General features: G+C 52.3%; 44 protein-coding genes and 1 riboswitch (1 of these 45 running past the window's edge). Of the genes, 30 read left to right on the top strand and 14 right to left on the bottom strand.

Annotated features, from left to right (window positions below; translation table 11 throughout):
- The 4 genes in view from B0B12_RS00230 to B0B12_RS00215 are tightly spaced (at most 55 nt apart) and all read left to right on the top strand, a layout consistent with a single transcriptional unit that may run on beyond the window.
- Positions 1-312, top strand: partial view of a VWA domain-containing protein gene (locus tag B0B12_RS00230; protein WP_076665523.1) — the 3' portion only. The gene continues 660 nt to the left of window position 1, outside the view; the window shows 312 of its 972 coding nt (coding positions 661-972); its start codon lies off the left edge, out of view; it ends in the stop codon at positions 310-312.
- On the top strand, positions 309-1,274 hold the full coding sequence (locus B0B12_RS00225) for a tetratricopeptide repeat protein (RefSeq protein WP_076665522.1): 966 nt from the start codon (positions 309-311) through the stop codon (positions 1,272-1,274). The genes B0B12_RS00230 and B0B12_RS00225 overlap by 4 nt, the downstream gene beginning before the upstream one ends.
- Positions 1,275-1,329: 55 nt before the next feature.
- On the top strand, positions 1,330-1,935 hold the full coding sequence (locus B0B12_RS00220) for a TetR/AcrR family transcriptional regulator (RefSeq protein WP_083704027.1): 606 nt from the start codon (positions 1,330-1,332) through the stop codon (positions 1,933-1,935).
- A 50-nt stretch (positions 1,936-1,985) separates the two neighbouring features.
- Positions 1,986-2,492: an acyl-CoA thioesterase gene (locus B0B12_RS00215; RefSeq protein WP_076665521.1), complete on the top strand. Its 507-nt coding sequence runs from the start codon at positions 1,986-1,988 to the stop codon at positions 2,490-2,492.
- 168 nt (positions 2,493-2,660) lie between these two features.
- Here the strand turns inward: B0B12_RS00215 and B0B12_RS00210 are convergent, their stop codons facing one another.
- Positions 2,661-3,050, bottom strand: coding sequence for a VOC family protein (locus tag B0B12_RS00210; RefSeq protein WP_076665520.1), 390 nt, complete (start codon positions 3,048-3,050; stop codon positions 2,661-2,663).
- A gap of 61 nt (positions 3,051-3,111) precedes the next feature.
- Positions 3,112-3,453: a zinc ribbon domain-containing protein YjdM gene (locus B0B12_RS00205; protein WP_076665519.1), complete on the bottom strand. Its 342-nt coding sequence runs from the start codon at positions 3,451-3,453 to the stop codon at positions 3,112-3,114.
- Positions 3,454-3,629: 176 nt separating this feature from the next.
- Between B0B12_RS00205 and B0B12_RS00200 the strand changes: the two genes are divergently transcribed.
- Positions 3,630-4,079 carry a PaaI family thioesterase gene (locus B0B12_RS00200; RefSeq protein ID WP_076665518.1) on the top strand — a complete coding sequence of 150 codons (450 nt, stop codon included), beginning with the start codon at positions 3,630-3,632 and terminating at the stop codon, positions 4,077-4,079.
- 102 nt (positions 4,080-4,181) lie between these two features.
- Here B0B12_RS00200 and B0B12_RS00195 read toward each other — a convergent pair whose 3' ends face one another.
- The 3 genes from B0B12_RS00195 to B0B12_RS00185 form a co-directional block, all read right to left on the bottom strand.
- Positions 4,182-5,513, bottom strand: a complete 1,332-nt coding sequence (locus tag B0B12_RS00195) for a TldD/PmbA family protein (RefSeq protein ID WP_076665517.1) — start codon at positions 5,511-5,513, stop codon at positions 4,182-4,184.
- Between the two features lie 172 nt (positions 5,514-5,685).
- Complete coding sequence (locus B0B12_RS00190; protein ID WP_076665516.1) at positions 5,686-7,317, bottom strand: TldD/PmbA family protein; 1,632 nt, start codon at positions 7,315-7,317, stop codon at positions 5,686-5,688.
- Between the two features lie 189 nt (positions 7,318-7,506).
- The gene (locus B0B12_RS00185; protein ID WP_076665515.1) at positions 7,507-10,413 is read right to left on the bottom strand and encodes a S9 family peptidase; all 2,907 of its coding nucleotides are present in this window, start codon (positions 10,411-10,413) and stop codon (positions 7,507-7,509) included.
- Between the two features lie 281 nt (positions 10,414-10,694).
- Here B0B12_RS00185 and B0B12_RS00180 point away from each other — a divergent pair, with 281 nt between their 5' ends.
- The 6 genes from B0B12_RS00180 to B0B12_RS00155 all read left to right on the top strand — a co-directional run bounded on the left by B0B12_RS00180 (position 10,695) and on the right by B0B12_RS00155 (position 17,026).
- On the top strand, positions 10,695-11,879 hold the full coding sequence (locus tag B0B12_RS00180) for an acetyl-CoA C-acyltransferase (protein ID WP_076665514.1): 1,185 nt from the start codon (positions 10,695-10,697) through the stop codon (positions 11,877-11,879).
- Between the two features lie 123 nt (positions 11,880-12,002).
- Positions 12,003-12,533 (top strand): hypothetical protein, encoded by a 531-nt coding sequence (locus B0B12_RS00175; RefSeq protein ID WP_076665513.1) that lies wholly within the window; start codon positions 12,003-12,005, stop codon positions 12,531-12,533.
- Positions 12,534-12,568: 35 nt separating this feature from the next.
- Entirely contained in the window at positions 12,569-13,897 is a 1,329-nt protein-coding gene (locus tag B0B12_RS00170) for a toxin-antitoxin system YwqK family antitoxin (RefSeq protein ID WP_076665512.1), read from the top strand.
- A 117-nt stretch (positions 13,898-14,014) separates the two neighbouring features.
- Entirely contained in the window at positions 14,015-14,779 is a 765-nt protein-coding gene (locus tag B0B12_RS00165; protein ID WP_076665511.1) for a hypothetical protein, read from the top strand.
- 7 nt (positions 14,780-14,786) lie between these two features.
- The gene (locus B0B12_RS00160; RefSeq protein ID WP_076665510.1) at positions 14,787-15,236 is read left to right on the top strand and encodes a GNAT family N-acetyltransferase; all 450 of its coding nucleotides are present in this window, start codon (positions 14,787-14,789) and stop codon (positions 15,234-15,236) included.
- 122 nt (positions 15,237-15,358) lie between these two features.
- On the top strand, positions 15,359-17,026 hold the full coding sequence (locus tag B0B12_RS00155) for an alpha-amylase family protein (protein ID WP_076665509.1): 1,668 nt from the start codon (positions 15,359-15,361) through the stop codon (positions 17,024-17,026).
- A 46-nt stretch (positions 17,027-17,072) separates the two neighbouring features.
- Here B0B12_RS00155 and B0B12_RS00150 read toward each other — a convergent pair whose 3' ends face one another.
- Together B0B12_RS00150 and B0B12_RS00145 are read right to left on the bottom strand one after the other, a co-directional pair.
- Complete coding sequence (locus tag B0B12_RS00150; RefSeq protein ID WP_076665508.1) at positions 17,073-18,215, bottom strand: DEAD/DEAH box helicase; 1,143 nt, start codon at positions 18,213-18,215, stop codon at positions 17,073-17,075.
- Positions 18,216-18,271: 56 nt separating this feature from the next.
- The gene (locus B0B12_RS00145; RefSeq protein ID WP_076665507.1) at positions 18,272-19,018 is read right to left on the bottom strand and encodes a multidrug transporter; all 747 of its coding nucleotides are present in this window, start codon (positions 19,016-19,018) and stop codon (positions 18,272-18,274) included.
- A 314-nt stretch (positions 19,019-19,332) separates the two neighbouring features.
- On the opposite strand from B0B12_RS00145, the gene bioB reads away from it, so the two are divergent.
- From bioB to lysA, 11 genes are all read left to right on the top strand, one after another.
- On the top strand, positions 19,333-20,331 hold the full coding sequence (bioB, locus tag B0B12_RS00140; RefSeq protein WP_076665506.1) for a biotin synthase BioB: 999 nt from the start codon (positions 19,333-19,335) through the stop codon (positions 20,329-20,331).
- A 212-nt stretch (positions 20,332-20,543) separates the two neighbouring features.
- Positions 20,544-21,677, top strand: a complete 1,134-nt coding sequence (locus tag B0B12_RS00135; protein ID WP_076665505.1) for an aminotransferase class I/II-fold pyridoxal phosphate-dependent enzyme — start codon at positions 20,544-20,546, stop codon at positions 21,675-21,677.
- On the top strand, positions 21,674-22,288 hold the full coding sequence (bioD, locus tag B0B12_RS00130) for a dethiobiotin synthase (protein WP_076665504.1): 615 nt from the start codon (positions 21,674-21,676) through the stop codon (positions 22,286-22,288). Before B0B12_RS00135 ends, bioD begins: the two co-directional genes overlap by 4 nt.
- Positions 22,289-22,458: 170 nt before the next feature.
- The gene (locus B0B12_RS00125) at positions 22,459-23,031 is read left to right on the top strand and encodes a hypothetical protein (RefSeq protein WP_076665503.1); all 573 of its coding nucleotides are present in this window, start codon (positions 22,459-22,461) and stop codon (positions 23,029-23,031) included.
- A 47-nt stretch (positions 23,032-23,078) separates the two neighbouring features.
- Positions 23,079-24,407, top strand: a complete 1,329-nt coding sequence (bioA, locus tag B0B12_RS00120) for an adenosylmethionine--8-amino-7-oxononanoate transaminase (RefSeq protein ID WP_076665502.1) — start codon at positions 23,079-23,081, stop codon at positions 24,405-24,407.
- Between the two features lie 544 nt (positions 24,408-24,951).
- Positions 24,952-28,710: a T9SS type A sorting domain-containing protein gene (locus tag B0B12_RS00115; RefSeq protein WP_083704026.1), complete on the top strand. Its 3,759-nt coding sequence runs from the start codon at positions 24,952-24,954 to the stop codon at positions 28,708-28,710.
- A 77-nt stretch (positions 28,711-28,787) separates the two neighbouring features.
- Positions 28,788-29,993, top strand: a complete 1,206-nt coding sequence (locus B0B12_RS00110; protein WP_076665500.1) for a beta-ketoacyl synthase N-terminal-like domain-containing protein — start codon at positions 28,788-28,790, stop codon at positions 29,991-29,993.
- Positions 29,994-30,857: 864 nt separating this feature from the next.
- Positions 30,858-34,946 carry a T9SS type A sorting domain-containing protein gene (locus tag B0B12_RS20530; RefSeq protein ID WP_244554545.1) on the top strand — a complete coding sequence of 1,363 codons (4,089 nt, stop codon included), beginning with the start codon at positions 30,858-30,860 and terminating at the stop codon, positions 34,944-34,946.
- Positions 34,947-35,460: 514 nt separating this feature from the next.
- Positions 35,461-39,714 carry a T9SS type A sorting domain-containing protein gene (locus tag B0B12_RS20055; RefSeq protein WP_139337739.1) on the top strand — a complete coding sequence of 1,418 codons (4,254 nt, stop codon included), beginning with the start codon at positions 35,461-35,463 and terminating at the stop codon, positions 39,712-39,714.
- A gap of 181 nt (positions 39,715-39,895) precedes the next feature.
- The gene (locus B0B12_RS00085; RefSeq protein WP_076665497.1) at positions 39,896-41,227 is read left to right on the top strand and encodes an aspartate kinase; all 1,332 of its coding nucleotides are present in this window, start codon (positions 39,896-39,898) and stop codon (positions 41,225-41,227) included.
- Positions 41,220-42,365, top strand: coding sequence for a diaminopimelate decarboxylase (gene lysA, locus B0B12_RS00080; protein WP_244554544.1), 1,146 nt, complete (start codon positions 41,220-41,222; stop codon positions 42,363-42,365). The genes B0B12_RS00085 and lysA overlap by 8 nt, the downstream gene beginning before the upstream one ends.
- 100 nt (positions 42,366-42,465) lie before the next feature.
- On the opposite strand, the gene B0B12_RS00075 is transcribed toward lysA, so the two are convergent.
- From B0B12_RS00075 to B0B12_RS00060, 4 genes are all read right to left on the bottom strand, one after another.
- Positions 42,466-43,047 (bottom strand): hypothetical protein, encoded by a 582-nt coding sequence (locus B0B12_RS00075; RefSeq protein ID WP_139337738.1) that lies wholly within the window; start codon positions 43,045-43,047, stop codon positions 42,466-42,468.
- A gap of 378 nt (positions 43,048-43,425) precedes the next feature.
- Positions 43,426-44,685, bottom strand: a complete 1,260-nt coding sequence (locus B0B12_RS00070) for a homoserine dehydrogenase (RefSeq protein WP_076665494.1) — start codon at positions 44,683-44,685, stop codon at positions 43,426-43,428.
- Positions 44,666-45,724 carry a homoserine O-acetyltransferase family protein gene (locus B0B12_RS00065; protein WP_083704025.1) on the bottom strand — a complete coding sequence of 353 codons (1,059 nt, stop codon included), beginning with the start codon at positions 45,722-45,724 and terminating at the stop codon, positions 44,666-44,668. Before B0B12_RS00065 ends, B0B12_RS00070 begins: the two co-directional genes overlap by 20 nt.
- Positions 45,724-47,058, bottom strand: coding sequence for an O-acetylhomoserine aminocarboxypropyltransferase/cysteine synthase family protein (locus B0B12_RS00060; protein ID WP_076665492.1), 1,335 nt, complete (start codon positions 47,056-47,058; stop codon positions 45,724-45,726). Before B0B12_RS00060 ends, B0B12_RS00065 begins: the two co-directional genes overlap by 1 nt.
- A 285-nt stretch (positions 47,059-47,343) precedes the next feature.
- A riboswitch (SAM riboswitch) is annotated at positions 47,344-47,446 on the bottom strand.
- A gap of 257 nt (positions 47,447-47,703) precedes the next feature.
- On the opposite strand from B0B12_RS00060, the gene B0B12_RS00055 reads away from it, so the two are divergent.
- The 8 genes from B0B12_RS00055 to trpS all read left to right on the top strand — a co-directional run bounded on the left by B0B12_RS00055 (position 47,704) and on the right by trpS (position 55,692).
- Positions 47,704-49,188: an SDR family oxidoreductase gene (locus tag B0B12_RS00055; RefSeq protein ID WP_076665491.1), complete on the top strand. Its 1,485-nt coding sequence runs from the start codon at positions 47,704-47,706 to the stop codon at positions 49,186-49,188.
- 176 nt (positions 49,189-49,364) lie between these two features.
- The gene (locus B0B12_RS00050; RefSeq protein ID WP_076665490.1) at positions 49,365-50,312 is read left to right on the top strand and encodes a phosphoribosylaminoimidazolesuccinocarboxamide synthase; all 948 of its coding nucleotides are present in this window, start codon (positions 49,365-49,367) and stop codon (positions 50,310-50,312) included.
- Positions 50,313-50,367: 55 nt separating this feature from the next.
- Entirely contained in the window at positions 50,368-50,745 is a 378-nt protein-coding gene (locus B0B12_RS00045; RefSeq protein ID WP_007657896.1) for an STAS domain-containing protein, read from the top strand.
- A gap of 13 nt (positions 50,746-50,758) precedes the next feature.
- Positions 50,759-51,676, top strand: coding sequence for a ribonuclease Z (locus B0B12_RS00040; protein WP_076665489.1), 918 nt, complete (start codon positions 50,759-50,761; stop codon positions 51,674-51,676).
- A 71-nt stretch (positions 51,677-51,747) separates the two neighbouring features.
- Complete coding sequence (locus B0B12_RS00035) at positions 51,748-52,539, top strand: queuosine precursor transporter (RefSeq protein WP_076665488.1); 792 nt, start codon at positions 51,748-51,750, stop codon at positions 52,537-52,539.
- A 209-nt stretch (positions 52,540-52,748) separates the two neighbouring features.
- Positions 52,749-53,660: an EamA family transporter gene (locus tag B0B12_RS00030; RefSeq protein ID WP_076665487.1), complete on the top strand. Its 912-nt coding sequence runs from the start codon at positions 52,749-52,751 to the stop codon at positions 53,658-53,660.
- Between the two features lie 403 nt (positions 53,661-54,063).
- Positions 54,064-54,630 carry a copper resistance protein NlpE N-terminal domain-containing protein gene (locus tag B0B12_RS00025; protein ID WP_076665486.1) on the top strand — a complete coding sequence of 189 codons (567 nt, stop codon included), beginning with the start codon at positions 54,064-54,066 and terminating at the stop codon, positions 54,628-54,630.
- A gap of 87 nt (positions 54,631-54,717) precedes the next feature.
- The gene (gene trpS, locus B0B12_RS00020) at positions 54,718-55,692 is read left to right on the top strand and encodes a tryptophan--tRNA ligase (protein ID WP_076665485.1); all 975 of its coding nucleotides are present in this window, start codon (positions 54,718-54,720) and stop codon (positions 55,690-55,692) included.
- A 74-nt stretch (positions 55,693-55,766) separates the two neighbouring features.
- Here the strand turns inward: trpS and B0B12_RS00015 are convergent, their stop codons facing one another.
- The 3 genes from B0B12_RS00015 to B0B12_RS00005 all read right to left on the bottom strand — a co-directional run bounded on the left by B0B12_RS00015 (position 55,767) and on the right by B0B12_RS00005 (position 57,540).
- Positions 55,767-56,606, bottom strand: coding sequence for a sulfurtransferase (locus B0B12_RS00015; RefSeq protein WP_076665484.1), 840 nt, complete (start codon positions 56,604-56,606; stop codon positions 55,767-55,769).
- Positions 56,607-56,674: 68 nt separating this feature from the next.
- Positions 56,675-57,127: a DUF1569 domain-containing protein gene (locus B0B12_RS00010; RefSeq protein ID WP_076665483.1), complete on the bottom strand. Its 453-nt coding sequence runs from the start codon at positions 57,125-57,127 to the stop codon at positions 56,675-56,677.
- Positions 57,124-57,540: a DUF6157 family protein gene (locus B0B12_RS00005; RefSeq protein ID WP_076665482.1), complete on the bottom strand. Its 417-nt coding sequence runs from the start codon at positions 57,538-57,540 to the stop codon at positions 57,124-57,126. Before B0B12_RS00005 ends, B0B12_RS00010 begins: the two co-directional genes overlap by 4 nt.
- Positions 57,541-57,671: the final 131 nt, after the last annotated feature.

Genomic DNA, 57,671 nt, shown 5'->3' with positions numbered 1-57,671 from the left:
ACCACAGACGGCGGCCAGATACCAGTTGGCAGCTCATTCAAAATGGATCAGCAGGGTAATCCGGTGGTCACGCGCCTGCACCCCGAGGGTCTGGAGCGGTTAGCAGAGGCAACCGAAGGCGAATACTTTGAAGTGAACGGTCGCATCAGTGAGGTGGGTCGCCTCATCAATGCCATCAACAACATAGAAGGCGAACTGCGCGAAAGTAAGACCATCGACGTAACCGCCAATAAGTACGTTTACCCGCTGGCCCTGGCCCTGCTGCTCATACTGCTCGATGTACTCATCACCGTTAAGCTGATCAGGATATGAAAGCGATCGTAGCGGCCTTGCTCTTTATCGGTTTTCTGTCGGGTGGGCTGCGTACCATCTCGCTCATGAACGAGCATGCCAACCTGGCCGCAGCGGCCTATAAGCGGGGAGATTATACAGAAGCCGTTGCTTCGTACGAGTACCTGCTGGAGGACCTGGAGGTTCGGGATGACCAGGTACGGCTGAATCTGGGGCATGCCTATTTCCGACTGGGCGAACTGCAGAAAGCGCAACAGCAGTATACCTTGCTGGCCAGCCATGCCACCCGTCACATCAAGGCCGTTTCGCTGCTCCAGCTTGGCGCCATCGCTGCGAAAGGCAAGAAATACAAACAGGCCCTCACCTACTTCCGGCAGGTGCTGATCGTGGAACCGGAAAACGAAGCGGCCAGGTATAACTACGAGTTGATTAAAAAGCTCCTGGAAGAGCGCCCGGACCTGGCACAGGCCGAGGAGGAAAACGAGCAACTACCCGCCAATCAAGAGGGGGCACAGGAGCAGCCGATGCCGCAAGAGCCGGAAGAAAAAGAGCAAGTAGAGCAGCCGCGCAAAAACCCCGACGACGAAGGAGATCAGGAGGCGGAAATAGATCAATCTGAGCAGGATGATCAAGGGCAAGATGAGCAACAAGGGGGTGCTGGCCAGGAAGATCAGCCCGGCAAAGAGAACGGCAGGCAGGCAGAGAAACCAGAAACCAGCGGACAGGAGACCGGCGAAACGAAGGGCTTGAACCCGGAGAGCAACTTCGATCCTGATCGACCGGAACGAAGCCGCAGTGCAGAGCCGCTTTCGGATGCCGAGCAGCGGGCGCAGACCAGAAACCACCGCTTGCAGCAACACAACATTAACCCCGAGAAGGCACGCCTGATGCTGGAAGCCATGCGCAGCGCAGAGCAGCAGTACATTCAGCAGCTGCCCAAAAAATCCACCCGCAAACCCGACCCTTCCAAACCGGACTGGTAGTTTTCAATTTGGAAATTTAAAACCGATTGGTTTATTTTGCGTAATCACTTGTACGATGGATACCTCCTTGTCTAAAGCAGAACGCACGCGCCAGTTGATCATTGAACGATCGGCTCCCCTCTTCAATCAGAAGGGCTATGCCGGCACGTCGATGCAGGACATCATGGCTGCTTCGGGCTTAACGAAAGGAGGCATCTACGGGCACTTTGAAAGCAAAGAAGAGATTGCGCTGGCTGCATTCGAGCACTCGGCTGGCATCATCACCCGTATGATCGGGGAGCGAGTAGCTGCTAAGGAAACTGCCTCAGACAAGCTGAAAGCCATTCTGCAGTTTTACAAAACCTACCTCTTTTCACCTCCTGTGCAGGGCGGATGTCCTGTTCTGAACACCTCAGTAGAAGCCGACGATACCAACCCGCTGCTGAGAGCCAGTGTTGTCAAGGTGCTCAACCGCTTGCACAAGGCCGTCGCGAATATTGTGCTGCAAGGTATAGCAAACGGTGAGTTCAGGCCGGAGGCAGACGCGCACAGGTTTTCTGTTCTGTTTGTGAGCATGATCGAAGGCGGTATCATGGTTTCAAAAGCTTACGGCGACAACAAGTACCTCAACACCGTTATCTCCCAACTGGAGCACATGCTCCAATCTGAACTACAAATCTGATTTTTTTTAAACTAAAATAAACCAATCGGTCTTTTTTAACAAGAACAATAATGAAAAAAGAGTATAGCAAAATACTGGAAAGCAAGGCGCTGGTTCGTTTCGAGGACTGTGATCCTTTCGGTCATCTGAACAACGGCCGCTACATCGACTATTACCTGAACGCACGGGAAGATCAACTGCGCGACAACTACGGACTCGACATTTATGCGCTGGGGAAACAGACGGGCAAAGCCTGGGTAGTCGCCTCTAACCAGATTGCTTACCTGCGTGAAGTGAAGTTCATGGAAACGGTGACGATCAAGACTTGCCTGCGCTGGTACGGCAGCTCCGATCTGCTGATGGAAGGCCAGATGGTTAACCCCGAAACAGGCGCCATTATCTCTGTGATCTGGACACGCTTTGCCTACATCGACATCCGCAAAGGGCAGAAAGCGGAGCACAGCGAGGAGCTTACCGAACTGTTTGACAGTGTCGCAATTCTGGGCGAGGGGAAGCCTGCAGAGTACTTCGAAGATCGCGTGAAAGAACTGCGGATGGCAGCTGTGGTACTGCCCTAAAACTAGGTATAGCTGACTAAGCAGAAATGCGCATCAACAATAATTTCTGAGCTCGCCACAACATAGTTTTAGATTAAGAGTATAGGAACTCATAGCACAAAATATAACTATGAAAAAAGGCAGCTACCCAATAGCTGCCTTCGTTTTTTTAGTTGGCTATACCTGTCCTTAAAGCCTGGCTTCCGGAGTGAAAGCAACCTCCAGCACGAAGCCATTCGGGTCGCGAAAGTCGACGGTGTAGTAACCCGCATGGTAGTGCGGCATTTCCTGTGGGCCGCGAATAATGTTAGTCTGCTGGCCTCGCAGCCACGCTCCTACCTGATCCACCACTTCCCTGCTTATGGCATGGAAACAGATGTGTCGCACACCCAAGCTGTCGCAGAATTCGACGGGCATTTGCTTGAAATAGATCTCGTGCTGACCGCAGCTAAAAGAGGTTTCGTTCAGCGCATACCAGCCGATCATTGGAAACAGGGCACGGTAAAACGCGGTTGATTCTGCCAGGTCTTTCACCCAGAATTCGATGTGGTTGATGCCGGGAGCGTAGGGGTAGTTCATCTCGCTAGTTGGCCGTTACGTCGTGCTCTGGTTGTATAAGGTATAGCCAACAGGTATAGAACTAGGCCTTGCGCACAAACTCCGATTTCAGTCCCATTGAACCGAAGCCGTCTATCTTGCAGTCGATGTTATGGTCGCCTTCGGCGAGGCGAATGTTCTTCACTTTTGTTCCCGCTTTCACAGGCTTCGGAGCGCCCTTCACTGGCAAATCTTTTATCACTACCACCGTGTCGCCATCCTGCAGCACGTTGCCGTTGGCATCCACCACTTTCAGGCCCGCTTCTTCTTCCACTTCACTTGGGTTCCACTCGTTGCCGCACTCCGGACAGGCGTAAAGCTCCTCGCCCATCGCGTACCCGTAAGGTGAATTACACTTCGGGCACTGTTTCATTTCATCTGACATAATTAATTTACTCTAAAATATGGATGTGCATACATGGCTTCTACTGAAGCGCTGATTACACCACTATTTGCTGAATGCCGCCAATATACTAACATTCCGGCACTCTTGGCTCCTTCTTTCCGCTTATTCAGTTTAGAGCCCGCGAAGCGTTGCGTATACTTGCAAAAAATCACATCATGACCACTACCCAAGACCTGCATTACCGAAAACTCGAAAAGCTATACCTGAGCGCCAACGTTCAGCAGCTGTTCAGTGGCAGCAGCATCACCGTGTCGCACAGCAAATCAGAAATCACCCTACCCGTCGATCCGAAGTACTTCCACGGAGCGCAGGCGATACACGGGGCCACCTACTTCAAACTGCTTGACGATGCGGCCTATTTTGCAGTCGCCTCTGTGGTACCCGATGTGTTCATTGTGACGTCTTCGTTTCAGATCAACCTGCTGCGACCCGTCAATTCAGGTATATTGAAAGCCGTGGGCATGGTGCGTTCTGTGGGCAAAAACCTGTTTGTGGCAGAGGCTACGTTGTACAACGAACGGGGCAAGGAAGTCGCTTTCGGAACAGGCCAGTTTATGCGCACGGCGCAGGCTTGGGAAAATCTGGAGGGATACGGGGGGAGTTAGAAAGTTGGGAAGTGGGAGAGCAAAAACAAACCCCAAAGCTGCTGGCTATACCTGCGAGGCTTTGGGGTTTGAGGGGAGAGAATGTTTCGAAAAATGGCTGCGCTATACGGCGTCTGATAGACTGCTGAAAGTGAAGTCACGGACTTTGAGTGGCGGCAAAATGTAGTTGACATTCGACTCGCCACTTACCACGCGTTCCGGCCGGCCCATTTCCTCCAGGTTGTTGAGCATGATGATGGGGCTTTCGTTGAAGCGGAAGTTCTTCACAGGATGCTTTATTTTTCCGTTCTCTATGAGGAACGTACCGTCGCGCGTCAGGCCCGTAAGCAAGAGCGTTTGCGGGTCTACGGAGCGGATGTACCACAGGCGTGTCACTAGGATGCCGCGCTTCGTGTTCTTGATCATGTCCTCCAGGGAGGCCTTGCCACCTTCCATGATCGCGTTGTTCGGCATGGGGATCGACTTGGCTCCTTTGTTTTCTGCCCAGTAGCGGGAAGCGTACAGGTTCTTCACTACACCGCTCTCGATCCAGTTCACGCGCTCCACGGGCCTACCGTCGCCGCTCCAGGTGGCGGCAGGCAGTTCGGGATGCGTGGGGTCTGAGTAGATGTTCACTTTCGCATCCACCAACTTCTCCCCTATTTTAGTCTTGCCGCCTTGTTTGCTCATAAAACTGCGGCCCTCGTCGGCGCTGCGGGCATCCATGTTGAAGAACATATTTTCGAGCAGCACCGCGACTGCGGCAGGCTCCAGTATCACGGTATACTTGCCTGGCTCCAGGGCCACGGCTTTGGCCGATCCTTCGGCTTTGTCCATCGCTATTTTGGAAGCTGCGGCCGTGTTGAGTTTCGAGATGTCGTTATACCCGCGGGAGGCGTAGCCCGATCCCGTGCCCTCCTCGTTGCGCACTGTTACCGAGAACTCCACATCGGTGCTGGGGTGGTAAGCAAACAAACCCTTGGAGTTGAGCATGGCCTGAAAACCGGCGTTGTGCTGCAAGTAACCGGCTGCCTTCAGCTTTCGCTCTCGGGCGGGCAGTATGCTGGCTGCTGCCGCATCGGAACGTTGCTGTGGTGAGAAGTCGGCGGTGCTTTTGAAGTAGGCGTTGGAGCTACGGTATTTCTGCGGTCCCAGTATGGGCATGTACTCTGGGTTCTCAGGCGCCAGTTGCGCCAGTTCCTCAGAACGGCGCACCACTTTTTCGAGTGAGGCATCGTCAAACTCGTTGATGGTGGCGATACCTGTCTTCTTGCCAAAAGCGGAGGTCACGACCAGACTGGAAGTGCTGTTTTCGCCGCTCGTCGACACGGCATTGTTGGCGTAGCGTATGTTGCCACTTGTGCTGCCCTGCAGGTTCACCACGCACTCATCGGCCTTGGAAAACTTAAGGGCCTTCTGCATGATCTCCCGCGCCTGTTGTTCTGTGAAAAGCATAGTTTCTTTTAGTTAGAGAGTTTGGGAGTTTAGGAGTTTGAGAGTTCTCTAGTTAGAAAGTTAAAAGGTTTGGAGGTTAGAAAGGAGTAAGAATATAGGCAGTACATCGCTAGTGTCTCTACTCTTCCTTCTCTAACTCCTGAACTCTCTAACTCTCAAATTCCTAAACTTATCAGATTTTCCTGGCTGTATTGATCACGTTTACGCCGTTGAAGCGGGCGGTGGCGCTACCATGCGACACGGCACTTACCTGCATCGGTTGCCCTTTGCCGTCGAAGAAGGAGCCGCCCAGGCGGTAGTCGCGTTCGTCGCAGATGGCGGAGCAGGAATTCCAGAACTCCTGTGTGTTGCTCTGGTAGGCCACATCGCGCAACTGGCCGGCAATTTGCCCGTCCTTTATCTCGTAGAAGAGCTGTCCGCCGAACTGGAAATTATAGCGCTGCTGGTCGATGGAGAAGGAACCATCGCCAATGATGTAGATGCCCTTCTTCACGTCTTTGATCATGTCCTGCACGCTGAGCGGGGTTTTGCCTGCCGCCAGCGACACGTTCGGCATGCGCTGGAACTGCACTGAGCTCCAGCTGTCGGCGTAGCTGCAGCCATGCGATTCCTTCTCGCCGATGATGTGCGCCTGGTCGCGGGTGGCCTGGTAGTTCACCAAGGTACCGTCTTTCACCAGATCCCATTGTTTGGTCTTCACGCCTTCATCGTCGTAACCTACCGCTCCAAGCGAGCCCGGCTGCGTTTTGTCGGCGAAGAGGTTAACGATTTTGCTACCGTAGTTAAAATTCTTGGTTTTCCATTTGTCCAGCGTGGCGAAAGAGGTGCCCGCGAAGTTCGCTTCGTAGCCCAGCACACGATCGAGCTCCAGCGGGTGCCCCACCGACTCGTGTATGGTCAGCCACAGGTGCGACGGGTCGAGCACGAGGTCGTACTTGCCTGCTTCAACGGATTTGGCCTTCAGTTTCTCCACCGCCTGCTTGCCGGCGGCGGCGGCATCCTCCAGCATGTCGTAATGCTTGCCGTAGAGCGTGGTGACGCTGGCAGTCTTGCTTTCCTTGCGGCCATCCAGGTACTCGTAGCCCATGCCCATCGGCGCGCTCAGCGACTGCCGTGTCTCGAATTTGCCTGTGGCGGGGTCGATGGCCGTGGCCGTGAAGACTGGCCAGATGCGGTGCACGTCCTGGTCGATGTAAGAGCCGTCGGTAGAGGCAAAGTATTTTTGTTCATTCACCAGAAAGAGCAGCGAGTTCATGTAGTTGGCGCCATTCTTCATAGCGGCATCGTTGGCAGCGAGCAGCAGATCGGCTTTCTCTTTAACAGGTATAGCCAGTGCATTTTTCTCGATGGGTGTTTTCCAACTCACTTCGCCATAGCCGCGCTGCGGTGCCAGTTGAACCGGCTGTTCGAGCAGCTTGGCGTTGGCTTTGGCAATGGCCACAGCCTTCTTGGCCATGCTGGCGATGTTGTCTTTGGTGATGTTGTCAGCTGCCACAAAACCCCAGGCGCCGTCGGCGATCACGCGTATACCTGCGCCGTAAGACTCGGTGTTGACAGTGTTCTCCACTTTATTGTCGCGGGTGATGACGAACTGGTTGAGGTAGCGGCCTACCCGGACATCGGCGTAGGTCGCGCCACTGGATCGAGCGGCGTTCAGGGCCACATCAGCCAGCTCTTTCCGGAGCCCTACATCCATGGTCTCCAGCAGCACCTCCGGTGACACATCTTTCCCGATTAGGGGGATAGGCAGCATCAGCGCACCAGCGCCCATACCTGCCAGGTACATAAAATCACGACGTTTCAAATTATCTCAGTTAGGTGAAAAGCGTTCTTAAACTAAGAAACGTCTTTCACAAACACAAGTTTTTATCGGTTTTTAAATAATATACGAAACACTATTTTTCGGCTATTAAACTGATGCTTTCTTAAACGAACAGCGGCCGCCTCTTTTGGAGACGGCCGCTGCCTTTCAGGTACAGACGGGTATAGAATACTACTCTTTTGGAGCAGAAGATACCTGCGGTTCGATCAGCTCAAAACCATAGTCCTTTCCTTTCAGCAGAGTCGGAACACCCTGGTCCATCCACTTCGGAGCCGGAGCCCCTTTGAGGTAATGGTCGAAGAACTGAGACATGCGTACCGACAGGTCTTTGCGATTTTTGCGCTGCATCAGGTTGTGGTCCTCGCCGTTGTACACGAGCATCCAAACCGGCTTCTCCAGACGGCGCAGCGCCATGAAGAACTCGATGCCTTGGTACCACGGCACGGCACCGTCCTGGTCGTTGTGCATGATGAGTAATGGCGTCTTCACACGGTCGGCGAAGAAGAGCGGGGAGTTCTCAATAAACTGCATCGGTTTTTCCCACAGCGTGCCGCCGATGCGGCTCTGCGTGCGCTCGTACTGAAACTGACGACTCAGACCTGTGCCCCAACGGATACCGCCGTACGCACTCGTCATGTTCGACACAGGCGCACCGGCCATGGCTGCCTTGAACATGTTGGTGCGCGTCACCATGTAGGCGATCTGGTATCCGCCCCAGCTCTGCCCTTGCAAAGCCATGTTCTTGTCGTCCACAAAGCCCTGCGCCACGATGCTCTGCACACCCGGTATAATACAGTCCATGGCGCTTTCGCCCGGATAGCCTTCGGTGTACACAATGTCTGGCACGAAAACCAGGTAGTCGTTGCTCACAAAGTAGGGGATATTGATGGTAGAGGCGCTCGGCGCGGGCACGCGGTGGTTATGGATACCGTCCGAAGAGCGCTCGTAGAAGTACACCATCATCGGGTATTTTTTCTTCGGATCAAAATTCTCCGGCTTGTACAGGAGTCCTTCCAAAGGTATACCGTCCGTTGATTTCCAGCTGACCAGTTCCACATTACCCCACAGGTAGTCCTTCATCTGCGGATTGGCATCGCTCAGTTTCTCGGCGTTGGCAAAGCTCAGGTCGGAAGTATAGAGGTCGTTGTACTCGCGGAAAGAACCGCGGCGGAACGTAATGCGGTCGCTGTTCTTGGCTTTCTTAAATGAGGTATAGCCGTGCGGTGTCATCACCAGTTTTTCGGGCTGCATGGTTTTGCTCACGTGGTCGCGGAAGAAACCGGCCGACTTGTCAACGGTGTTGAAGGCGCTCAGGTATAGGGTCGCGTTTTCAGGTATAAACTTCTCTTCACTGTCAAGTTGCTCGTAGCGCAGGCGCACTTTGTTAGTGCGGCCATACTTGTCGGTCAGGTTTTCAGGGGCTTTTTTGCCGCTCGGGTCCAGCTTCCAGATGTCGAAGCGGTCGTATACCAAAAACGCATTGTCCTTTTCTACCCAGCCAGCGGCGCCATAAGACCCTGGCAAGGAAGGAATGTCGTTGTCTTCTTCATAAAATGGCAAACCGATGCGCTTGGTCAGGTTGAGGTTCGCCCCGCCTTTGGTGTTCATGGCATGCCAGCTGCTGTCAGTTGGTTCGTACCAGTACACGTAGCTGCCCTGTGGCGACAGGCGCGGAAAACCTCTTGTCTCGTTCAATATCTGCTTGCTGGTACCCTTTTTCAGGTCGATCAGGTAGGCGTCTTTGCGGGTTGGGGTGTCGTAGCCGACGGTGAGCTTATACTTCTCGTCGCTCACACCCAGCGCTACGTCCGACTGACCATAGGCGTCCAGGTATACGTCCGGCATCTCCAGGGTGGCCAGCTGCTGCATTTTCTTGCCGCGCAGGTCGTACATCGCCAGGAAAGAGCGCTTCTGGTCGCGGCTCAATTGCTTGAGCTGCATCGGCTGAATGAGCGGATCTTTGTAGCCCCAGATGTCCAGGTTTACTTTCTCCTCCTCTAGCTTGGTGGTATCTTTTTCAAAGCGGGTCGGGCGCGGGAAGGTACCGAAGAACAGACGACGGCCGTCTTCGGAGAAGCGCAGGTTACCATGCTCGCTCACCATCCAGGCCTTTGGCATCCCCCTGGTCACGGTGTCGGCCAGCGTCACAGCTTTGTTGTCCTTCTTGTTCCAGTGGTAGAGGTTGAAGTAACGTAGCTCTGCTCCTACCGTGTCCTTAGTCGCTACATAGGCCAGTTGCTCGCCCGCCTTGTCAGTGCTGATGCCGGTGTAAGTTACCTTGCCCGTATCGATCGGCATTACCTTAAGGTCAGCCGTGCTGAAGGCGTATACCCCGGCCGTGTGCAGCGAGTCGAGTTCGTCTTTCACGAAATAGAGCATATTGCCCTTCTCGGAAAACACATAATCCACTACGCGGTTAAAGCGGTACTCCTGTCCGCTTTGCAGGTTGCGCACCACCAGTTCCGTGCCTTCCGACTTCTTCTGTTTCAGCTTAGGGGCTGGCTTGGCGGCAGCGGTTTTGGCAGGCTCTGTTTTCGGAGTTTCAGGTATAGCGGGTTCTGTTTTCGGGTCTTCTTTTTTGGCTGCTTCCTTTTTGGCCGGAAGCGGTTTCTCCAGTTGGTAGGCTACCCAGTTGCTGTCCTCTTTCGGCAGCTTGTAAGACTTCACGCGCGGCACTTTCACCACGTTCATGTTCTCCAGTGCCACAATAGCCAGCGAGTCTTTCGGCAGATCGTCGCCTTTTTTCTTCTTCAGCTTGAGCGCACGCACCTTGTTATATTCCGGCTTGATCTGGAACACGGCGTAGCGGCTGTCGTTGGTAAACTCCGCTTTAGTGCCACGCGCAAATTCTTTCCAGGCCTTGTTGGCGTAGTTGCGAATGTAGAGTGTACCGTCGCCTTCCTGCGGATCGACGTTGAACAATACGTATTGGCCGTTGTTGGAGAGTTTGTCCCCGGCCACTCCTTTCCAACTGTCGTATACGTCGTGGGTGAGTGGTTTTTTGGTGGCTTGCTGCTGTGCCTGCGCCTGTGTAAGGCCGGTACCGAACAACGCCATCAACAATAAGAATTTCTTCATTGTAAAAGGCTTGGCTATTGGTTAGCGGATCTGATTGGTTCTCTAAATGTACAAATTATTTTGCGCCTGCACGCGTTATTCCCTTAGAGGTTACTCCAGAAGGAAGGTTTAAAATCAGCTGGTTCCGCAAATACATTTTCGTGATAACCTATACCTTGCTGAGGACTAACAATTTAACCATTAAACCATTTAACCTTTGATAAGCCATTTACCTAACGATTGTTTGGTTTTCCGCTTGAATCCTGATAATTTCACACTATAAAACTATAAGACACAATCTTATGCAAACGAAAGAAGTTTATATAATCTCGGCTGTGCGTACTCCAATCGGTAGCTTTGGCGGCGCGCTGGCCAGCCTGACTGCCACGGAACTGGGCGCTGCCGCTATTAAAGGTGCGCTCGAGAAAGCCGGTGTTGACAAAGAGCAGGTACAGGAAGTGATCATGGGCAACGTGCTGTCGGCCAACGTGGGTCAGGCCCCTGCCCGTCAGGCGGCTGTGAAGGCCGGACTTGGCTATAACGTGGAGTGTACGACCATCAACAAGGTATGCGCATCCGGTACAAAAGCGATCATGTATGCGGCGCAGGCGATCATGCTGGGTCACAAAGACGTGATCGTGGCGGGTGGTATGGAGAGCATGAGCAACGTGCCTTACTACCTCGACAAAGCCCGTTTCGGCGCCAAATTGGGTCACGGTCAGATGATCGACGGCCTGATGAAAGACGGTCTGTGGGATGTGTACAACGACTTCCACATGGGCAATGCCGCTGAGAACACAGCCCGCGAAATGAAGATCACCCGCGAAATGCAGGACGAATACGCGACACAGTCTTACAAAAAAGTAGCCGCCGCCACGGAGGCAGGTATGCTGAAGGATGAGATCGTGCCGGTGGAGATTCCGCAGCGTGGCAAAGACCCGATTGTGGTAACAGAAGACGAAGAATACAAGAAGGTAAACTTCGAGAAAATGGCTGGTCTGCGTCCTGTGTTTGACAAAGCAGGTACAGTAACGGCCGCCAACGCCTCTACTTTGAACGACGGTGCCGCTGCGCTGTTGCTCATGAGCAAAGAGAAAGCAGAGGAGCTGGGCGTGAAGCCAATTGCCAAAATACGTGGTTTTGCCGATGCAGAGCAGGATCCGATCTGGTTCACCACCACGCCTTCACTGGCTATACCTAAGGCGCTGAAGAACGCCGGCGTGTCGCCTGAGGAAGTAGATTTCTACGAGATCAACGAAGCCTTCTCGGTGGTATCGATCGCCAACAACCAGAAACTTGGTCTGGAAGGCGGCAACGTGAACGTGTTTGGTGGTGCTGTATCACTGGGTCACCCACTGGGTGCTTCCGGTGCGCGCATCGTGACCACGCTCTGCAACGTGCTCGACAAGAAAGGCGGTAAGATCGGTGTATCCGGTATCTGCAACGGCGGTGGCGGTGCCTCTGCTCTTGTGATCGAGAAAATGTAATTGCCCAAACAGGTATATTTTTTGCAGGAAGCCTTACGTTATTCGTAGGGCTTCTTTTTTGTACCTTGTCTGAATATTAAACTGTTTGCCATACTTTTGGTGTTTATCCCTTTTAGAGCACACATGACATTAGAAACTGAACTGGCCAGGTTTTGGGAATGGGCCAAGATGACACCCGAGACTTACAACGAACAAAGAGGTCTGGGTGAGTGGGAAGCCGACTATCCTAGCTGGGAAGCGCTGCACAAGGCGGCCAACGAGGCGCTGGAGCTACTTAACAATGAGTTCAATCATGACCTGGCACAACAGCTGGTGTATGCCCTGGCCATCGACAACGAGGCGGGCGTGGTGCTCAAAAGTGTAGAAGAGAAATTAGAAGACCCGCTGCGTTTCGTGCGGAAGGCCGTTTTCTCGAATCAGCCGCAGGCCAAATGGCAGATGGCGGAGTTGCTTGGCCATGTGGAAGTGGAAGGCCGTGAGAAAATGCTGCTGCAATTGATTGACGGCGAAGATAAATATGTGGTCCGCCGTGCCTTGCTAAGTCTGAACAAAGTGAACCCGACCAAAGCGGCTGAACTGGCCCAGAAATACGTGCGCGATACCGACCCGTTTATGAAGCTGGTCGCAAAAGAAATTACCAAAAAGAAGGTATAGCCTTATACCTTAGAAATAGACAGAAATTAGTACCCATGTCGAAATTGCTTTCGCTTATACCTGTGGCCTTGCTCCTGAGCACCGTAGCCTTCGGTCAGAATCTCCGCAAGGTGACCACCTATCACGATGAGTCCATGACCAGCGTGAAAGAGGTCTACTACATGACGCCGGATTCGGCCATTGTGGGCTACTACAACCGTTACTACCCTACCGGTGAACGCGAGGCTTTTGCCAAATTCGTGGCCGGTAAGAAAGACAGCGTGTTCACGGAATATTACCAGAACGGGCAGCCGCGCATGCAGGTAACTTATGTGCAGGACCAGAAACAGGGTCCGTTTCGTGCTTTTCATCCGGACGGCCGCTTGCTGCAGGAGGGCAGTTATGAGAAGGACCAGCAGAGCAACGTATTTAAGACGTTTTATGCCGATGGCAAAGTGCGCAAGGAAACCAACTTTGTGAATGGTTTTCCGGAGGGGCTGGTGCGTGAGTTTTACCCGAATGGCAAGTTGAAGTCGGAGATTACCTACAAAAACAGCCAGCAGAATGGTCCGGCCAAAACCTACTTCGACAACGGCAACCTCGAAACTGAAGGCACTTACCGCAACGGCATGCTGGAAGGCTCTTACAAAACCTATTTCGACAACGGCCAGCTGGAGACCGAAGTGATCAATGTAGCGGGCCAGCGGAACGGCACCTTCAAAAGCTACTACCGCAGTGGCAAACTCAGCACCGAGGGCAGCTTTGTGTCCGGCAAAATGCACGGCCCATCCAAAGCCTATTTCGAGAACGGTAACCTACGCAGCATGATCACTTACCGCAACGGGCAGGTGCAGGGCCTTTCACAGATTTACTACGAAGACGGGAAACTGAAGGAAGAAGGCCAGTACAGCAACAACGGCGACGACCGCAAAATCACGACTTACTACCCTTCTGGCAACATAAAAACCGAGGAGCAATACAAAAATAAACTGCGCACCGGTAACTGGAAAACTTACTATGACGCCCCTGGCAAAAAGGTAGAAATAGCAGAAACTTTTAACGCCGACAAACTGACCGGGGAACGTGTGGTGTACTATGAAAATGGCCAGGCCAAAGCCAGGTATACCTACGGCAAAGGCGATGGTAAAATCGTGAGCAGTAAGGAGTATTACGAGAGCGGCAAACTTAAGTCAGAAACTAGCTACAAAGACGGCCTTCGCTTCGGCCCCTACAAACAATACTTCGAAGACGGCAAAGTGGAAGTGCTCGGCCAGCACCGCAACAACCGGGCTACCGGTACTTGGAAGTACCACAACGAAGACGGCAAGGTATACAAGACCAGGCTTTACCGCAACGGTGAGGTGGTGGAGGAGAAAGAAAAGTAAGATTCACGATAGGTATAGGAGGATCCCCCGCTCTAGAGAGTGGGGGATTTTTTTTTGTTTCCGCTATGAATGTTTTGCACCTGACTATTTTATACTTTTAGGTATAGCAATCCTGACATGCGCCAACACTTACTTCTATTCCTGTTTCTATTTTTCACTTCCTGTAATAAGAGTTCTGATTCTTTGCCAGAATCGCCAGAATCAAAATCTGTGCGGGAAGAAGCTGTTGATAAAAAGGTCACCGAATCAAGAAGTAATGCCCTTGGCTTGTTTCTGATGGAACTGGCAACGAAAGAAGACTTTCAAGACGCCAAGAACCTATTTCAGGATAGCTTTCTGCAAGACACCCAGCAGGTACGTAAAGTAGATAGCGCAATTAGACTGAAGACAAAAAGGGGCTGGAATCCTTATGTTGTTTTCACTGATACACTACTTGACACCGATGATGATGCAATAAGGGAATACCAGTACCTGGGTCAATACAAAGAACTAGATAAATACCTAGTTAGCGGTAGCTTTTGGGAACATTTCGAGTGTTATGCGGTCGATAAAGAAACTGGCCAGATCACAACGTTCTGGAACTGTCCTACTATCTCTCCGGACAAGAAAATGCTGGCCAATCTAAGTATGGCTTATGGACTGGAAGGCGTTCCGAATGGTATACAAGTTTGGAAAGTAGAACACGAATACCAAAATCAGCAAGGCCCCATTGCCATATCCAAATTTATCGAAATTGACCAGCAGGTTTGGGCACCAGATGATTTTGTATGGAAATCACCTTCTTCCATCATTCTTCAAGTTTTCTCCATCGAAACATTTTGGGAAAAACAGGGTGACCTCACTGAAGATGACTTTCAATATCTCCGACTGAAATTCAACTAATTTTGCCATGCGCTACCGCGAAGCCACAACATCCGACATCCCCCAACTCCAGATCATCCGCCATTCGGTAAAAGAGAATATTCTCTCCGACCCGACGCTGGTGACCGACGAACTCTGCGCGCTATACCTGACCGAGCGCGGCAAAGGCTGGGTATGCGAGGTGGATGGGAAAATAGTGGGCTTCTCGATCGTGGACCTGCAGGAGCATAATGTGTGGGCCTTGTTCCTTCTTCCCGAATTTGAAGGCCAAGGTATAGGCAAGCAACTGCACCACATCATGCTCGACTGGTATTTCCGGCAAACAAAAGATACCCTCTGGCTGGGCACCGACCCAGGCACGCGAGCCGAGCAATTTTACCGCAGGCATGGTTGGAAAGAGATCGGTATACACGGACGCAGCGAGATAAAATTTGAGATGCGCTACGAAAACTGGAAAGCAGCTAAAAACAATCAATAACGATCAGGCTATACCTGCCTTAGCCTCTGCTTCGTGAACCTCCCAGATCCCTCGGCCCGACTTTTGCCCGCTTTCTCCCGTATAGACGAATCACTTTTTCACCACCCCATAACCGATTCGCTATGCTTGAAGAGCTCTGGTATAAAAATGCAATCATCTACAGTCTCGACCTTGAAACGTTCATGGACCTGAACGGCGACGGCGTGGGCGACTTCGAAGGACTTGCCCGCCGCCTCGACTACCTCAACGCCATGGGCATCGACTGCATCTGGCTCGCCCCTTTTCAGCCCACCCCCAACAAAGACAACGGCTACGATATTTCTGACTACTATGGCGTAGACCCGCGCCATGGCTCCAGCGGCAACTTCGTGGAGTTTATGCACCAGGCCAACAAGCGCGGCATCAAGGTCATCATTGACCTGGTGGTGAACCATACCTCCGACCAGCACCCCTGGTTTCAGGACGCCCGCAGCAGCGAGAGCGCCAAGCACCGCGACTGGTACGTCTGGAACAAAGAAAAACCGTCTGACTGGAATGAAGGCATGGTGTTTCCGGGGGTACAGGAGTCAACCTGGAGCTACGACAAAAAAGCCAAATCCTGGTACTACCACCGCTTCCACTATTTTCAGCCCGATCTGAACTGGGACAACCCCGACGTGCGGGCCGAGATCAAGCGCATCATCGGTTTTTGGCTAGAGCTAGGTATAGCCGGCTTCCGGGTGGATGCCGTGCCCTTTATGATCGAGTCGCCGGAGCCGAACACAAGCAAGCACGAGCTGAACTTCGACTACTTGTGCGAAATGCGCCAATTTGTGCAGTGGCGTCGCGGCGAGGCGATTCTGCTGGGCGAAGCCAATGTGATGCCTGAGGAAAACAAAAAATACTTCGGTGAGAAAGGCGACGGCATCCACATGATGTTTAATTTCTATGTGAACCAGTACGTCTTTTATGCGCTGGCCACAGGCCAAGTCGAGCCCCTCGAAAAAGCTTTGGAGGCCACCCGCACGCACCACCACACGGTGCAGTGGGCCCACTTCCTGCGCAACCACGACGAGCTGGACCTGGGCCGCCTGTCGGATGAGGAGCGCGAGGAGGTATTCTCCCGTTTTGCCCCGGACGAAGACATGCAACTCTACGACCGCGGCATTCGCCGCCGCCTGAGCACCATGCTCGGCAACCGGCAGCAGAGCGAGCTGGCCTACAGCCTGATGTTCTCGCTGCCCGGCACTCCCGTTATCCGTTACGGCGACGAGATTGGAATGGGCGATGACCTGAGCCTGAAAGAGCGCGATGCCGTACGCACCCCCATGCAGTGGACGGACGATTTTCAGGGTGGGTTCTCGAAGGCCGAAAAACTGGTGCACCCCATCATCGACAAGGGCCCTTACTCCTACCACCACATCAATGTAGAGAATCAGCGCCGCGACCCGAACTCCATGCTAAACTGGATGATGTCGCTGATCCGGCTGCGGCAAGAATGTACCGAAATTGGCTGGGGAGACTGGCAGATCCTGAAAACAAACAAAGAGACGGTGCTTTGCCTACATTACAGCTGGCAGGGCAGTTCGCTCATCATTCTGCATAACTTCGACATGATGGCGCACGAAGTAGTCCTGGACATGAAGCAGCAGAAAAACGACAAGGAAGAGAAAGAGTACAAACTGGTAGACCTGATGGTAAACTATACCAGCGAAGCCGACGAGAAAGGCCGGCATTACATCACCCTTGATGCCTACGGCTACCGCTGGTTCCGGGCTGGCGACCTGAGTCACCTGCTCAAAAAGAGTTAGGAATACAGGTATAGGTACGAGGCTCGACTTCTGTCCCTATACCTGGCTACTGTCCCTGCAGGTCAATTGTGTCAGTGGGTAACACTTCTACCTTTACTCCCATCTTTTTCTGGATGATCTTGAAGTGATGCGCGTCTTCTGGCGTGATCAACGAAATGGCTTCGCCGGAAGCCTCGGCTCGACCGGTACGGCCAATGCGGTGCACATAGTCTTTGGGAGAGCGGGGCAGTTCGTAATTGATCACGTAGGGCAGAAATTTGATGTCTATACCTCGCGAGGCTAGGTCAGTAGCGACCAGCACCCGCAGTTTGCCGGCTTTAAACTGACGAAGCGCCTCCGTTCTGCCACCCTGGCTTCTGTCGCCGTGAAAAGCTGCCGCTTCTATCCCGTGCTTCTTCAGTTTGCCCACCACGTTGTCGGCTGTGCGGATAGATGAGGCGAACACGAGCACCTGCTGCATGTCGTGTTGCCGGATGAGGTAGCGCAGCAAAGGGCCCTTCTTTTCAGGATCTACCTGATAGGCTACCTGCCTGATCAGCTCGGGTACCGTAGCCTCTTCCTGCACCGTGATTCGTACAGGGTCTCTCAGGAGCTTTGCGATCAGGTCTTCCACATCCTGGCTCAGCGTGGCTGAGAACAAGAGGTTTTGTCGACGGGCAGGAAGCAGGGCAAGCAGTTTGTTCACCTCCTCCTGAAATCCCAGGTTCAGCATTTTGTCGGCCTCGTCGAGCACCAGCGTTTCTACCTCCGAAAGGTGCACCGCCTTGTGCTCGATCAGGTCCAGCAGGCGGCCGGGTGTGGCCACGAGCACATCGGTGCCACTCAGCTTCATCATCTGCGGGTTAATCGATGCGCCACCAAACACTGCCAGCGTTTTGACAGGTCGCTCAAGTTTCTTTCCGAAAGCACGGAACACCTCTTCAATTTGCACTGCCAGTTCGCGCGTAGGCACCAGCACCAGCGTGCGCACATAGCGGTTGCGGCCGGGTTGTTTCTGCTGGTGCATCTGCAAGATAGGTAGTGCAAAACTGGCCGTCTTACCGGAACCCGTTTGCGCTATACCTAGCAGGTCCTTCCCTTTCAGAATGGCAGGTATAGCCTGCGCCTGTATGGGATAAGGGGCGGTATAGCCGTGGGCCTGGATGGAACGGAGGAGCGGTGCCGAAAGGCCCAGTGAGGAAAATGACATAGATTCAGGTATGAGATAGTGGGCGTATGGCCGTATACCTGCAAAGGTACGAATATTTATGCTTCGCTGTCTTTGGGAGTGATCAGCACTTGTGTGCCATACCTGGCTAGGTAGTCGAGCAAGGTATAGATGAAGAGCGCTACGCCAGTCATTTCCAGCAATTCCTCCAAACAATAAAGGATACGGTTGTACAGGTGGTCGATGCCGTAGCGCTTGTAGAGGTAGCCTTCGAAAAACTCCAGCCCCAATGCGCCTGTCACAAACAGCGCGCCCGACAGCAGGATCAGCTTGCGGGTATAGGTGGGCAAGCGGAGCACGAAACGCAGAAAATAGGCTACCACGGCCAGCGTGAGCACACTGTAGGGCACCACCCAGGCCCAGTGCAGCATACCTGACAGGTCGGTCGCCAGACGGGGGCGTACAAAATCGGCCACCCGCTCGTGTACCTGCGTGTTTTCATCAATGGCCATGAATAGGAAAATGCACCCCAGAATAAACCAGTGACGGGTATAGCTTTCCGGTGCGGAGAGCTTATGCTGACGGTGAATCAGAAAGAGGAGTCCGCTGGCGGCCAACAGCATCACCGAAGAGAAAAAAGCAGGAACGTTACTCTCGCCGTTGAAGGTAAAGTAATACATCAGTATTCGCGTTAGCCTGGACTCATACTGCAGCACACTGTCCAGTATAATCCCGGCAATATCAGCCAGCAGCAGCACGATAATTAACCTGACAAGGCCCCGGAACACTTTTTCAGGCGAAAGCAGCAGTGGTGTGATGACTGTAGAAGTAGAGGTCAGATGCATAGAAGAACAAGCCAGGAAAGAACGATACCATATACAGATACAGGTATACCTGAAAATCTCCTCTACTGTTGCCACACATCTGCCCAAACCAACCTTCACCCTGAGCAAGCAACCATCCTAAATCCCGCTCTCTATACCTGTGTTCCAACCCTGACCCGGCAAATTCTGTTTCCCAACAAATTAACAAACCATTTTATCCACAAGAATAGTACAGCAGCTGAAATAGTTAACAAGTTATCCACCAAACATACCACCAGGTTTGATTTTTTATTCCTAAATCTTCAAATTACCTTCGTAATCCAAACCCGAGGAATATGATGGAAAACGGACAGAACGCAGTAATTCGTAACGACTGGACACTGGAAGAGATCAAGGCGATCTACTACAAGCCGGTGCTGGAACTGATCGTAGAAGCAGCCCAAGTACATAAGCAATACCAGGCGACTGGCGAGGTGCAGGTATGTACCTTGTTGTCAGTCAAAACTGGCGGCTGCCCGGAAGACTGTGCCTACTGTCCGCAGGCGGCTCGTTTCCACACGGGTGTAGATGTACACAAACTGCTGAGCCAGGAGCAGGTGCTCTCGGCCGCGCAGCGTGCCAAAGACGGCGGCTCCACCCGTTTCTGCATGGGGGCAGCCTGGCGCGAAGTGCGCGACAACCGCGACTTCGACAAGGTGCTCGACATGGTGAAGGGCGTGAACGAGATGGGACTGGAAGTTTGCTGTACCCTGGGTATGGTGAACGAGTACCAAGCCGAAAAGCTGAAAGAGGCCGGCCTTTACGCCTATAACCACAACCTCGACACGTCAGAAGAGAATTACTCGAATATTATTACAACCCGTACCTACGACGACCGCCTCGACACGATCGAGAACGTGCGTAAGGCAGGTATATCCGTTTGCTCGGGTGGCATTATCGGACTGGGTGAAACGGACGAAGACCGCATCGGTATGCTCCATACCTTGTCTACCCTGGTACAGCACCCGGAGTCTGTTCCGGTGAATGCACTGGTGCCGGTTAAGGGCACGCCGCTGGAGAACCAGCCGCTGGTGACCGTTTGGGAAATGGTGCGCATGATCGCGACGGCCCGTATCCTGATGCCGAAAACCATGGTGCGTTTGTCGGCTGGCCGTGAGCGCATGAGCGTCACCGATCAGGCCCTTTGCTTCCTGGCCGGCGCCAACTCTATCTTCACAGGAGAGAAACTACTGACAACCCCGAACCCGGATTTCGACGCAGACAAAGCCATGTTCGACCTGTTAGGTCTGACACCACGCAAGTCATTCAAAGAAGAGGCTCAGCACGTTTGCTAGGTTCATGGCGATGGCCTGACAAAGGATTTTTTGACAAAGGACAAAAGACTATTTTCTTGTAAACGGTTGTCACCCCCTGCCCCCTTCAAAGGGAGACACTCAATATGCGTACATTCTCCTTGAAATACACATTGTGAGAAAAGTCCACCTTTGAAGGGGGCAGGGGGATGATCGCTCTTGAGAATTGAAATCAGAAAGCTGAATTCTTCCCAATGTCTGATGTCCTGAAAAATAAATTACAGCAGAAGCTGGCGGAGCGGGCTGCGCAGGACACTTTGCGCGCACTCAAAACCACCGCCGGGCTCATTGACTTCTGCTCCAACGACTACCTCGGCCTTGCTCGCAGCGAGAAACTGCGGGCGCTCATCCACAAGGAAGAGGAGCACTATAGACATTTACCATTGGGGGCGACGGGCTCCCGACTGCTATCGGGCAACCACGGCCTTTTCGAAGAGCTGGAAGGTATCATCGCGTCCTACCACAAGGGGGAGGCGGCGCTGCTTTTCAATTCGGGCTATACGGCTAACGTAGGCCTGTTGTCTGCCCTGCCGCAGCGTGGCGACACTGTGTTTTATGACGAGGCCAGCCATGCCTCCATGAAAGACGGTTTGCGCCTGAGCTTTGCCAAGACCTATGCCTTCCGCCACAACAGCGTGGAGGATTTGCGGCAGAAGCTGAAGCACGCGACCGGGCAGGTATACGTGGTCGTGGAGTCGGTCTACTCCATGGATGGCGACAAGGCGCCTTTGCCGGAACTGGCGCAGGTATGTAACGAGCACAGTGCCGCCCTGATAGTAGACGAAGCCCATGCCGTAGGTTTGTACGGCCCCAAAGGCGAAGGCCTGACCGTGGCCCTTGGGCTGGAGGAACAGGTATTTGCGCAGGTCATCACCTATGGCAAAGCCATGGGCGCACATGGGGCGGCCGTGGTGGGGCCGCAGGTGCTGCGCGACTTTTTGATTAACTATAGTAGAGCATTTATTTACACCACAGGTCTGCCAAAACATGCGCTGGTTGCCCTCAAGTGTGCCTATACCTTGCTGCCCGATCTGGCGCCTGAGCGCGCGCGCGCGCAGCAGTTAGCGACCCGACTGTACCAGAAACTGAACAAACTTAGCGGCATACGCTGCACCCCGGAAAACAGCGTGATCCTCTCTGTTTTCCCGCAACAGTCCCGGCAACTCAAGGCGCTGGCGGCTGCGCTGCAAACTGCTGGATTTGATGTGCGCCCCGTGCTGCCTCCTACTGTGCCCGCCGGCACAGAGCGGCTCCGCGTGATCGTGCATACCTATAATAGTGAAGAAGAAATTGACGGCCTCGTGCAGGCCATAGCGAAAGGTACATGAAAAGATATTTTGTAACAGGCATCGGAACGGACGTTGGCAAAACAGTTGCCGCAGCCATACTCACCGAAGCCCTGCAAGCCGACTACTGGAAACCCGTGCAGGCAGGAGGCCTGGACTTCACCGACACAGACATGGTCAAGAGTCTGGTTTCGAATGAAAAATCTGTGTTTCACCCCGAAGCCTACCGTCTCAAGATAGCGGCGTCTCCGCACAAAGCCGCAGCTGCCGAAGGCATCGAGATCGATGTGCACGGGCTGAAACTGCCGGAGACGCGGAACAACCTGATTGTGGAAGGAGCCGGTGGTCTAATGGTGCCCCTGAACAAGCGCTACCTGGTGCTGGACCTGGTGCAGCAGCTGGGGCTGGAGGTGATCCTGGTGTCCAGAAACTACCTGGGCTCGATCAACCATACCCTGCTCACGGCGGAGGTATTGCGCTACCGCAAGGTTCCGGTGGCGGGCATCATTTTTAATGGCGAAGAAAACCAGACGTCCGAAGACTTTATTGTGAAGTATACCGGCTTGCGCCGTCTACCATCCATCCGCCAGGAAGCTGATTTCTGCCAGGAGGCTGTGGCTCAGTACGCTAAAGATTTCGTACCCCACTTATAAGCTGCTATAACAAAGGATAAACCGCACAGTTGCCTATTGAGAATACTCTACAAAACGACGACACTTACTGTACTTTAAAACGCATTCTGGTTCAGTTGCCTGTCTCGCAGACAGCTGAGTCAGGGTAAGATTTAAACAGGTGCTATACCTGCATCACGTATACCTGGATTATGGAAGAAGAGGAACTGCTGCAGAAGTTAAGTCAGCCCTTAGGCAAACTTCAGATACAGGAGCTCGCCGCGAAAACGAACTCGGGCAAGCTGTCGGTGCAACAGCTTTTAGTGTTTAGTTCTTCTCCTAAAGACCGGTCAGTGGCCTTTCGCGCTGCCTGGGTGCTGGAGTATGTAGCCTACACCTTCCCAAAGCAGTTTCTGCCATACCTGCCCGCTTTTGTTGACAAGCTGCCGGCACAACATAACCAGAGCTGCCAGCGGCACTATTCCAAAATACTGATGTGCTGCGCCAACCCGGATGCCAATCCGCTTTATAAAGCGGCATGGCGCGCACTGCCCGATCGTGAACCCGTGGTAGAGACTATGTTCGAGTGGCTGATCAACCCACGGACACCCGTCGCGGTAAAAGTCAACTGCCTGGACGTGCTCGTATACCTGCAGCCCGAATTTCCCTGGGTGAAAGACGAATTACTGGCCCAGACCGAGTTCCTGATGAAAGACGGCTCACCCGCTATGCTCAGCCGAGGCAAACGTATACTCAAGCGCTTTTTCCCCAGAAACGGTAGGTAAATCCCCTCCCCTTGCCTACTTTCGCAGCAAAGCGCATACATCGTACCATGTCCACCACCCCAAATCTTGCCACCCGCGATCAGCAGGTCATTTGGCACCCCTACACGCAAATGAAGACTGCCGCCCTCGCTATACCTATTGTAAAGGGTGAGGGTGCGCTGCTCTATGCCGAGGATGGTAAGACCTATGTGGATGCCGTTGCTTCGTGGTGGGTGAACCTGCACGGGCATGCACATCCTTACATTGCCCAGAAAGTGGCTGAGCAGCTACAAACGTTGGAGCACGTCATCTTCGCCGGCTTCACGCACCCCGCCGCCGTGACCTTTGCCGAACGCCTGATCCAAATCCTGCCACAGGGACAAAGCCGTATTTTCTACTCCGACAATGGTTCTACCGCCGTGGAGGTGGCCCTGAAAATGGCCATCCAGTACTGGCAGAACACAGGTATACCGAAGCGCAAGATCATCGCCTTCCGCGACAGTTATCATGGCGATACTTTCGGAGCGATGGCCGTGAGTGCCCGTAGCGCTTTCACCGCACCCTTCTGGTCCTACCTATTTGAGGTATGCTTTATCGATGTACCTGTAGCTGGCAACGAAGAAGAAACTTTAAAGCAGTTGGAGGCTTATGCCCTGGCAGGCGATGTGGCCGCTTTTATTTATGAACCCTTGGTACTGGGTACGGCCGGTATGGTGATGTATACCCCGGAAGTACTGGAGCGGCTTCTCGAAGTCTGCCAGCAGCACGACATCCTGACCATCGCCGACGAGGTGATGACGGGCTTCGGTCGCACGGGCCACATCTTTGCCAGCGACTACCTGCAGCGCAAACCGGATATGGTGGCCCTTTCAAAAGGCCTGACAGGCGGCACGATGGCCTTGGGCGCAACCTCCTGCAACGAGAAAGTTTACGAGGCCTTCCTCAGCGACGACAAGCGCAAAACCCTTTTCCATGGGCATAGCTATACCGCAAACCCCGTCGCCTGTGCCGCCGGACTGGCCAGCCTGGACCTTTTGCTGCAAGAGGAGACCCAGCAGCATATAGAGCGCATCGGCCAGCGTCACGCTGTTTTTGCTCAGCAATTCCGGAAGCTACCGAAGGTACTGGAAGTGCGCCAGCGGGGCACCATACTGGCTGTTGAGTTTGAGGCAGACGGAACCTCCTATTTCAATAAAATGGGCGATACCCTCTACAGCTTTGCGCTGGAGCAAGGAGTCATTCTCCGTCCGCTCGGTAACATCATTTACATTATCCCACCCTATTGTATCACGGACGAGCAACTCGACCAGGTATACCAGACAATCCGGGGTATGCAGCAACTGATCACGGGGGACCGTTACTTTGAGCCGCCTACCCACACGACGCTGCACGATTAATGAAACGATGACAGATTCATTTTGGGAAAGATGAAGTAAATTGTGCAATAAACAATGGTGAATAACTATCTATAGAGCTAATAACGCAGAGAAGTCGCACTAACTAAAGCTATACATAAATAGCTTTTAAACAGAAACTTACGTTGTATTTTGCAAAAATTATTCAGTCCAGGACAACACCTCACGCTCAACAGCTACTCTTCCCACCTTCACCATATCCCCTCATTTTAAATCCAAATCTTTCAAAAAAATCCACTCTTAGGAAGAGACTTTCCAACTTTTGGAAATTATTATTCAGCATCCCGCGCTAGCTATGTCCGGAAGTATCCAAAACTTCAGCACACCCAAAAAAATTACGACTGATTATCAAATACTTACACTTACAATAATACTATTTATACCTAAATTAAAAGTGCTATAGAAAATGGCATTTGATTTTCTTCCGAACCAGCCATTAACCAGCTAGGCTTAGCTAAGTAGGATTCGCCATCTCTATATTATCTATCGGAGGGTTAAGTTTTACACCATTATTCTCTTAACCTATATGATTCAAATTTTACCCTTCTTCAAGGCTGTCTTGTTGAGCCTGGTGCTTGTATTATTCGTAACACCTGCCTTGCGCGCCCAAACCAAAGGCATGATTGTGAAGCCTGCCACTGGAGCAGGCAGAACCGTGCTTGACCCGAACGGCGATGGCTATGTTTCTGGCCCTGCCACTCCGCTGGGTTTTAAATTCAACGATGTGCAGGAAAGTGAGATTCCGTACCGCGCCCTGCCGCTCCCTTCAGGCGAGGTGATCGGCGACCTGCTGCGTGGCCCTTCCGATGGTTTTTCTGATTTCTCGTACCTGTACGGCAACGTGGACCCGGTGTATACCTACCTTTCTGGTGGCAACCTGATGTTCCGCTTCCGTCTGGGAGGTATAGCGCCGAACTCAAAAGGCTACAGCATCCTGATCGATACCGACAACAAGTTCGGCAACACAGGCCCCGACGCTGACCCTAACTACACAGTAGCAAACCCAGGTTTTGAAGTAGAAATTGTGCTGGCCACCGGTTTTGGCGTACGCCTTTACAATGTAGATGGTGTATCGTCTCCTGCTGCAAATAGCCAGTTGGTGAACCTGCCTTATGAGCAGTATGCCCAGAAAGCAATCGCCTACACCACAAACGGTGGCAGCCCGGACTATTTTTACGATTTCTACATCCCCTTCTCCGAGATCACCAAACACATTCCGTCTTTCAATGCCAGCACGCCGGTGCGCATGGTGGCCAACACGGTGATGAGCGCACAACACAGTGCACTGGCCGGGCCTATTTCTGATGTAGGAGGTATAGATGACAAGGTATACGCTGGCAACTATGCGGCAGCGTTCACCAACATTATTAAAAGCATTATCCCGACTTCCCTGAACGTAACGCCCACTTCTGATTTCCCGGCTTTACGAAGCGTTGCTCCCATCATTTCGGGCACCTACAGCGCTGGCACCTCTACTACTGCAAACCCTATTCTTATCTCCGGCACCTCCACTGAAGCCGCAGGCACAGTAATTACGGTATACCTGAATGGTGCAGTACTGGGCACGACCACAGTAGGCTCCGGCGGCACCTGGTCCTATACCTTGCCTGCCAACACCTCACTTGCCGCCAGCGATAAACTGACAGCAACGGCTACTGCTTCTGGTAAGTCCGTTTCTAATTTATCGAATGAGGTTATTGTGATAGCGCCGGCCTTTGTCTGCACCCCAAGTGCGACTCCTACCATCCTATGCGCATCGGACAAAGGATTTACCGGGACAGTGCCGGCTGGTGTAGCTGCAGGCAGCATCATCAGGATCTATAAATTCGGAGAGCCTGACAGACCTGTTTTGGGTATACCTGATATTCCGGTGAGAGCCAATGGTACCTGGGGCTGGACGTGCCGCGACGGTATAAATGCAACCGACTGTAGCCCAGGACAAGGGTGTGTGTCCGGAACAGTTACCCTGGGTAACGGCAGCTATTATGCGATACTGGAAGAAGGAAACGGCAAATGTGCATCTGCCAGATCAAACGAGGTATGCGTAGGCAAAGGCAACCTGGGCACCACCGCCACCCCAACTATTAAAACTAGTCCGATCCTGCAAAGCACCACGGCTATCGCGGGTACGGCTGTAGCCTACGCTACTGTTATCGTGCTGATCAACGGAAAGCTGTTCGGCAACACCACAGCGACCAGCACAGGAGCATGGACGATGTCAGGCATGGTGCTGAAGGCAGGTCAGGTAGTTTCGGCTCGTGCGCTGTCTCCTAACATCTGCGTGTCGAACGAGTCCTCAGTAACTGTAATGGCGGAAGCCTCAATTGCTCCGGTCGTGAACGGTCCAATCCGGGCTGGCGCTACCACCATATCCGGAACCTCAACAGAGCCTGCCGGCACCGTGATCACTGTCTACCGAAACGGACAGGCCATCTGCTCTACCAACTGCCCGGTAGTGGATGCCTATGGCAACTGGACACTTAGCGGCCTTGCCACTACGGCGCTTACAAGCGGCAACACCATTACCGCGACTGCCACCGCTCCAGGCAAAGGCGCCAGTGCTTTATCAAATACCGTGACTGTTCAGGCTGCTACAACAGCACCCGCTATACCTGTCATTACAGGATCTTATATGGAGGGGGCGACTGCTGTTTCTGGTACGGGACCAGCCAGCACGAATATTAACCTGTACATTGATGGTTATTTCCTAGGCTCTGTTATCTCTTCAGGAACCGGAAGTTGGACAGTAAATGGACTGGGTGGCAGCAACATCGAAAAGCTGTTGTATGCGGGCGGATCACTGACGGCGACTTCAGGTACTGTAGGCACCAACGAAAGTGGAGTATCGAACATCGTGAAAGTACAGTGCTCTACCGCTATACCTGACAGAACCAAAGCGGTAACTGCCATCGCCTCCGCGATCTGCCAGAACAGCAGCGCCATGATCAGGATCAGCAACTCTGAGATCGGCATCAGTTACACGCTCCGGAACGATGCCAATACAGCCGACCTGAGTTCATCGGTGCTTGGTAACGGTGGTGATATTGTGCTTACTTCCTACCCGCTCAGTACTTCCCAGAGAATAAAAGTGGCCGTCGTACGTGGCGAAAGCCCTGGCTGCGGTGCGGCTGAGCTGAATAGCACGGTCAATATCACGGTGAATCCAAACCCGGCTGCATTTATGGTAACGGCGCATAACACACAGGTATGCATTGGTACAAAAGCTATACTGACGGTATCGAGCTCACAGACAAATGTGAATTATCAGATCAGGCTGAAAGCGGACAACAGCGCTGTGGGTGCGCCGGTGGCTGGCACGGGCGGACAGATCACACTTGAAACTCCTGTCCTGAATGCAACGGGTAGCTTCAACTTTTACGTACAGGCAACCTCCGGTATAGCGCCGACCTACTGCGGTACCCAAATGAGCAATGAAGTGACCATCACGGTAAATGCCATGCCCTCTAAGACGCTCGAGTTCATAGAAGGCGCCTTTAATGCGGATGGTACCATGAACCTGATCATCAGAAATTCGGAAGTGAACGTACTTTACCAGCTCCGTATGAATGGCACGGATTTCAGAGCGCCGGTGGCAGGCAATGGGGGTGATGTAGTGCTTGTTTCGGATGTGGTGAACACTGAGAAGAAAACCTATACCGCTGCAGCCCGCAACATCAGCTCTGGCTGCTTTGTTGAGCTCGAGCAAAAGATCGAACTGCAGGGCATCACGCCGCTTCCGGTCGAACTGGTATCATTTAAAGCCGTGACCCAGCAAAACCAAGTGCTATTGCAATGGGCAACTGCTTCCGAGCGCGACAACGACCGCTTTGAAGTGGAACGAAGCCAGGACGGACGCAAGTTTACCCTGATTGGCCAGGTAAAAGGCAAAGGCACCAGCAGTCTGACCAATTCTTATACCTTCACAGACAAGAATCCGGGCACTGGCATAAACTACTACCGTCTGCGCCAAGTGGATTATGATGGCGCCTTTGAATACAGCAAAACTATAGCAGTGCACATGAAGGAATCAAGCGCTTCGGTTAAAGCCTACCCGAACCCTTTCTCTCACAGCCTGCAGGTAGGTATAGCTTCCGACATTGCTGGTACAATACAGGTAACGGTGGCAGATGCGCAGGGCCGTGTGGTGATCGAGCAAACGATTGTGTCTGAGGGCAGGTATAACACGCTTGAACTTTCAACCCAAAACCTGGCGACAGGCGTTTACTTCCTTCGGGTGACGGGCGGCGGCGTCAATTCTACCACCAAACTGATCAAATCGCACTAATTACCATACTTCATTGAGCAAAGATCGGGGTGGCACACGTTTGTCACCCCGATCTTTGTTTTTACCTTTGCCTGAGGTTGGAAAACGCAAGAGAACATATCGTGATCAGGGGCTGTGGCGCTATCTCGCCGCTAGGTATAGATAAGGCGTCTACAGCAGAGTCCTACCTGTCTGGCCGTCCTGGTTTTCCTGTTTTACAACATCAGGGGCAAGCTACTCCTGTAGCCGCTCTCTCAGCAGCAGGCGAGGCGGCATTACGAAAACTTCAGGCAGAGAATCCCATCTATCGTCAACTGGACCGCTCCGTGCTGATGGCCATTTACGCTGCCCGTCAGGCAGCAGAGCAGGCGGGCTGGTTGAGCGCTCCCGCAGGACCACAACACGACCTGGCTGTGAATATCGGCTCCTCCAGAGGAGCCACCGGCTTATTTGAGCAACATTACGAGGCTTTTCAGCAAGAGCGTCTTGCTGCCTCCGCCTCCCCTACCACAACCTTGGGAAATCTGTCTAGTTGGGTGGGACATGCTGTCAATGCGGGCGGTGCGCAGATCAGTCACTCCATTACCTGCAGCACTGCCCTGATGGCCGTAGCCAACGGCGTTGCCTGGCTTCGGGCAGGTATGGCCAGCCGCTTCCTGGCAGGTGGCACCGAAGCGCCGCTCACCGATTTCACGATTGCCCAGATGAAAGCGATCGGAATTTACTCCCCTTTGTATAACCGGCCCTTCCCTTGCCAACCTTACGGCACCTCCGGCTACAACACTTTTGTGCTGGGCGAAGGGGCAGCCGTGCTGGCACTCGAGAAAGCATCGGTCTCTCAGCTCCGAAAGGGAGACGTGATCATTGAGGCGGTTGGATTCGGTTTTGAGCCTATTAAGAGTAAAACGGGAATTTCTGCTGATGGACTCAATTTTCAGCAATCCATGCGACACGCCTTGTCTCAACTAGCTGCTCACGAGCAGGAAGTTGATGTGGTCATCACGCATTCGCCGGGAACCAAAGCTGGGGATCACGCAGAGGTAGCTGCGGTCAATACTGTATTTAGCAAAAACCCGCCTTCTTTAACAACTAATAAGCACCTGATTGGCCACACCTTAGGAGCATCTGGTGCACTGAGTCTCCAGTATGCGATGCACCTACTAAGGTCTCAGCAAATTATCCGGCCGGATTACCCTATCCTACTCCCTGCCCCTTCGACCGAACCTCTACGACGTATCATGATCAATGCAGCAGGATTCGGAGGAAATGCGGCGACCGTCATCATCAAGGCACTTACATCTTAGAACAAGAATAATCGGCCTCAACTACCCGCTGGTTTCGGTGAATGATGCCCTTTAACCGAAGGGTTAAGTATAGCTATAGGATACTAAAACCACTCACCCATTAATACCCCCATACACCAACTCTGACACCTACAAATCTAGGTATAAATACTTATGGTTTTTTAAGAAAGATAAGCTCTATCCGTAGGTGGCTTCTCGAATATCAGCTAGCCAGATAGTATCACTACTACTATCTGAGATTTGTTCGTTTGCCTTGAAATGGACAACATTTCAAACTCACATCCTCATAATTAATGCAATTCGATTTTACGTTCTGTCACAAAATATTCAATAAAATAAAAACAAAAACTAGCGGTATTTTGTATGAATTGGTATTTACACTTACCCGTAACAGTCATTAACACTTAAACAGTCCAATCTTATCGAGATGTTCTAAAGAATCCAGTCCAATAACCCGGTGTGAAGTCAATTTATGAATTAACTTATATGCATGTAAAATTTTACTCTAAACGATCTATTGTTTCTCTTTTTGGGATACTCCTGCTCTCATTGTTTTTGCATCATGCTCTTGCCCAAACTCCTGGGCTTATCTATAAGCCAGCTGCGGGCACAGGAAGAAACGTGTTAGATCCAAATGAAGACGGATACGTCTCTGTTCCGAGAACGCCACAGGGATTTGTTAATATGCGAGATGAAGGTGCGAACTTCAGTGAAATACCTTATCGTCCTTTTCCTGCTTTAGTCAACGAGCCAACCGGGGATTTAACAACCGGATCAAGCGGAGGCCATACAGATCTTGTTTCAGCAGCTGATATAGGTTCTACTGGCTCACCCATTGCTGCTTTTTTCAATGGAACTCACCTGATGTTCCGAATCAGGCTTGGTGGCGCTTCCACAGCCTCAAAAGGATATAGTGTTTTAATCGACACCAATAATAAGTTTGGAGACTTGGTAGCCGGAGGCAACCCGTCTACCACACCCAATCCAGGATTTGAGTTTGAAGTGGTGCTTGCCTCTAATTTTGAAGTGAGTATCTACGATCACAGGGGCAAGCCGAGTGGTGGTGGAAAGATATGGTCAGGCTCAGCCGATCAGTTTTCACAGCGAGCGGTTGCTGCCTCTACCTACAGCAACAACCCGGACTACTTTTATGACTTTTATGTGCCTCTGTCAGCTTTTCCTACTACAGGCCCCGACCTGCTAACGGCAAGCACGCCCTTGCGCATGTCAGGTATAACAATAACGAGCGCCCAGAGCGGTATCACAGGCTCGGTTTCTGATGTGGGCGGGGTAAATTTTGCATCCTACAATTACAGCAAACAGGCTGCCTGGAACGCTCTAATCAATACTTTCCCGGCTACTAGCCTGAACCAGCTTCGGGCAGGTGAATTTCCTAAAATAGCAGCCACTCCCCCGGTAGTTAGCTCACTTATTCAAGCAAATAGCACTTCTATTTCAGGCACATCGGCAGAGGCAGCCGGCTCGTTAATCACTGTGTTTAGGAACGGCACTTCCATTGGTACCACTACAGTAAGTGCAAACGGCACCTGGACTCTATCTGGCTTATCAAGCACCATGCTGCAGTCTGGCAACATCATCACAGCTACTGTTACACCTAGCAATAAAACAGTCTCGGCACTTTCAGCACCTGTAACTGTAGTAGCTGGTATTTGCACTTCTACACCTGCACCTGTACTAACTGGCTTAACTGGTGGCACCGGAAACACTACAAGGCAGTTTGTAGGAAGCACTACATTGAACCAGCGCCAGCGGATCACAATTTACAACACTTCAGGTACTGTTATCGGCACTCATGAATTTACCCCAAGCGGTGCAGGACCAACCTATAGCTGGACAACACCTGCTTTTTCAGTAAATGAAAGCAACTATTATGCAACTGCTATACCTCTCAGCACTACCAATGCTGTGTCGGGTTGTGAATCCCTTCGATCGAATCAGTTGTGTTTTAGAAACGGGCAGAACCCTGGTGTAAACACTGAAACTGTGTCCATCACTAGTGTCACTTACGATAATACTTCCTTTAATAGCACCAACTCTGCCACATGGTTTGAGGCACCGGCAAACCTGACTACAATATCAGGCACTGTGGCCGCTACAGCCTCAGTCACTAATACAACAGTCGTTCTTTTTATCAACGCAGTGGAACAGAGCCAGAGAATGGCAATTACAACGTCAACCACAGCTGCTACTAACTGGTCCATCACCATTCCGGCTGGAACCTTGAAGCCTAGCGACATTGTGAATGTGAGAACCACCAGAACCCTCACCGGAGGTGGAAACATCAGTTGTCCTAACTCTTTTTCCAGCGCCTCCAACCTCTTAACAGTACAGGCCACAACTACACCTCCTACCATCAACGCACCGGATTGCGGAAGAATCACGACGCTGACTGGCACGTCCGCTGAGCCTGCCGGTACTGTTCTTCAGTTCTACACAGGAGGGACTGCCGGAGCCAGAAATGGCACATTGGTGACGCAAAGCGGCAACACGACTCCGATTACCGCTACAGTTACGGCACAGGGTACCTGGGTAGCTAACTTCTCACCTGCTGCAGGTGGAGGCATACCTGCAGGTACTACTGTAACGGCTCGTGCCAAGGCACCAAGGAAAGTACGCAGCGTAAATTCAGCTTCGGTTTCAGGGGCGCTTCCCCTGCCTATACCTGCTGGCGCTACATTTACCATAAACCCGATCACAGCCCCGGCCTCCACCATAGACCTGGTCAATATTACAGGCACCGGTCCTGCCAGCACCAGTACAATGACCTATGAAGTATCGCTGAACGTGGACGGCACCCTATACCCAGCTGTGGCTACCACTGCATCCGGCACCTGGGAGCTGAGAGGATTAAGCGGTCTTGAAATTTTTCCCGGAGCTGTGGTAACGGCCACATTTACAAATGGAGCTTCCGCTTGTCCAAGTGCACCCATCACTTCCACGGTACAATGCCGCGCGCTCACATCTACATTTACCACCACTTTAAGCGCTTCTTCGATTTGCTACAATGGCACAGTGAATGTTACGTTAGGAGGCTCTGAGAAGGGTGTCTCATATGTGATCACCAACAACGGTGTGCCTACTGGCGCCTCTGTATTAGGCACAGGAGGGCCGCTTACGCTTACTTCAGGGCCGCTCAGTGCAAGTTCTTCCACTTTGTCAGTAAGAGCTGTAGTACCTGGGAGCACTTGCCCTCCAGTTACAGGTATAGGCGGCAATAAATCTGTTACTGTTTTGACAGCACCAGCACAACCTACTTCGCTAGCTGCTTCCGTACCATCGGGTTGCTCTTCAGTTACAACTAATGTTACACTAAATGGCCCCTCTGCAAACACTACCTACCAACTTATCAACCGAAACACGGGAGCTACACTAAGCCCATCCGTGACAGTTGGACCTAGTGCACCAAGCAGTATTACGCTGGCATCGAATCTAACGCTCTATGCAACAACCGAGCTTGGAGTACTTATTACTCCTTCTGGTAACCAATGCACTTCCCTAAGCGACCGTACTACAACTGTCACAGTAAATCAGGGACCACTGCTCCGCAGAGCTGTTACAATTGACAAACCGACACCCTGTGCTGGTGAGCAGGTGAACATCAGTGTCGCCACAGAATTTAACAGCACCTATACCTATACCATTCGTGATGATGCAGGAATTCAGGTAGGCACAAGCTTTACCGGTACGGGCGAAATAGTTTCGCGAACTACTAGTTACCCTAACGGAATAACCAGCAGCAGAAATTTTTATGTAGAAGTGACAGGAGGCTGTGCTTCTTCACCTGTCAGGCTGGCTACTACCGTGACAGCTACACCATCATCAACTCCAGTTACAGCCAATGCCGGATCAAATCAAACGGTATGCGGACTTGTTACGCTTAACGCCAATAATGCCTCGCCTGGCGTGGGCACCTGGACGAAGACTGGCGGCCCGGCAGGAGGCACCATTACTGAACCGATGAACCCCAGAACAACTGTGACCGGACTACCATCCGGTGTTCATACCTTCACCTGGACCATCGTGACAAGCTGCGGACAGTCAACACCAGTTACATCACAAAGCAGTGTAAGCGTTACAGTAAACTGCCCTGCAGAGTACATTATTACTCCCCCACGATTTGTAAATGAATATAAAGCCGGAGATATACTGGCCACCGCCACTGATAGCGACGGGGGTATTAGAAGCGCTGCCGTCGCAATTGGCACACTTCCTACGTGGGCGGAATTGCAGTCTAACGGCAACATCGTTATCCGGCAGGGCACTCCACCGACGCCAGGGGAATTTAGTTTTACGGTCAGGACAACAGACGCCACAGGCTCCACAACCGATAGCCCACTTACTATAAGGATTTATGGGCAGGCCCCTATTATTGTCCCGCTTCCAGTCGAGCTGGTTTACTTCACGGCGACGGTTCGCAACAACCAGGCGCACCTGGAGTGGCTGACGGCCTCAGAGCTTGACAACGACCGCTTTGAGGTAGAGCGCAGCCTGGACGCGAGAAGCTTCGAGAAAGTAGGCACGGTGAAAGGCAAAGGCACGACCAGCCTCGAGACCAAGTACACTTTCACGGACCGCACGCCGGTGCAGGGCACGGTATACTACCGACTCAAGCAGGTGGATACCGACGGGCAGTTTGCCTACAGCAATGTGATTGCGGTGAACGCCAAGGGCCTGGCGCGTGAGCTCGCTACACAGGCCTATCCGAATCCGTTCCAGGATGTGATCAAGGTGACGCTGATGGCCCCAGAGGCGCAGGAAGCCGTGATGACCATCTACGATATGAACGGACGTCGGGTAATGAACAAGGACGTGCAGCTTGACGCGGGTGTGAACCGACTGGAGCTGAACCTGGAGCAACTGCAGTCGGGCATGTACATTCTGAAGGTGGTGGGCCAGGGTATGGAGTCCACTAACCGTATCATGAAAAACTAGGTTACGACCTATTCAAAGTAACACTGACGGCAGCCTCAAAAGGGCTGCCGTCATCTATTTTATCCCTGCTTAAAATATGTTCTGAATTGCTCAAACAGTGTTATAAATACACCTACTTGAAAATCAAAAATTATTGCACTTTTTTAATGTTTATCAATTATATATTTTTAATTTAAAATATACTTTATCCAAGTGACCAACTCTTGCATAACAAGGCATTAGTAACCTTTTAACTGTAATAACTAAAACAATGTTGTGATAACACACCGCTCCAAAGGCCTTGCATTTCAACCATATATAACATCATATATAGTAATACAGCTCACCTATGTACATCCTACTATTTCCTGCAAATATTCCAAAAATTGTACACTATAGTTTTAATTAAATACGCCGTATAACCTAATACCCTTTAGGGAGAGTTAAATAAAATTGAATTTATCTAACTCTTCTGCGGCAAAAAACCAACTTGAAACTTTATCAGATTTAGCTATAACAAACTTTTACCCAAACTATGAAAAAATATATACAAGTCTCGTTACTGCGAAGCAGCCTCTGGGTTGCTATTCTATTCGTAGTCACGGTTGCAGGCGCTTTTGCGCAAACACCCGGCATGATTTTGCAGCCAGCCAAAAACGGGGGTGACGCCATACTTGATCCAAACAGAGATGGATTTATATCAGTAACCTCAACCGGCTTCTCTGGCACCAATGACGTCGGCGAAGGCATCAGCGAAATCCCTTACCGCCCATTGCCTACGCTTACTTCGGAAACTTTGGGGGATGTGAAAAACGGAACAGTTGGCGGCCATACTGACTTTGCCCCTCCCTCTCCTCTGCAAGTGTACTATGACGGGAGGAACCTCATGTTCAGGCTTCGGGTGGGCGGCATCTCACCGGCTGCGCGCGGCTACAGTGTCCTGATCGATACAGACGGCGAATTTGAGGGTACTGGAGCAAATCCTGGTTTTGAGTTTGAAGTGGTTCTTTTCTCGAACTCTGAAGTACGGGTTATTGACCACCGGGGCGAGTCGCCGCAAACAATATTCAGTGGCACCGTCACACAGTTCTCGCAGCGATCACAGGCCGCCTCCACTGGTGGAAATGACCCGGACTATTTCTATGACTTCTATACGCCTATTACCGCTTTTGGCAACCAGATTTCATCTACTACACCTTTGCGCATGGTGGCTAGCACCCTCAACCTTGGACGTAGCGCGCTATCAGACCTAAGCTTAATGGCAGATGTTGCCGGAGTCGATTTCAGAGCTTATAACCAGGATGCACTGGCAGCCTGGCGGGATGTTATTGGCGTTACGCCCCCTGTTACGCTCAATAATCTGGTGGCAAACGAAATTCCTCAGATAAGGACATTTGCACCTGTCATCAACTTCCCTATTACTACAGCTGCAACCACCATCTCAGGTACTTCCCGTGAACCGGTCGGCACTATCATTCAGGTGCAACTAAATGGTACCGCCCTAGGCACTACGACTGTAACAGCTACAGGAACCTGGACATTTACACTTCCCGCCGGTGTGACACTGGCAGAAGGCAACCGCATTACAGCAACGGCCACTGCTCCAAACAGGCCGGCTTCTCAGGTGTCTAATGCTGTTATTGTAACAGTTACTGTTTGTGCTACCCCAACTCCGGCTATTGTTGGAGCAGATGGACCAAGAAGGGTACTTAACGGTACTGCAGCACCAAATGCAATTATCAGAATCTATCGAAATGGTATACTAATATCGAACTCTACTGGTGCTACTTTTGTGACAGCTTCTAATACAGGCAACTGGAGCTTTAGGGTTTGTCAGCAAGGTGGAGGAGAAGGCAATAATAATTGCATTGGTAATGGAGTGTTTACTGCAACACAACAAATAGGTACAGGGTGTCAGTCAAATCCATCCGCTCCATTTGTTAACCTACCTACTACTGCCACCAGCCCTGCCACTACTATCAGCTCACCTGTCTGTGTCAGCTCTTCTACAGTTTCAGGCACGGCAGCGCCAAACTCTTTTGTGACGGTATTCCTCAACAACCGCCCAATCTACTTGGTAACCACTGCGGACAACGCCTTTACCGTACAGGCTAATGCAACCGGTAACTGGAGTTTCTCAGGTAATTTAGGTTTTACAGCTGGAAACACACTCTTTGCAAGAGCAAGAACTGCCACGACATATTATGGTCAGTCAGCTAACATAACTGTAACAAGTTGCGAAACAACAGCCCCAGTCATCACAGGGGACTATTGCGGCGTGACGACGACTGTTACTGGTACATCAACAGAGCCTGTTGGCACCACGATTCAGGTATATGCTGGCGGCACAGCAGTTGGCTCCCCAACTACTGTTAATGATAACGGCTTCTGGTCTGTTACGGGACTTTCCATACCGCAGGGAACAGCTTTCACGGCACGGGCCACCGCTCCGGGCGGAACCCAAAGCCCGGATTCCGAACCTGTTACCGCTACACCTCAAACATCAGCAGAAGGTCTGACCATCAACAGCCCTATTGTTGAAGGCGCTGCTACGATCTCAGGAACAGGCCCAGGTGGCACGCAACTGACTCTCTACATTGACGGCACCCCTTTCACTCCGATCTCTATAACTGAAAATGGAGCTTGGAGTATTACAGGCTTTTCACGTACAGAAATATTCCCAGGAGCCGAGATAAGTGCTACCGTGACGGCCACTGGTCAATGCGAGAGTGAGTTTGCTGAAAGCGTGATAGTGGAATGCGAACCGCTGATAACTACCTTCTCAGTCACTTCCAGCACACCGGCAACCATCTGCGGGGGCAGCACACCTGTGGTCGTGGATCTGGCCAATTCACAACTTGGAGTCATCTATACCTTGCTGGCTGATGGAGTAGAATCCGGCGTTTCTGTGATGGGTACAGGCGATGCGATTACTATTACGTCAGGACCGATCAGCAATACAACGGACGCCAACAGAGATGTCGTGCTTTCGGTAAGAGCCCGCAGAATCACGGGTGCTACAGGGGAGGCTCTGCCTGCAAGCTGCGAAGCTATCCTGAACGAAACGATCACGAGATCCGTGCTGCCACAGGCGCCTACCGATTATACGGTTGTGCCGCCCTCAAGCAATGTCTGCGCAGGGTCTACTGTTTTATTGCAACTTAGCTCCTCTGCAGAAGGGTATACCTATCAATTGCTGAATGAAGCGACAGGTGACCTGGTAGGTTCTCCAATGGCTGGCACTGGAGACGAAATCACTTTATCAACCGGCCCGATAAATTTCAATGCGACCTATAGCGTGGTTATCACCAATGGTGAGAACGATTGTGTGTTAACAGATGCAGGCCGCTACAATGCTGTAATTTCCGGACCGGCGATAGACAGACCGGTGTTTGCCACCAATGACAGGGTGTGCGTTGGGGGGCCAGCCATAATCAATGTGTCTACCCAAGCCAATGCGGGCTATCTGTATGATGTATTTCAGGTCGGTCCTGGGAACGTAGTTACTCAGATAGGAGAAGATATCCAGGGCACAGGCAACATCATTACTGTACCGTCAGCAGCGCTAGGCACAGCTGGAACCTATACCTTTTATGTGGAAGTATCGAGCCCTTCCTGCCCAGCCCGAAGAGTATTGCAAACTGTTACCGTGCAAGTTACTAACGACCCAGGTACAGCCAATGCAGGCGAGGATCAGGAGGTTTGTGGCAGTGAAGCTGTGCTCGCAGCCCTATCAGCTGCACCTGGTGTGGGTACCTGGTCTATTGCAACAAAACCTGCAGGAAGCGCTGATCCGATTTTTGCAAATGTAAACAACCCGAACACCACTGTTAGTGGATTGGTATCAGGCATTTATGAGTTCCAGTGGTCGGTGTCAACTGCTTGCGGCGGCACAACAACCCAGGCAGAACCGGATATAGTACGAATCACGGTGAACTGTGAAGCATTTTATGTGGTATTGCCACCTAAATACCGGGATGAGTACGCTGGGGGTGACACCCTGGCCTATACAGTTGACTCTGATGGAGGAATTGCAGCTGCCACGTTGCTGAGCGGTACGTTGCCTCCGGGCTTCTTTCTATCCCCTACGACCGGCAACATCACGGTTAGCAATCCAGATCTGCTTGTAACGGGCATTTATGAACTAAGCATCAGACTGGTGGACGCTGTTGGAGACGTAACCGATTTGTTGGTGACCATTGTGATCAATGAAGATTCTCCCATCATCATCCCGCTTCCAGTCGAGCTGGTTTACTTCACGGCGACGGTTCGCAACAACCAGGCGCACCTGGAGTGGCTGACGGCCTCAGAGCTTGACAACGACCGCTTTGAGGTAGAGCGCAGCCTGGACGCGAGAAGCTTCGAGAAAGTAGGCACGGTGAAAGGCAAAGGCACGACCAGCCTCGAGACCAAGTACACTTTCACGGACCGCACGCCGGTGCAGGGCACGGTATACTACCGACTCAAGCAGGTGGATACCGACGGGCAGTTTGCCTACAGCAATGTGATTGCGGTGAACGCCAAGGGCCTGGCGCGTGAGCTCGCTACACAGGCCTATCCGAATCCGTTCCAGGATGTGATCAAGGTGACGCTGATGGCCCCAGAGGCGCAGGAAGCCGTGATGACCATTTACGATATGAACGGGCGGCGTGTGGTGAACAAGGACGTGCAGCTTGACGCGGGTGTGAACCGACTGGAGCTGAACCTGGAGCAACTGCAGTCGGGCATGTACATCCTGAAGGTGGTAGGCCAGGGTATAGAGTCCACTACCCGTATCATGAAAAACTAAGATCCAGGTATAGTACCTCAGGAAAGGGCAGCCGCAAATGGCTGCCCTTTCTTTTTTAGATGATTATCACACATCTGCCCTTAATTTGTTAAATTTGCAGCCAGATTTTGCTCACCCTATACCTTGCAGAAGGCTATACCTGACCATCTTCTGACTATACCTTTTATTTCAGACGAATTAGATGAAAGTATTAAAGTTCGGCGGCACCTCTGTAGGGTCGGCTGACAGAATGAAAGCGGTGGCCGACCTCATCAACGACGGTTCACCCAAAATTGTGGTACTCTCGGCCATGTCGGGTACTACGAACCAACTGGTACAGATAGCAGAGACGCTCTACCAGAACGCCAACCAGGAAGCCAACGCGCTCATCGACGCGCTGCACGATAAATATAAACAGGTGGTAGAGGCACTTTACCTCACCGATGAAAAGAAAAAACAGGCACTCGAACTGATTTCGCATCATTTCGATCACATCCGCTCGTTCACGCTCGACCTCTTCACGATATATGAAGAGCGTGCCGTGTTGGCGCAGGGTGAGTTGCTGTCGACAGCTTTGTTCCAGTTTTTCCTTGAGGAGCAAGGTATAGCCTCAGTGCTGCTGCCGGCCCTTAACTTCATGAAGATCGACGAGAATGAGGAGCCGGACACCGCCTACATCAGTAAGAACCTGAAACTGGAGCTGGAGAAATACCCAGATACCAACTTGTTCATTACGCAGGGCTACATCTGCCGCAACGCCTTTGGCGAGGTGGACAACCTGAAGCGTGGCGGGTCAGATTATTCCGCCTCCCTGATCGGGGCAGCGGCCGATGCCAGCGAGATCCAGATCTGGACTGATATTGACGGGATGCACAACAACGATCCGCGCATCGTGAAAGACACTTTCCCGATTGCGGAGCTTTCGTTTGACGAAGCGGCGGAACTTGCCTATTTTGGCGCCAAGATCCTGCACCCGTCCAGCGTACAGCCGGCCAAGCAGAAGAACATTCCGGTGCGTCTGCTCAATACGATGCAGCCACAGGCGCAGGGCACTACCATTTCAGCGCAGACCGGAAAAGGCGGCATCAAGGCGGTAGCGGCGAAAGACGGTATCACAGCGATCAAGATCAAGTCGGGCCGCATGTTGCTAGCCTATGGTTTCCTAAGGAGCGTGTTCGAAGTGTTCGAAAGGTATAAGACCCCAATCGACATGATCACGACATCAGAGGTAGCCGTGTCGCTGACCATCGACAACCCGAAGTTTCTGTCCGAGATTACGCGCGAGCTGCAGGAGTACGGACAGGTGGAAGTCGATCAGAACCAGAGCATTATTTGTGTGGTGGGCGATTTTATTGCCGAACGCAGTGGCTCGGGCCTGAAGATATTTGAGGCGCTAAAAGACATTCCGCTGCGCATGATTTCGTACGGCGGAAGCAAGAATAACATCAGCTTATTGATCAACACAACCGATAAAGAAAGATCCCTGATTCAGCTGAATGAGGGCATATTCGAAAGGAACAACAAAAATGCTTAATCTTTCTGTGCAGGAGTTGCAGCAGCACGCCACTCCTTTTTATATGTACGACCTCAACCTGTTGCGCCAAACCCTGCAACGGGTAAGCCAGGAAGCCGCCAGGTATAACTTTCAGGTGCACTACGCCCTGAAAGCCAACACCAATAGCCCGATCCTGCAGGAGATGCGAGCCGTAGGTTTCGGTGCCGACTGCGTGAGCGGCAACGAAGTAAAATGTGCCATCGAAAACGGCTTTCCGGCTCAACATGTGGTGTTTGCCGGTGTGGGCAAGTCCGACACTGAGATCAACTATGCGCTGGACCAGGACATTTTCTGCTTCAACTGCGAGTCGAGCCACGAGTTGGAGGTGCTCAATGAACTGGCGGAAGCCAAGGGCAAAACGGCCCGCATTGCGCTGCGCATCAACCCGAACGTGAACGCCAATACGCACAAGTACATCACCACCGGACTGGAGGAAAACAAATTCGGCATCAACGCCTGGGAATTGCCTGATGTGTTGGCTTTGCTCAAATCACTGCCTAACCTGTCGCTGATCGGTCTGCACTTCCACATTGGCTCACAGATCACAGATTTGTCGGCTTTCCGCAACCTGTGCACGCGCGTGAACGAGTTTCAGGACTGGTTTGAGTCGCAGCAGGTGCAGCTGGAGCACATCAACGTAGGTGGTGGTCTGGGGGTAGATTATTACAGCCCGGACGAGCAACCTATACCTGACTTTGAGGCTTATTTTTCTTTATTCAACCAGTTCCTGGAACTGCGCCCGAACCAGCAGGTGCATTTTGAATTGGGTCGGGCTTTGGTTGCCCAGTGCGGAACCCTTATTTCGAAGGTGCTTTACATCAAAAAAGGCGTATCGACGAACTTTGCCATATTGGATGCCGGTATGACGGAGCTGATCCGCCCTGCCCTGTACCAGTCGTATCACAAAATTGAAAACCTGACCAGCCAAGGCGCTGAAGAACGCTACGATGTGGTAGGCCCGATCTGCGAATCGTCGGATTGCTTCGGCAAGGCGGTGGTGCTACCCGAGACAAACCGTGGCGACCTGATCGCGATCCGGACAGCCGGTGCTTACGGCGAGGTGATGGCTTCGTCCTATAACCTAAGGGAAAAGGCTGCAGTCGTATACCTGGGTTAATTTCACGGCACTATAGCTATATAAGACGAAAGCCCCGCCACCGGAAATCCGGAGGCGGGGCTTTCTCACTCTTAACCCAAAACCATCACAATCAGGTATTTTACATAGCCAGCGAAACTATAAAATCTGGCTCAGCATGTTTTATAAGCGGATGCTTGTTGAAAAAGTTAGCCATTTCAAGTGCATTGCCTTTCGATTCTTTATTGGCGCGCAGCACATAGGTGCCCTCGCCCAAAGTACTTACTAGCTCGGTTCCGGTTGCCTCGGCCAGGCGCATCAGCACCTTCGCGGTTTCCTGACGGCCCTCCTCTACTACCACAATGAATTCGTTCGACACCCCCAGCATCTGCCCGTCTGCCAATTCAAAATAAGGAGCCGCGTAGTCAACCGCCGGATCCTTGGAAAGCTCAGCGAGGGCCGCCTCTACCTGCTGGCAGCTCAAGCCTGGTGCTAGTTTGGCCGGGTATAGCCGGGCTGAGTTTGTCTGAACGGGTTGCCCGAGCGCTTCTACAAAACCATGGCGCTCCGCAGCAGCTGTAGCCTGCTCGTTACCTAGCCCATCCCGGAAAGACACCAGCACCATGCCGCCGTAAACCGTACCCAACGACTTTTCTGCCCCATTATAAGAATAGGTATGCGAAGCGCACGGCACACCGCCTGCCGCCTGCATCGGATTCAGCAAACCGGGGTCAAAACGAACGTTACGTATAGGTGAAACATTGTCATTCCGACAGGAAGAAAATATAATTATCAGAAGTAAAGAGCTGAGCCAGGGTATATAGATTTTCATTGCTTTCGGGTGTTACAAATCGTCCATAAATATTCTTTGTACGATAGTAAAACCACAAACAGATGAAAATGATGGTGTTATTTATTTAAATATTTTAAAATACTTGTATAAAAGCTTCTATCCAATTTATAGCATGCTAACTATACAATTAATATACAATTTAAAATGAAAGTCATGCAATATTTTAAATTGAATTATTTTAATAATAATAACCCAATCAAAATATTCTTAACAAGGTATAGACAGTTTGTGAAGTAAAACCTAAACTTACTACTCTCCAATTGCTATAGCTTCCGCCCTACCCAGGAGTTCTGGTACTATATCAAGCACCACGCCGGCAGGTATAGCCGCCACAAACAGCCCTTTCTGCTTCAGCAAATCCTGGTGCTGCTTCAACTGCTGCGGCGACAGCGACACGATAACCTGGCTTTGGTCCGGAGCCTGGCTCCGAATGTCTGCTTTCAATTGTTTAGAAACCTCTGCAACATACTCCGGCTCACCATGTAGCAAAAAGGTCAGTTCCTCCTCTCCTGAAGTGGCGCTTACCTGGCTCGTGCACAACTTGGGGTAGGTATAGCGGTAACCGCGCACAGCCGCCGCCACATCGGCCCACACCGCAGAGCCGGTCGGGTGACTGCCGGCTCCGCGCCCTTTCAGAAACTGCTTCCCGGCAAACTGTCCTTCTATCTCGAGCCCGTTAAATTCGGCTTCCACATCATAGAGGGCATCCGATTCAGGTATAAAAGTGGGCAGCACCTGCAGCGCTACCTGCCCATTGGAAGTCGCTTTTAATGAGCCTACCAGTTTGATGCGGCAGTTCAGGGAGGCGGCCAGTTCGACGGCTTCGGCCGTGACATGCTGGATGCCAAAGTGCAGCACCTCGTCCGGGTGAACCAGCAAACCATAGGCATGGGCGGCCAGAATGCAGAGTTTGTTCAAGGCATCGGTTCCTTCCACATCCAGCGACGGATCGGCTTCTGCAAAACCCAGCTCCTGCGCCTGCGCCAGGGCCGACTGGAAATTACCACGCTCGGCGTGTAGTTTGCTTAATATATAATTAGACGAGCCGTTCAGAATGCCGCGCACTTCTACCAGTGGTTCTGATCCATAGTAGGCTTCCAGCGTCCGGAGCACCGGTATACTGCCACAAACGGATGCCTCGTAGAGTAGGACGCCGCCATGCTTCTGCTGCAAACTGATCAGCTCCGGCAGGTTCTCCGCAATCACTTTTTTGTTGGCCGACACCACAGTCTTGCCCTTTTGCAAGGCTTGCCTCAAAATAACGAGCGCTTCTGCAGGGTCGCTGATCAGCTCGGCAATAATGTCGAGGCTGGGGTCCTGCAACACGTCCTGTACGCTATAAGTGAAGGCGGAGGCGGGCAATGTGCGGGGTTTCTCTTTGTCTTTCACGCAGATGCTCCCAATCTCCCAGCCCAGGTGTCGGCTGGCTTCCACCACATCGTACAGGCCCTGCCCTACGCAACCAAAACCGATCAGCCCAATGCGTTTTTTAAACTTCTGAATTTTCATAGTGAGTGTGTTTTACTGTTTGCATTTCATAAAATTCGCGGATGGCCTGCGCGAGCTGTACCGTCTCCACCAAAAAACCATCGTGCCCGTAGCCAGAATGCAGGAGCGCAAACGTTGACCCCGGCACCAGCCGGTGCAGCTGCTCCTGCTCCCCCACCGGGAAAAGCAGGTCGGTGTCCACCCCGACAAAAAGGCAATTCGCTTTCAGCCGCTCCAGCGCCTTGGCTATACCTCCCCGATCGCGGCCCACGTTGTGCGAGTCCATGGCTTTGGAGAGCAGCCAGTAGGTATAGGCATTGAAGCGTTTGGCCAGTTTTTCGCCTTGGTATACTTGGTAGGTGGCCGCCCGGAAATCGTCGGTGATACTGTGGCCCGGCTCCTGCTGACTCGCCTCGTAGCAGGTATAGTGCCGGTAGGAAAGCATGGCAATGGCGCGGGCCGTTTTGAGCCCTTCTATACCTGCCTCGCTGGTGTTGGTCTGCCAGGTTGGGTCCTGCCGGATGGCCATGCGCTGGCTCTCGTTAAAGGCAATGCCCCAGGCCGAGTGCCTTGCATTGGAAGCCACCTGGATCAGGTTCTGGAACACTTCCGGTTTCAGAATGGCCCACTCCAGCGCCTGCTGCCCGCCCAGCGAACCACCCAGCAAGGTATGCACCTGCGCTATACCCAGGTCCTGCCGCAGCAGGTCGAAGGCGCGCACTATGTCGCGGTTGGTTAGCTGCGGGAAGCTGTGGTAGAAAGGTTGGAGCGTTTGCGGATTAACTGCAAGTGGTCCCGTGGATCCATAGCAGCCACCCAGGGTGTTCGCACAAACCACAAACCAGTCCGCCGGTTCATATAATTTCCCCTCCCCGAAAAGTTCGCCCCACCAGTCGGTGAAGTCTGAGCTGCCCGTGAGGGCGTGGCATATCCACACCACATTGCTTTGGTCTTGGTTGAGTTGTCCATAGGTTGAATAGGCCAGCTGGAAGCCGGGAAGCGTGGCTCCCGACTCCAGTTGGAATTGCTTTTGGTAATGAAAAACTAATTGATCAGCCATTATGCTTCGTTCAGTTCAGGTTGTTCGTGGTGCTGCCGTACTTTGGCAAAGGCCTGTTCCAGGTCAGCTTTGATATCGTCGAGGTGCTCTATACCTGCCGAGAGGCGTAGCAAGGTAGGCGTCACGCCCGCACTCAGTTGCTCCTGATCGGAAAGCTGCTGGTGGGTGGTAGAGGCCGGGTGTATGATCAGGGTCTTGGCGTCGCCGAGGTTGGCCAGGTGACTGATCAGCTGCAGGCTGTTCACAAAAGCCTCCGTCTGCTTTTTGTCGCCTTTCAAGTTAAAGGACAGTACGCCGCCGTAACCTCTTTTCAGGTATTTTTTAGCCAGGTTGTGGTACTTGTTCGACGGCAGACCCGGGTAGTTCACGCTCTCCACCAGCTCATGCTGCTCCAGCCACTCGGCCAGCGCCTGCGCATTTTGCACCGTGCGGTCTACCCGCAGCGAAAGCGTCTCCAGGCCCTGCAGCAGCAGGAATGAGTTGAACGGACTGAGCGCCGGACCGAAGTCACGCAACCCCTCTACCCGCGCCCTGGTGGCAAAGGCGATGTTGCCAAATGGACCGTCCGTGCCAAACACCTCCCAGAAGTTGAGTCCGTGATAGCCTTCTGACGGCTCCGAGAACTGCGGAAACTTGCCGTTGCCCCAGTTGAAATTGCCGCCGTCCACGATCACGCCGCCTATGCTGGTGCCATGCCCGCCAATCCACTTGGTGGCCGACTCCACCACCACGTTGGCGCCATGCTCCAAGGGTCTAAACAGGTAGCCGCCCGCTCCGAACGTGTTGTCCACTATCAGCGGAATGTCGTGCGCTTTGGCCACGGCAGCGATTGCCTCGAAGTCAGGTATGTTGAAGCGCGGGTTGCCGATCGTTTCCACATAGATCGCTTTCGTGTTTTCGTCGATCAGTTTCTCGTAATCAGCTGCTTCGTCGCTCTCGGCAAAGCGCACTTCTATACCTAGCCGCTTAAAAGAAACTTTGAACTGATTGAAGGTGCCACCATACAAAAAGCTGGTGGAAACAAAATTGTCGCCGGCCTGCAGGATGTTGTTGAGGGCGATGAACTGCGCCGCCTGTCCGGAGGCTACGGCCACGGCTGCCACACCACCTTCTAAAGCGGCAATGCGTTTCTCGAACACATCGGTGGTGGGGTTCATGATGCGGGTATAGATATTTCCGAACTCCTTCAGGGCAAACAAGTTGGCCCCATGCTCGGCGTCTTTGAAAACATAGGAAGAAGTCTGGTAAATGGGCACGGCGCGGGAACGGGTAGTTGGGTCTATTTCCTGGCCGGCGTGTAACTGAAGCGTTTCGAAATGATGTGTATGAGACATAGTCGTGCTGTTTAAATTTTGAAAAATATAGAATAACTTGTTTTAAGACAAGAAGAAGAGTGCAGCTACAGTCGTTCGTTCACAGGATCTACCTGTGGCTCGACGGAATGGCAGCAAAAAATACGGGGATTGGTCGTGCTACTAGCAACAGCAGCAACACATGCACATTCGGCTACAGCAGGTGGTAGCGGAAACAGCCGCATGCGAAATAACCGGGTTTGGAGTTGCCGGTGTAAAAAATGAAAGAAGTTGTGTTGGCTTGGTTCCCTTTTCCATAACGTTATCAATTTATATGCATCCGGACTTCCGGAATCAGGAATTAGCACCTTGCCCGAGGCTGGTTGCTAGCGCTTCACAGAGCCTGTCTCTCCGCGCTTCTTTATAAATCGATACCCACAAAGGGATATCAGACTTGATGATGCAAAGCTAGAGCAGCATTTCAAATAATCCAAATTATTAATTCAAATAATTTCAAATTCACCTAAAAAACCAATTTTACACCTATGGCTATCAAGAACTTATACACTTTATAGTATAACCCACTTATACCTGTTGGTTTACTATCTCCGAATAAGTATAATTGCCTTCGCATAACAATCACCTGCTATACCTGTTGTGCAGGTATACACTATCCGGAATACCCGCATGAAAATACTTCTGACCGGCGCGAACGGCTACATAGGCAAACGACTCCTGCCCGTGCTAGTAGAGGCGCAACACGAGGTGGTTTGCCTGGTGCGGGACCCGCGCCGCTTCGAAGTGCCCGACAGCCTGAAGGACAAGGTGCAGGTGGTAAAAGGGGATCTGCTCAATCCGGAAAGTTTACAGAATCTGCCTCGCGATGTAGATGCTGCCTACTACCTGGTGCACTCCATGGGCTCCGGCTCAGCCGACTTTGAACAAGCCGAGAAAACTTCTGCCGCGAACTTCATCCGCTACCTCAACACCACGGGTGCCAGGCAAGTGGTATACCTGAGCGGCATTGCCAACGACGTCCACTTGTCGAAGCACCTGACCTCGCGGCGGCAGGTGGAGGACGTGCTGGCCCAGGGCAAAGCGTCGCTCACCGTACTGCGGGCGGCCATCATCATCGGTTCGGGCAGCGCCTCGTTCGAGATCATCCGCGACCTGGTAGAAAAGCTTCCGGTCATGGTGACGCCCCGCTGGCTCAACTCCCGCTGCCAGCCCATTGCCATTCGCGATGTGATCTTTTACCTCACCGCTGTGCTGGGCCGTACAGACTGCTATGATAAACGTTTTGAAATTGGCGGGCCTGATGTGCTGACCTACAAGCAAATGCTGCTGCAACTGGCCAAGGTCCGAAACCTGAAGCGCTGCATTTATACCTTGCCGGTCCTTACGCCCAGGCTTTCCTCCTACTGGCTGTACTTTGTCACGAGCACCAACTTTGCGCTGGCCCGCAGTCTGGTGGAGAGTCTGCGCAACGATGCGATGGTGAAAGACGAGAGCATACAGCAGCTGATTCCGCACAAGTGCCTCAGTTACGAGAGCGCTCTGAATCTGGCTTTTACCAAGATGGAGCAGAACATGGTGGTGTCGAGCTGGAAGGACGCGCTGGTGAGTGGCACCATCCGACTCAACTTCATGGATTTTGTACAAATACCAGAACATGGCGTGCTCACCGACCGGCAGCGCATGCGCTTCGACCGCGCCCCGGAAGAGGTGCTGGAAAACATCCTGCGCATCGGGGGCGAGCGTGGCTGGTACAAGACCGACTTTCTGTGGGAGATTCGCGGGCTGCTCGACAAAATGGTGGGCGGTGTGGGCCTGCAGCGTGGGCGGAGGCACCCTACCGATGTGCAGGCGGGCGATTCCATTGATTTCTGGCGTGTGCTGGCCGTTGACCGCAAAGTCGGGCGCCTCTTGCTCTACGCCGAAATGAAGCTGCCCGGCGAGGCCTGGCTTCAGTTCAGAATCTGTCGGGAGCAGGACGGAAATCACCTCGAACAGCTGGCCGCCTTCCGTCCCGATGGCCTGGCGGGCAGGCTGTACTGGTATGCCATGCTGCCTTTCCATTTTGTCATTTTTAAAGGAATGGCGCACAACATCATTCATTACCAGGAGCCCTTGAGAAATAAAATTTCACCCCCGGCACAACATTCTCGATAATGTACAAACAATAGATTTCATAATATAAAACTATCACTATACTTAAGAGTATACAGCAGTGTCCGGACGCAGAGGCTTACCCTTTCTGTTAAGTCATTTTACATTTATACCTATACCTTGTCACACTCACCCACAAAAAAAATTTAACTTTGCCCTTCTCAAACCCAACAGACCTAATGGAGGCCATAAAAGAAACGAATTTCTCCTTCGCCGGACAAACCGGTTTTTACAGAGGCAAGGTACGCGATGTTTATTATTTCAAGGACCGTCTGGCCGTGCTGGCCACGGACCGTATTTCGGCTTTTGATGTGGTGCTGCCGAAGGCCATACCTTACAAAGGACAGGTACTGAACCAGATAGCGAGCATCAACCTGAAAGCCACTGCCGACATAGTGCCGAACTGGGTGCTTTCTACGCCAGACCCGAACGTGACCATCGGCTACCGTTGCGAGCCTTACAAGGTGGAGATGGTGATCCGGGGCTACCTGGCCGGGCATGCCTGGCGCGAGTACAAAGCCGGCAAGCGCAGTGTGTGCGGTGTGACGCTGCCAGAGGGTCTGCGCGAAAACGACAGACTGCCTGAGCCGATCATCACCCCGACCACCAAAGCGGATGAAGGACACGACGAAGACATCTCGCGTGAAGAAATTATTGCAAAAGGCATTGTATCTGAGCAAGAATACATTAAATTAGAAGCTTATACCCGGGCCCTCTTTGCGAGAGGCACGGAACTGGCCGCACAGCGCGGGCTGATACTGGTCGACACCAAGTATGAGTTTGGCAGCTACAACGGCGAGGTATACCTGATCGACGAGATCCACACGCCGGACTCTTCGCGCTACTTTTATCTGGAGGGATACGAGGAGCGCCAGCAGAACGGCGAGTCGCAGAAGCAGCTGTCGAAAGAGTTTGTGCGGCAGTGGCTGATCGAGAACGGCTTTCAGGGAAAAGAAGGACAAACCGTGCCTGACATGACCGATGAAGTGGTGCACAGCATCTCGGACCGCTACATCGAGTTATATGAAGTTTTCACGGGGCAGCCGTTTCACAAAGAAAGCTACGAGAATGTGCTCTCACGCATGGAGAATCACATCGTAGAAAACATTTTTAACGAGAAAAATTAGAATTATTAACGTGGATTTTGGTACATTCGCGTTTAAATCCTTTACTGGTAGATCTATGAAGTACACGATTGATAAGAAAGAAAACTACACGATTATCACGATAGACGAGAAGAAACTGGATACTTCAATCGCTCCGGATTTAAAATCTGAGTTCGTGAAATTGAACGCCGAAGGGATCACCAACCTGATTCTTGACCTCAATAACGTAAAATATACCGACTCTTCAGGCCTGAGCTCTATCCTGATTGCCAACAGACTTTGCAACTCCTCCAACGGTTTGCTAATTCTGACCAGCCTGCAGGACCACGTGATGAAACTGATCACGATCTCTAAACTGGAGTCTGTGCTTAACATCCTTCCTACGGTGGAAGAGGCGATCGACCGCGTGTTTCTGCACGAGATCGAGCAGGACCTGACCAACAAGGAAGACTAGCAAACCCTACTTTGTGGATTTCGAACTCAGGATACTCGGCAGTTCGTCGGCCACACCCTCGGCAAACCGGCACCATACCGCCCAGTTGCTGACCATCGACAATCAGTTTCACCTGATTGATTGCGGAGAAGGAACCCAAATGCAGCTGATGCTTTACAAAATAAAGCATCAGCGCATTTCTAACATCTACATCAGCCACCTGCACGGGGACCATTACTTTGGTCTGGCGGGTTTGCTTTCTACCATGCACCTGCAGGGCCGCCAGCAGCCCCTGCACCTCTTCGGCCCTCCCGGCCTCTCCGAAATCCTCAGCCTCCAGCTCAAATACTCCGGCACCAACCTGACTTTCAAGCTTATTTTCCATGAGCTGGACACCACCATTTACCGCAAAATTTACGAGGACAAAAAGATCACGGTCCATACCTTGCCCATGGAGCACCGTGTGCCTTGCTGCGGTTTCCTGTTCCGCGAAAAACCCAAGCCGCGCCCGCTCATCAAAGAAAACCTGCCTGGCTTCCTGACGCCGCCGCAACTGGTGCGCCTCAAGTGGGGCGAGGATATAAGAGACGAGCATGGGAATGTGCTGGTGCGCAACTCGGTGGTAACACTGGAGCCCAAGCGCAGCCGCAGCTACGCCTACTGTGCCGACAGCAGGTATAAGCCCGACCTCCTCCCCTATTTAAAAGGCGTAGACCTGCTTTACCACGAAGCCACCTTCCTGGACGACATGCGCGAGCGCGCCCACTATACCTTCCACAGCACCGCCCGACAGGCCGCCGAGATGGCTGCCGCCGCGCAGGTACGCCACTTGCTGCTCGGCCACTTTTCGGTGCGCTACAAAGACCTCACTCCTTTGCTCGAAGAGGCAAAAGAAGTATTCGCGAAGTCTGACCTGGCCACCGAAGGCAGCATCTTTTGTGTGCAGGAGTAAGCGACGCGCGAGCTATACCTGCATCCATATTAATTACAAAATCCCTATCTTGCTGCCCCATTCCTATACCTATGGCAGCAACCCCGGACCTCGAGAAAAAACGCACGAACCTGTTCCTTGTCCTGAGTGGCATTTTTCTGGCCAATGCCCTGCTGGCTGAGCTGATCGGGGTGAAGATCTTTTCGGCGGAGGCGCTCCTGGGTATGCCGGGTGCCCAGATTGGGCTTATGGGCGAGAAATTTGACTTTAACCTCACGGCCGGCGTTATCATCTGGCCCGTCGTGTTCGTCACCACCGATATCATCAACGAGTACTTTGGCAAGAAGGGCGTCCAGAAGATCAGCATCCTCACCGTCATCCTGATTCTGTATGCTTTCCTAGTGATCACGGTGGTAACGGGTCTGCCGCCCGCTGCGTTTTGGCTGGAGCTCAACAACCAGGATGCGGCCGGGAATCCTTTTAACATTGACTACGCTTTCAACTCCATTTACCGGCAGGGGCTGGGGATCATCATCGGTTCACTTGTGGCTTTCCTGATCTCGCAGTTTCTGGATGCTACCGTGTTTCACTGGCTGCGCTCCTTTACAGGCAGCGGCAAGATCTGGCTGCGGGCGACGGGCTCTACGCTGGTGTCGCAGCTGATCGACAGTGTGGTGGTGCTTTTTGTGGCCTTCTACATTTTCGGCAACTGGCCGCTGTCGCTGGTCATGTCGGTGGCTGCGATCAACTACATTTATAAATTTTTCATTGCTATTGCCCTTACGCCAGCCCTATACCTAGCACACTATCTGATAGACGGTTACCTGGGCCAACGCACCGCTGAAGCCATGATAGAAACAGCTGCCGAAGAAAGCGAAAAATAGCCTGTGTTATTAAATATTTGCTTTTAACCTCAATAGAGCCGTATCTTTGCGGTCTTGCAAAACGAAATGGCCGCACACTTAGCGCATACACAGATTTTCATCACGGGGTACGTCCTGCACGACCTCTAAAATGACCCACCTTCGCCATTGGGTCTGAGGACCCGCTCGTACACCTAATTTTCTACTGTTTTTTTTCAGAAGGGACATCTATGTTCAGAGGCATCCTTTTGGTATTTCTCGGAGCGTGTAGCTTCGGCATACTATCCACATTCGTAAAACTGGCCTACCAGGAAGGCTATACCTTGGGTGACGTCACCGGTACGCAGGTCTTCTTCGGCTTCGTGATACTCTGGAGCATTGTGCTGCTACGGCACCTGATGGGCCATCGCACACTGGGGGTTACTGCCACAGACAAACTGAAGCTGGTGGCCATGGGCACCAGCACGGGCCTGGTAAGCATCTTCTATTACAAGTGCGTGCAGGCGGTGCCGGCCTCTATTGCCATCCTGCTGCTAATGCAGTTTACCTGGATCAGCCTGCTGCTGGAGTCGGTGATCAAACGCAAAATGCCTGAGCTGTCGCAGGTGGTGATGGTGCTGCTGGTGCTGCTGGGCACAGCCCTGGCGGGCAGGCTTTTCTCCGGCACCATACCTGACTTCGACCTGGCCGGTGTTGGCTTTGGTTTGCTGGCGGCGTTCTGTTATTCGGTGTTCCTGATGATCAACGGGTCGGCCGGCAATAACCTGCACCCGACCACCAAAAGCGCGCTTTTACTGACAGGCGCTACTATCTTGGTGCTGAGCATTTTCCCGCCCATGTTCCTGGTAAATGGTTCTTTGGGAGACGGCCTGTTCAAGTGGGGCTTGCTGCTGGGTGTCTTCGGCACGGTCATACCGCCGCTGTTCTTTGCCTACGGTATACCTAAAACCGGCCTGGCGCTGAGTGCCATCCTCAGTTCTGCGGAGCTGCCGGTGGCGGTGGCCATGTCCTACTTCGTGTTGCAGGAAGAGGTATGGCCGGTGCAGTGGCTGGGCGTGGCGCTCATCCTGGCCGCGATTGCGGCAAGCAACCTGAACCGACTGTACCAGCGACAGAAGAGCAGAAAGCTGACAACAGCCTAAACGATAAAGAATTGATTTTTATACCTAACCCGAGCAAGCCTATGATGTAATTGACTTTGAACTATAAGATTTGATTTGATTTTTTTTTGAATGGCTAGGTGCCTGCTCCTGAGTGAAGCGCCTGGTCATTTGTTTTTTAAAGGGAGAATGGAATCGTGTGACCGCAGAAAGGATACAATTAGTAGCTGCCATTTTAGTTTCTCTCAACCGCCTCCGCCTCTCTTCCGTATCTCACATCCTGACTACAGGCAAGCGGCAAACATCACAGAAGCAACCTCCGCTACAACACACAATAAATTAATTTTTCAGCAGTTAAATCAGAAATAGTCTGGCTGGCAGCGTGCCGCTGAAAAACTGGTATATTTTCTGATAAGATCACCCCGAACGACAAATACAACACGACATGAAAGCAATTATCGCACTTTTCGTCCTATTCTCACTCACCCTTGGTTTGCAGCAGGCACAGGCACAGTCAGGTAAGAGCTACCAGGAGTGGCTCGAGGAAAACCGTGCCGGCGGCAAGAAAACAACGGCAAAGGCCCCGTCCAAAAGCAAAGCCAAACCAACCAAAGCAGAAGCTACAGCAGCTGAGCCAGAACCGGAGGCAGCGCCTGTGCTGGCACCACCAAGCGGCACTTTCAGGGGTACCCTAGCCTGCAAAGACTGCCAGGGCATCCAGACGGAGCTGACGCTGAGCCCGGGTGCAAAAAGCTCCAGCGGATCCTTCAACATGAAGCAGGTGTACATGGGCAAGCCGGCAGACAAGAGTGTGGTGAACAGCAGTGGCAAGTGGTTCCTGGCCAGGGGCAACAAGCAGAATCCGGACGCCGTGGTGCTGCAACTCATCCCTACCGCCGGCGACATCGACCCGATGTATTTCATGCAGGTGAGCGACACCGAAGTAAAGCTGCTTACCAAAACACAGGACGAGGTAGAAAGCTCCAAAAACCACTCCCTCAAGAAACTTTAAGGCACCAGGTATAGAATTGTCGTAGTCGGGCTAGGCGTGTTTTGAGCAATTTGCGTTATTTTGCAGTTGTAAACCATTTTCCCGACTATGGCACGATACCTTACGGGCATTCAGAGCACAGGCCGTCCGCATTTGGGCAACCTGCTGGGTGCTATCCTCCCGGCCATCGAACTTTCGAAGGCATCGCAGGAGCAGGCGCTTTATTTTATAGCCGACCTGCACTCCCTTACCACCATCCGCGACCCTCAGGTGCTGCGTCATAACACCTACTCGGTGGCCGCCGCCTGGCTGGCCTGTGGCTTCGACACTGATCAGCACATCCTATACCGCCAGTCGGATGTTCCGATGGTGACCGAGCTGAACTGGTACCTCAACTGCTTCGCTCCATTCCCGATGCTGGCCAATGCGCACTCATTCAAGGACAAATCGAGCCGCAGAGGGCTGTCTGACGTGAACGCCGGTCTGTTTACCTACCCGGTGCTGATGGCTGCCGACATCCTCATGTACGATGCCAACATCGTACCTGTAGGAAAGGACCAGGTACAGCACCTGGAGATCACACGCGACATTGCCAGCTCGTTCAACCACAACTACGGGGAGACCTTTGTGCTGCCCGAGGCGAAAACCGACGAAACCGTGATGACCGTGCCCGGCATTAACGGTGAGAAGATGAGCAAGTCTTACGGCAACATCATTGACATATTTGAGGCCGACAAGCCACTGCGTAAAACGATCATGAGCATCGTGACGGACAGCACCCCGCTCGAGGACCCGAAAGATCCGGATGAGGACACCACATTTAAGCTCTACAGTCTGTTGGCTTCTCCGGAAGAGATTCTAGCGATGCGTAACAACTACCTGAACGGTGGCTACGGCTACGGCCATGCCAAGCAGGCGCTGTACGAACTGATCGTGCGCAAGTTTGCCAAGGAGCGTGAGCTGTTTGCCTACTACATGAACAACCTGCCCGAAATAGATAAGAAACTGCTGGAAGGCGCTGAAAAAGCGAAAGCCATTGCTACTCCGGTTCTGGAGCGCGTACGCCAGAAATTGGGCTACTAGGCGCTATACCTGCTAAAACAAAAGCGGCTGCTGAACATGATGCTCAGCAGCCGCTTTTGCGTTATACCTATACCTTAGGCGCCCGTTCCGATCGGGCGGTCGTTACGCGACCACTCGCTCCAGGAACCCACGTAGAGCGTCGGTATACCCAGGCCCGCCTGGTCCATGGCCAGCGCCGTATGGCAGGCCGTTACGCCCGAGCCGCAGTGCACCACCACATGTTCCAAGTTACGTCCACTTATGACCTTCTCATATTTCTCCCGCAGCGCTTCCGGTGATAGGAAAGTGCCATCCGCGGTGAGGTTTTGTTGAAACGGAATGTTGACTGCCCCCGGAATATGGCCGGCTACCAGGTCGATTGGTTCGGTCTCGCCCCGGTAGCGGGCGGCATCGCGCACATCCACCACCAGGTAGTCCGGGTCTTTAACCACCTCCGCAACTTCCTCCATCGAAATAGTTGGCAGCTCCCAGGCTTTGAAAGGGTACGGCCCCGTTTGCTTTGCCTGTTCTGCTGCGCTGCTGACAGGTATAGCAGCTGCAACAGCCGCCTGGTAACCGCCGTCTAGCACCTGTACAGGAGCATGCCCTGCGGCACGCAGCATCCACCAGAAACGCGAGGCGGCGTTTGCTCCGTTCATGTCATCATACACCACCACATGGCTGCCAGGCGCTATACCTAAACGGCCCAGCAATTCGGCAAATTTTTCCGGTTCAGGCAGCGGGTGACGGCCTCCCTGGGCTGGGTTAGGCTTGACGTCGGCCAGGTCTTTGTCCAGGTCCACGTGCAGTGCGCCGGCCAGGTGCTCCTGTTCGTATTTGGCACGGGCATTGGGGCCGGAGCGGGCGTCGATCAACACCAGATTATTGTTGGGCAGGAGCGAGCCGAGTTCTTGTGCGGAGATAAGTGGTAGCATAGTGAGGTGATAAATTTTGATAATTTAGTTGATTTTTTGTTTACGATGAAGGTAGACACTTACCCGGTTTATACTCCGAATTGCCGCAAATGATGGTCGGAATGTTTGTACACCAATATCCCGACCTGTTCCTTCGTCATTTTCCCAAAGAAATCGTGGATGAAGGCCGGGTTATCGTAGCTTTCATAAGCTTCCGTCAACGAAATCCATATCAGCTTCTCTGCTTCCAGATCGCCACCAGTCTCCTTTGCTTTGAATTGGGAAGAAGTCGGGATGTTCCGATCAAAGGGCTGCGCATCCTTGATCATTTTCCGCAAGGCCATTCTGCCAAACACCTTGCCCAGCAAAGTCTGGCTGTAGGTAGGGTTGTCCTTCCCCAACATCCACCCGTTCCAGTAGGTATTGTGCTCCACCATTTGGTAAACGTTCATCTTACCCCATTGGGCGCTTTTATCGGCCGAGATGGCGGCTATTCTGATGATGATCTCGTCGCGGGTAGGCTTGTCAAAAATCGTCTTCATTTTCTGCTCGATTTCATGGCTTTTACTTTCTTCAGCTTGCTGTTAGCTACAAATTCCTCGTATTCCGCCGTTTCCACACCATAAATGGCAACCTTGCCCGCACTGTCGCAATGCACGCCAAATCCGTAGGTTTTAGGCAAAGGCGACGCTCTGAAACAGGCCTGCCCCTTTGAGAAAAACTGCGCTCTCGCCTGACTGTAATCAGCTTCTGCCACATCATTCCGGTCTGCAAAAACCCGAAACAGGACATCATCGGAGGTATAGCGGTACGGGTTCTTGGCAATCAGGTCGTACTGCATTTCGGCAATCGTCTTTTTGTCGCCTTTTGAAGTCGGTATGATGCCACAAATTGCCTTGGTGTCTTCCGCCACTTCGATGAAGGTGTTGGTGTAATTGGTGGTGTGGGTTTTCATGGTGGTTTGAGGGAAAGTGATGGGTGTAAGGCTGTTAACGTTTTGTAAAGGCTGTGAACGAGGTGTAACCGAGTATGGAGCCTGTGCCGTGTTGGTTTGAGCTTTTCTTACTTTTTCTCAATTGTCACAGG

The sequence above is a fragment of the Pontibacter indicus genome (assembly GCF_900156345.1).
Taxonomy (GTDB): Bacteria; Bacteroidota; Bacteroidia; order Cytophagales; family Hymenobacteraceae; genus Pontibacter; species Pontibacter indicus.
Note: the sequence above shows the minus strand (reverse complement) of the source record. Positions and strands in the feature narration are given on the sequence as shown.

Excerpts from the sequence above, each read along its gene's own strand:
- B0B12_RS00220 (WP_083704027.1), top strand. The coding sequence starts at position 1,330 with ATGGATACCTCCTTGTCTAAAGCAGAACGCACGCGCCAGTTGATCATT.
- B0B12_RS00085 (WP_076665497.1), top strand. The coding sequence starts at position 39,896 with ATGAAAGTATTAAAGTTCGGCGGCACCTCTGTAGGGTCGGCTGACAGA.
- B0B12_RS00055 (WP_076665491.1), top strand. The coding sequence starts at position 47,704 with ATGAAAATACTTCTGACCGGCGCGAACGGCTACATAGGCAAACGACTC.
- bioA (WP_076665502.1), top strand. The coding sequence starts at position 23,079 with ATGTCCACCACCCCAAATCTTGCCACCCGCGATCAGCAGGTCATTTGG.
- B0B12_RS00125 (WP_076665503.1), top strand. The coding sequence starts at position 22,459 with ATGGAAGAAGAGGAACTGCTGCAGAAGTTAAGTCAGCCCTTAGGCAAA.
- B0B12_RS00165 (WP_076665511.1), top strand. The coding sequence starts at position 14,015 with ATGCGCCAACACTTACTTCTATTCCTGTTTCTATTTTTCACTTCCTGT.
- B0B12_RS00195 (WP_076665517.1), bottom strand. The coding sequence starts at position 5,513 with ATGCTTTTCACAGAACAACAGGCGCGGGAGATCATGCAGAAGGCCCTT.
- B0B12_RS00135 (WP_076665505.1), top strand. The coding sequence starts at position 20,544 with ATGTCTGATGTCCTGAAAAATAAATTACAGCAGAAGCTGGCGGAGCGG.
- trpS (WP_076665485.1), top strand. The coding sequence starts at position 54,718 with ATGGCACGATACCTTACGGGCATTCAGAGCACAGGCCGTCCGCATTTG.
- B0B12_RS00210 (WP_076665520.1), bottom strand. The coding sequence starts at position 3,050 with ATGAACTACCCCTACGCTCCCGGCATCAACCACATCGAATTCTGGGTG.
- B0B12_RS00170 (WP_076665512.1), top strand. The coding sequence starts at position 12,569 with ATGTCGAAATTGCTTTCGCTTATACCTGTGGCCTTGCTCCTGAGCACC.
- B0B12_RS00180 (WP_076665514.1), top strand. The coding sequence starts at position 10,695 with ATGCAAACGAAAGAAGTTTATATAATCTCGGCTGTGCGTACTCCAATC.
- B0B12_RS00005 (WP_076665482.1), bottom strand. The coding sequence starts at position 57,540 with ATGAAAACCCACACCACCAATTACACCAACACCTTCATCGAAGTGGCG.
- B0B12_RS00015 (WP_076665484.1), bottom strand. The coding sequence starts at position 56,606 with ATGCTACCACTTATCTCCGCACAAGAACTCGGCTCGCTCCTGCCCAAC.
- B0B12_RS20530 (WP_244554545.1), top strand. The coding sequence starts at position 30,858 with ATGTTCCGAATCAGGCTTGGTGGCGCTTCCACAGCCTCAAAAGGATAT.
- B0B12_RS00010 (WP_076665483.1), bottom strand. The coding sequence starts at position 57,127 with ATGAAGACGATTTTTGACAAGCCTACCCGCGACGAGATCATCATCAGA.
- B0B12_RS00175 (WP_076665513.1), top strand. The coding sequence starts at position 12,003 with ATGACATTAGAAACTGAACTGGCCAGGTTTTGGGAATGGGCCAAGATG.
- B0B12_RS00030 (WP_076665487.1), top strand. The coding sequence starts at position 52,749 with ATGTTCAGAGGCATCCTTTTGGTATTTCTCGGAGCGTGTAGCTTCGGC.
- B0B12_RS00070 (WP_076665494.1), bottom strand. The coding sequence starts at position 44,685 with ATGAAAATTCAGAAGTTTAAAAAACGCATTGGGCTGATCGGTTTTGGT.
- B0B12_RS00160 (WP_076665510.1), top strand. The coding sequence starts at position 14,787 with ATGCGCTACCGCGAAGCCACAACATCCGACATCCCCCAACTCCAGATC.
- lysA (WP_244554544.1), top strand. The coding sequence starts at position 41,220 with ATGCTTAATCTTTCTGTGCAGGAGTTGCAGCAGCACGCCACTCCTTTT.
- B0B12_RS00185 (WP_076665515.1), bottom strand. The coding sequence starts at position 10,413 with ATGAAGAAATTCTTATTGTTGATGGCGTTGTTCGGTACCGGCCTTACA.
- bioD (WP_076665504.1), top strand. The coding sequence starts at position 21,674 with ATGAAAAGATATTTTGTAACAGGCATCGGAACGGACGTTGGCAAAACA.
- B0B12_RS00035 (WP_076665488.1), top strand. The coding sequence starts at position 51,748 with ATGGCAGCAACCCCGGACCTCGAGAAAAAACGCACGAACCTGTTCCTT.
- B0B12_RS00065 (WP_083704025.1), bottom strand. The coding sequence starts at position 45,724 with ATGGCTGATCAATTAGTTTTTCATTACCAAAAGCAATTCCAACTGGAG.
- B0B12_RS20055 (WP_139337739.1), top strand. The coding sequence starts at position 35,461 with ATGAAAAAATATATACAAGTCTCGTTACTGCGAAGCAGCCTCTGGGTT.
- B0B12_RS00205 (WP_076665519.1), bottom strand. The coding sequence starts at position 3,453 with ATGTCAGATGAAATGAAACAGTGCCCGAAGTGTAATTCACCTTACGGG.
- B0B12_RS00115 (WP_083704026.1), top strand. The coding sequence starts at position 24,952 with ATGATTCAAATTTTACCCTTCTTCAAGGCTGTCTTGTTGAGCCTGGTG.
- B0B12_RS00225 (WP_076665522.1), top strand. The coding sequence starts at position 309 with ATGAAAGCGATCGTAGCGGCCTTGCTCTTTATCGGTTTTCTGTCGGGT.
- B0B12_RS00050 (WP_076665490.1), top strand. The coding sequence starts at position 49,365 with ATGGAGGCCATAAAAGAAACGAATTTCTCCTTCGCCGGACAAACCGGT.
- B0B12_RS00215 (WP_076665521.1), top strand. The coding sequence starts at position 1,986 with ATGAAAAAAGAGTATAGCAAAATACTGGAAAGCAAGGCGCTGGTTCGT.
- B0B12_RS00025 (WP_076665486.1), top strand. The coding sequence starts at position 54,064 with ATGAAAGCAATTATCGCACTTTTCGTCCTATTCTCACTCACCCTTGGT.
- B0B12_RS00200 (WP_076665518.1), top strand. The coding sequence starts at position 3,630 with ATGACCACTACCCAAGACCTGCATTACCGAAAACTCGAAAAGCTATAC.
- B0B12_RS00045 (WP_007657896.1), top strand. The coding sequence starts at position 50,368 with ATGAAGTACACGATTGATAAGAAAGAAAACTACACGATTATCACGATA.
- B0B12_RS00155 (WP_076665509.1), top strand. The coding sequence starts at position 15,359 with ATGCTTGAAGAGCTCTGGTATAAAAATGCAATCATCTACAGTCTCGAC.
- B0B12_RS00060 (WP_076665492.1), bottom strand. The coding sequence starts at position 47,058 with ATGTCTCATACACATCATTTCGAAACGCTTCAGTTACACGCCGGCCAG.
- B0B12_RS00145 (WP_076665507.1), bottom strand. The coding sequence starts at position 19,018 with ATGCATCTGACCTCTACTTCTACAGTCATCACACCACTGCTGCTTTCG.
- B0B12_RS00150 (WP_076665508.1), bottom strand. The coding sequence starts at position 18,215 with ATGTCATTTTCCTCACTGGGCCTTTCGGCACCGCTCCTCCGTTCCATC.
- bioB (WP_076665506.1), top strand. The coding sequence starts at position 19,333 with ATGATGGAAAACGGACAGAACGCAGTAATTCGTAACGACTGGACACTG.